51 protein-coding genes, 3 tRNA genes and 1 pseudogene (2 of these 55 running past the window's edge) are annotated in these 57,123 nt (G+C 63.2%); 26 read left to right on the forward strand and 29 right to left on the reverse strand.

Annotated features, from left to right (window positions below):
- Together waaA and waaC are read right to left on the reverse strand one after the other, a co-directional pair.
- On the reverse strand, positions 1-664 hold the 5' portion of the coding sequence (waaA, locus tag O9X62_RS04280; RefSeq protein WP_269531526.1) for a lipid IV(A) 3-deoxy-D-manno-octulosonic acid transferase. 590 nt of this gene lie to the left of the window's left edge; only the first 664 of its 1,254 coding nucleotides appear in the window; it begins with the start codon at positions 662-664; its stop codon lies beyond the left edge, outside the window.
- A 7-nt stretch (positions 665-671) separates the two neighbouring features.
- Positions 672-1,634: a lipopolysaccharide heptosyltransferase I gene (gene waaC / locus O9X62_RS04285; protein WP_269531527.1), complete on the reverse strand. Its 963-nt coding sequence runs from the start codon at positions 1,632-1,634 to the stop codon at positions 672-674.
- Between the two features lie 56 nt (positions 1,635-1,690).
- Between waaC and O9X62_RS04290 the strand changes: the two genes are divergently transcribed.
- Entirely contained in the window at positions 1,691-2,449 is a 759-nt protein-coding gene (locus tag O9X62_RS04290; protein WP_269531528.1) for a glycosyltransferase family 2 protein, read from the forward strand.
- A 56-nt stretch (positions 2,450-2,505) separates the two neighbouring features.
- Here the strand turns inward: O9X62_RS04290 and O9X62_RS04295 are convergent.
- Positions 2,506-2,581: transfer RNA gene (locus tag O9X62_RS04295), tRNA-Lys, on the reverse strand.
- Between the two features lie 24 nt (positions 2,582-2,605).
- A tRNA-Lys gene (locus O9X62_RS04300) sits at positions 2,606-2,681 on the reverse strand.
- 119 nt (positions 2,682-2,800) lie between these two features.
- On the opposite strand from O9X62_RS04300, the gene gloA reads away from it, so the two are divergent.
- On the forward strand, positions 2,801-3,193 hold the full coding sequence (gene gloA, locus O9X62_RS04305) for a lactoylglutathione lyase (protein WP_269531529.1): 393 nt from the start codon (positions 2,801-2,803) through the stop codon (positions 3,191-3,193).
- Between the two features lie 47 nt (positions 3,194-3,240).
- On the opposite strand, the gene O9X62_RS04310 is transcribed toward gloA, so the two are convergent.
- Positions 3,241-3,900, reverse strand: coding sequence for a thiol:disulfide interchange protein DsbA/DsbL (locus O9X62_RS04310; RefSeq protein WP_269531530.1), 660 nt, complete (start codon positions 3,898-3,900; stop codon positions 3,241-3,243).
- Between the two features lie 59 nt (positions 3,901-3,959).
- A complete protein-coding gene (locus O9X62_RS04315; RefSeq protein WP_269531531.1) occupies positions 3,960-4,583 on the reverse strand; it encodes an SPOR domain-containing protein in 624 nt (207 codons plus the stop codon).
- 384 nt (positions 4,584-4,967) lie between these two features.
- Here O9X62_RS04315 and argH point away from each other — a divergent pair, with 384 nt between their 5' ends.
- The 4 genes from argH (at position 4,968) to O9X62_RS16025 (ending at position 9,755) form a co-directional block, all read left to right on the forward strand.
- Entirely contained in the window at positions 4,968-6,359 is a 1,392-nt protein-coding gene (gene argH, locus O9X62_RS04320; RefSeq protein WP_269531532.1) for an argininosuccinate lyase, read from the forward strand.
- A gap of 72 nt (positions 6,360-6,431) precedes the next feature.
- Positions 6,432-7,433 (forward strand): porphobilinogen synthase, encoded by a 1,002-nt coding sequence (gene hemB, locus O9X62_RS04325; protein WP_269531533.1) that lies wholly within the window; start codon positions 6,432-6,434, stop codon positions 7,431-7,433.
- Between the two features lie 82 nt (positions 7,434-7,515).
- Positions 7,516-9,432, forward strand: coding sequence for a diguanylate cyclase (locus tag O9X62_RS04330; RefSeq protein WP_269531534.1), 1,917 nt, complete (start codon positions 7,516-7,518; stop codon positions 9,430-9,432).
- A 50-nt stretch (positions 9,433-9,482) separates the two neighbouring features.
- Complete coding sequence (locus tag O9X62_RS16025) at positions 9,483-9,755, forward strand: YkgJ family cysteine cluster protein (RefSeq protein WP_269531535.1); 273 nt, start codon at positions 9,483-9,485, stop codon at positions 9,753-9,755.
- On the opposite strand, the gene O9X62_RS04340 is transcribed toward O9X62_RS16025, so the two are convergent.
- The gene (locus O9X62_RS04340; protein WP_269531536.1) at positions 9,748-10,959 is read right to left on the reverse strand and encodes an HD-GYP domain-containing protein; all 1,212 of its coding nucleotides are present in this window, start codon (positions 10,957-10,959) and stop codon (positions 9,748-9,750) included. The genes O9X62_RS16025 and O9X62_RS04340 overlap by 8 nt on opposite strands.
- A gap of 172 nt (positions 10,960-11,131) precedes the next feature.
- On the opposite strand from O9X62_RS04340, the gene O9X62_RS04345 reads away from it, so the two are divergent.
- The 3 genes from O9X62_RS04345 (at position 11,132) to O9X62_RS04355 (ending at position 13,211) form a co-directional block, all read left to right on the forward strand.
- A complete protein-coding gene (locus O9X62_RS04345; protein WP_269531537.1) occupies positions 11,132-11,956 on the forward strand; it encodes an undecaprenyl-diphosphate phosphatase in 825 nt (274 codons plus the stop codon).
- Positions 11,957-12,030: 74 nt separating this feature from the next.
- Positions 12,031-12,106 (forward strand) — tRNA-Met (locus O9X62_RS04350).
- 199 nt (positions 12,107-12,305) lie between these two features.
- Positions 12,306-13,211: an alpha/beta hydrolase gene (locus tag O9X62_RS04355; RefSeq protein ID WP_269531538.1), complete on the forward strand. Its 906-nt coding sequence runs from the start codon at positions 12,306-12,308 to the stop codon at positions 13,209-13,211.
- Here O9X62_RS04355 and selD read toward each other — a convergent pair.
- Positions 13,204-14,241 (reverse strand): selenide, water dikinase SelD, encoded by a 1,038-nt coding sequence (selD, locus tag O9X62_RS04360; protein ID WP_269531539.1) that lies wholly within the window; start codon positions 14,239-14,241, stop codon positions 13,204-13,206. The genes O9X62_RS04355 and selD overlap by 8 nt on opposite strands.
- 11 nt (positions 14,242-14,252) lie before the next feature.
- Between selD and mnmH the strand changes: the two genes are divergently transcribed.
- From mnmH to parE, 3 genes are all read left to right on the forward strand, one after another.
- The gene (gene mnmH, locus O9X62_RS04365; RefSeq protein WP_269531540.1) at positions 14,253-15,302 is read left to right on the forward strand and encodes a tRNA 2-selenouridine(34) synthase MnmH; all 1,050 of its coding nucleotides are present in this window, start codon (positions 14,253-14,255) and stop codon (positions 15,300-15,302) included.
- 61 nt (positions 15,303-15,363) lie between these two features.
- Positions 15,364-16,023: a hypothetical protein gene (locus tag O9X62_RS04370; protein ID WP_269531541.1), complete on the forward strand. Its 660-nt coding sequence runs from the start codon at positions 15,364-15,366 to the stop codon at positions 16,021-16,023.
- Positions 16,024-16,121: 98 nt separating this feature from the next.
- On the forward strand, positions 16,122-18,092 hold the full coding sequence (gene parE, locus O9X62_RS04375) for a DNA topoisomerase IV subunit B (RefSeq protein WP_269531542.1): 1,971 nt from the start codon (positions 16,122-16,124) through the stop codon (positions 18,090-18,092).
- Here the strand turns inward: parE and O9X62_RS04380 are convergent.
- The 7 genes from O9X62_RS04380 to gshA form a co-directional block, all read right to left on the reverse strand.
- Positions 18,089-18,286: an oxidoreductase-like domain-containing protein gene (locus O9X62_RS04380; protein WP_269531543.1), complete on the reverse strand. Its 198-nt coding sequence runs from the start codon at positions 18,284-18,286 to the stop codon at positions 18,089-18,091. The genes parE and O9X62_RS04380 overlap by 4 nt on opposite strands.
- A complete protein-coding gene (ptsP, locus tag O9X62_RS04385; RefSeq protein ID WP_269531544.1) occupies positions 18,283-20,016 on the reverse strand; it encodes a phosphoenolpyruvate--protein phosphotransferase in 1,734 nt (577 codons plus the stop codon). The genes O9X62_RS04380 and ptsP overlap by 4 nt, the downstream gene beginning before the upstream one ends.
- Before the next feature lie 10 nt (positions 20,017-20,026).
- Complete coding sequence (locus O9X62_RS04390; protein WP_269531545.1) at positions 20,027-20,296, reverse strand: HPr family phosphocarrier protein; 270 nt, start codon at positions 20,294-20,296, stop codon at positions 20,027-20,029.
- Between the two features lie 3 nt (positions 20,297-20,299).
- Positions 20,300-20,713: a PTS sugar transporter subunit IIA gene (locus O9X62_RS04395; RefSeq protein WP_269531546.1), complete on the reverse strand. Its 414-nt coding sequence runs from the start codon at positions 20,711-20,713 to the stop codon at positions 20,300-20,302.
- 38 nt (positions 20,714-20,751) lie between these two features.
- Complete coding sequence (gshB, locus tag O9X62_RS04400; RefSeq protein WP_269531547.1) at positions 20,752-21,699, reverse strand: glutathione synthase; 948 nt, start codon at positions 21,697-21,699, stop codon at positions 20,752-20,754.
- Positions 21,700-21,764: 65 nt separating this feature from the next.
- Positions 21,765-22,589: an HDOD domain-containing protein gene (locus O9X62_RS04405; protein ID WP_269531548.1), complete on the reverse strand. Its 825-nt coding sequence runs from the start codon at positions 22,587-22,589 to the stop codon at positions 21,765-21,767.
- 151 nt (positions 22,590-22,740) lie between these two features.
- A complete protein-coding gene (gene gshA, locus O9X62_RS04410) occupies positions 22,741-24,042 on the reverse strand; it encodes a glutamate--cysteine ligase (RefSeq protein ID WP_269531549.1) in 1,302 nt (433 codons plus the stop codon).
- A 222-nt stretch (positions 24,043-24,264) separates the two neighbouring features.
- Between gshA and mgtE the strand changes: the two genes are divergently transcribed.
- From mgtE to grxD, 7 genes and pseudogenes are all read left to right on the forward strand, one after another.
- The gene (mgtE, locus tag O9X62_RS04415; RefSeq protein WP_269531550.1) at positions 24,265-25,713 is read left to right on the forward strand and encodes a magnesium transporter; all 1,449 of its coding nucleotides are present in this window, start codon (positions 24,265-24,267) and stop codon (positions 25,711-25,713) included.
- 88 nt (positions 25,714-25,801) lie between these two features.
- Positions 25,802-26,593, forward strand: a complete 792-nt coding sequence (locus O9X62_RS04420) for an EAL domain-containing protein (protein WP_269531551.1) — start codon at positions 25,802-25,804, stop codon at positions 26,591-26,593.
- Positions 26,590-27,414, forward strand: a complete 825-nt coding sequence (gene prmC / locus O9X62_RS04425; RefSeq protein WP_269531552.1) for a peptide chain release factor N(5)-glutamine methyltransferase — start codon at positions 26,590-26,592, stop codon at positions 27,412-27,414. Before O9X62_RS04420 ends, prmC begins: the two co-directional genes overlap by 4 nt.
- Positions 27,415-27,473: 59 nt before the next feature.
- A complete protein-coding gene (locus tag O9X62_RS04430; RefSeq protein WP_269531553.1) occupies positions 27,474-28,766 on the forward strand; it encodes an MFS transporter in 1,293 nt (430 codons plus the stop codon).
- Positions 28,767-28,842: 76 nt separating this feature from the next.
- The gene (locus O9X62_RS04435) at positions 28,843-30,264 is read left to right on the forward strand and encodes a DNA-3-methyladenine glycosylase 2 family protein (protein ID WP_269531554.1); all 1,422 of its coding nucleotides are present in this window, start codon (positions 28,843-28,845) and stop codon (positions 30,262-30,264) included.
- 203 nt (positions 30,265-30,467) lie between these two features.
- Positions 30,468-30,764: pseudogene (locus O9X62_RS15995) on the forward strand (methylated-DNA--[protein]-cysteine S-methyltransferase); the annotation flags it as partial.
- Positions 30,765-31,156: 392 nt separating this feature from the next.
- Positions 31,157-31,474, forward strand: coding sequence for a Grx4 family monothiol glutaredoxin (grxD, locus tag O9X62_RS04445; protein WP_269531556.1), 318 nt, complete (start codon positions 31,157-31,159; stop codon positions 31,472-31,474).
- Positions 31,475-31,539: 65 nt separating this feature from the next.
- Here the strand turns inward: grxD and O9X62_RS04450 are convergent, their stop codons facing one another.
- Genes O9X62_RS04450 through O9X62_RS04460 form a run of 3 tightly spaced genes read right to left on the reverse strand, consistent with a single transcriptional unit; the run spans position 31,540 to position 34,306 of the window.
- Positions 31,540-32,274: a LytTR family DNA-binding domain-containing protein gene (locus O9X62_RS04450; RefSeq protein WP_269531557.1), complete on the reverse strand. Its 735-nt coding sequence runs from the start codon at positions 32,272-32,274 to the stop codon at positions 31,540-31,542.
- A gap of 11 nt (positions 32,275-32,285) precedes the next feature.
- Positions 32,286-33,719: a sensor histidine kinase gene (locus O9X62_RS04455; protein ID WP_269531558.1), complete on the reverse strand. Its 1,434-nt coding sequence runs from the start codon at positions 33,717-33,719 to the stop codon at positions 32,286-32,288.
- Positions 33,716-34,306 carry a hypothetical protein gene (locus O9X62_RS04460; RefSeq protein ID WP_269531559.1) on the reverse strand — a complete coding sequence of 197 codons (591 nt, stop codon included), beginning with the start codon at positions 34,304-34,306 and terminating at the stop codon, positions 33,716-33,718. Before O9X62_RS04460 ends, O9X62_RS04455 begins: the two co-directional genes overlap by 4 nt.
- A 167-nt stretch (positions 34,307-34,473) precedes the next feature.
- On the opposite strand from O9X62_RS04460, the gene O9X62_RS04465 reads away from it, so the two are divergent.
- The 4 genes from O9X62_RS04465 (at position 34,474) to O9X62_RS04480 (ending at position 38,820) form a co-directional block, all read left to right on the forward strand.
- Entirely contained in the window at positions 34,474-35,097 is a 624-nt protein-coding gene (locus O9X62_RS04465) for a LysE family translocator (protein ID WP_269531560.1), read from the forward strand.
- Entirely contained in the window at positions 35,094-35,867 is a 774-nt protein-coding gene (locus O9X62_RS04470; RefSeq protein ID WP_269531561.1) for a class I SAM-dependent methyltransferase, read from the forward strand. The genes O9X62_RS04465 and O9X62_RS04470 overlap by 4 nt, the downstream gene beginning before the upstream one ends.
- Positions 35,868-36,073: 206 nt before the next feature.
- Positions 36,074-37,105, forward strand: a complete 1,032-nt coding sequence (locus tag O9X62_RS04475) for a Glu/Leu/Phe/Val dehydrogenase dimerization domain-containing protein (protein WP_269531562.1) — start codon at positions 36,074-36,076, stop codon at positions 37,103-37,105.
- A 128-nt stretch (positions 37,106-37,233) separates the two neighbouring features.
- Positions 37,234-38,820, forward strand: coding sequence for a diguanylate cyclase (locus O9X62_RS04480; RefSeq protein WP_269531563.1), 1,587 nt, complete (start codon positions 37,234-37,236; stop codon positions 38,818-38,820).
- Here the strand turns inward: O9X62_RS04480 and O9X62_RS04485 are convergent.
- The 8 genes from O9X62_RS04485 to O9X62_RS04520 all read right to left on the reverse strand — a co-directional run bounded on the left by O9X62_RS04485 (position 38,817) and on the right by O9X62_RS04520 (position 49,429).
- Positions 38,817-39,287, reverse strand: a complete 471-nt coding sequence (locus O9X62_RS04485; RefSeq protein WP_269531564.1) for a tol-pal system YbgF family protein — start codon at positions 39,285-39,287, stop codon at positions 38,817-38,819. The two genes, O9X62_RS04480 and O9X62_RS04485, sit on opposite strands and share 4 nt — an antisense overlap.
- Positions 39,288-39,389: 102 nt before the next feature.
- Entirely contained in the window at positions 39,390-40,706 is a 1,317-nt protein-coding gene (locus tag O9X62_RS04490) for an alkaline phosphatase (RefSeq protein ID WP_269531565.1), read from the reverse strand.
- 146 nt (positions 40,707-40,852) lie between these two features.
- Entirely contained in the window at positions 40,853-43,720 is a 2,868-nt protein-coding gene (gene gcvP / locus O9X62_RS04495) for an aminomethyl-transferring glycine dehydrogenase (RefSeq protein ID WP_269531566.1), read from the reverse strand.
- 261 nt (positions 43,721-43,981) lie between these two features.
- Entirely contained in the window at positions 43,982-44,371 is a 390-nt protein-coding gene (gcvH, locus tag O9X62_RS04500; RefSeq protein ID WP_269531567.1) for a glycine cleavage system protein GcvH, read from the reverse strand.
- 145 nt (positions 44,372-44,516) lie between these two features.
- A complete protein-coding gene (gene gcvT, locus O9X62_RS04505; protein WP_269531568.1) occupies positions 44,517-45,614 on the reverse strand; it encodes a glycine cleavage system aminomethyltransferase GcvT in 1,098 nt (365 codons plus the stop codon).
- Between the two features lie 113 nt (positions 45,615-45,727).
- Positions 45,728-46,282, reverse strand: a complete 555-nt coding sequence (locus O9X62_RS04510; protein ID WP_269531569.1) for a hypothetical protein — start codon at positions 46,280-46,282, stop codon at positions 45,728-45,730.
- Between the two features lie 9 nt (positions 46,283-46,291).
- A complete protein-coding gene (locus tag O9X62_RS04515; RefSeq protein WP_269531570.1) occupies positions 46,292-48,271 on the reverse strand; it encodes a ribonuclease catalytic domain-containing protein in 1,980 nt (659 codons plus the stop codon).
- 81 nt (positions 48,272-48,352) lie between these two features.
- Positions 48,353-49,429 carry an alkane 1-monooxygenase gene (locus tag O9X62_RS04520; RefSeq protein ID WP_269531571.1) on the reverse strand — a complete coding sequence of 359 codons (1,077 nt, stop codon included), beginning with the start codon at positions 49,427-49,429 and terminating at the stop codon, positions 48,353-48,355.
- A gap of 182 nt (positions 49,430-49,611) precedes the next feature.
- Here O9X62_RS04520 and O9X62_RS04525 point away from each other — a divergent pair, with 182 nt between their 5' ends.
- The 3 genes from O9X62_RS04525 to O9X62_RS04535 all read left to right on the forward strand — a co-directional run bounded on the left by O9X62_RS04525 (position 49,612) and on the right by O9X62_RS04535 (position 54,413).
- Positions 49,612-51,783, forward strand: coding sequence for a UvrD-helicase domain-containing protein (locus O9X62_RS04525; protein ID WP_269531572.1), 2,172 nt, complete (start codon positions 49,612-49,614; stop codon positions 51,781-51,783).
- 90 nt (positions 51,784-51,873) lie between these two features.
- Positions 51,874-53,598: a tetratricopeptide repeat-containing response regulator gene (locus O9X62_RS04530; protein WP_269531573.1), complete on the forward strand. Its 1,725-nt coding sequence runs from the start codon at positions 51,874-51,876 to the stop codon at positions 53,596-53,598.
- Positions 53,599-53,630: 32 nt separating this feature from the next.
- Entirely contained in the window at positions 53,631-54,413 is a 783-nt protein-coding gene (locus O9X62_RS04535; RefSeq protein WP_269531574.1) for an ABC transporter substrate-binding protein, read from the forward strand.
- 15 nt (positions 54,414-54,428) lie between these two features.
- Here the strand turns inward: O9X62_RS04535 and rng are convergent, their stop codons facing one another.
- From rng to lptE, 3 genes are all read right to left on the reverse strand, one after another.
- The gene (rng, locus tag O9X62_RS04540; RefSeq protein ID WP_269531575.1) at positions 54,429-55,886 is read right to left on the reverse strand and encodes a ribonuclease G; all 1,458 of its coding nucleotides are present in this window, start codon (positions 55,884-55,886) and stop codon (positions 54,429-54,431) included.
- Between the two features lie 70 nt (positions 55,887-55,956).
- Positions 55,957-56,967 carry a DNA polymerase III subunit delta gene (gene holA / locus O9X62_RS04545; protein WP_269531576.1) on the reverse strand — a complete coding sequence of 337 codons (1,011 nt, stop codon included), beginning with the start codon at positions 56,965-56,967 and terminating at the stop codon, positions 55,957-55,959.
- Positions 56,967-57,123, reverse strand: partial view of an LPS assembly lipoprotein LptE gene (gene lptE, locus O9X62_RS04550; RefSeq protein ID WP_269531577.1) — the 3' end only. 353 nt of this gene lie beyond the right edge of the window; the window shows 157 of its 510 coding nt (coding positions 354-510); the start codon falls outside the window, past its right edge; its stop codon occupies positions 56,967-56,969. Before lptE ends, holA begins: the two co-directional genes overlap by 1 nt.

Consider the following 57,123-nt stretch of genomic DNA (forward strand, 5'->3'; position numbering starts at 1 on the left):
GGCGGCCTCGGGCCTGCATGGCGGCATCGACTTCAAAATCAAACTTGATGTTGCCGGCAACCAGCGGCGAAGGCGCGCCCAGTTCATGCAGACGATCAGCATCGGCCTGCGCTTGCGCCGCCACACCGCTCAACGTACGCAATGCCGGCGCAAGCAGGCCGCGTACTCGCCGATAGCCCTGCCAGGATCGCGCCGACAGACGCGCGTTGACGAGATAGACCGGCACGCCTTGCGCGCTGGCCTCCAGCAGGAGGGTGGGCCACAGCTCCATTTCCAGCAGCACACCGAAGGCCGGACGATAGTGGCGCAGGAAGCGCCTTACGGCGCCGGGCAGGTCGTAGGGGAGATACGCCAGCAGCACCTCATCACCCAGCAGGGTGCGAGCGGTATCCCGGCCTGTGGGCGTCATCTGCGTGAGCAGGATGCGATGCCCCGGATGGCGCTGCTGCAGTGCGCGAATCAGTGGCAGGGCAGCACGCGTCTCGCCCACCGAGACGGCGTGCAGCCAGATCAACGGGGCACCTTGGTGCGGCGGGTAAATACCCAGACGCTCCGTCCAGTGGCGCCGATAGGCGGGCTGCTGGCGGCCTCGCCGCCAAAGGTAGACAAACGCCAAGGGCAAAGCCAGCCACCAGGCCAATCGGTACAGCAGACGCCAGAGCATGGCCATATCAGCCTTTGGCCGCCAAAGCCGCCTCAACAACTGCGCGTACGACCTCGAAAGAAGGTGGCTGCTGTACGCCCCCCAGGCTTTGCGAAAAGGTTCGCGCACGGGCACCGGCATGATGCGGATCGGAGTCCACAAAAATCCCTACGGTGGGGGTATCCACAGCTGCGGCCAAGTGCATCAGGCCGGTATCTACGCCGATGGCAGCGCGCGCATCGGCCAAGAGACGTGCCGCATCCACCAAGGAAAAGCGCGGCGCCACGATGCTGCCCGGCAAAGTCATGGCAATTCGCTCGGCGCGCTGGCGCTCAGCCTCACTGCCCCATGGAAACACCGGTTGCAAGCCCTGCGCCAACAGCCACTGGCCCAACGCAATCCAGTTGGGCTCCGCCCACAGCTTGGCGTCACGTGCGGTTGCTGTCAGGCAGACCACATAGGCGCCATGAGGTTGCCAGTCGAGGCGGCCGGGTAAGGGCTGAATGCCGTAGTCGAGCCCGCCCTCGGGCGCGTAACCCATCACACTGCCAGTGAGCTGGCGATTGCGTTCGATCACATGCACGGGCGGAATATCGAAGCGCCGGTCGTAGAACAGGGTGGCAAGCGGATCGCGTGCTGTCTTGCGGCTATAGCCGGCCAGTGCCGCGCCACTGAGTTTGCCGACCACGGCACTCTTGATCAGCCCCTGGCTATCAATCGCCACCTCGTAGCGCGCCGCCTGCAGGGCTTGCCGGAATGCCGACATCTCCGCACGCACAGCCGGCGCCCAAGGGCGTTTGCGCCAGCGGCGCAAAGCAATCGGCACCACCTTGGTGACACCGGGATGCAGACGGGCAAGACCAACGAATGCCTCCTCCACAACCCAATGCACATCGGCATCCGGGTAATGCGCCCGCAAATCGGTGACGGCAGGAAAGTTGTGGATGATGTCGCCCATCGACGACATGCGGATCAGGAGTATGCGAGGCATGGCTCGATTATAAGGCAGGGCGCAAGTACCGCCGCAGCTAGTCTAGAATCGCTGCCATGCAGCCACTCAGTCTTGTTCTCATCACCCATAATGCCGCCAGTCAGTTGCCCGCGTGCCTGACTTCCGCGCGCGACCTGGCCAACGATATCGTAGTTGTCGATTCGGGCAGCAACGATGAGACGGTCACCATCGCCCAAGCAGCGGGTGCACGTGTCACGCATCAACCCTTTCTGGGGTTCGGGCCGCAAAAGCGGCTCGCGGTCAGTCTGGCGCAGCACGACTGGGTACTCTGCCTCGACGCCGACGAGCGCCTCACGCCCGAGCTGGTCGCCAGCATTCGTCACACCCTGCAGAACCCGACCTACAGCGCCTACCGGTTTGCCCGACGCAACCGGTTTTTTGGCCGCTATCTCGCCCACGGGGAAGCCTACCCGGACTGGAACCTGCGCTTGTTTGACCGCCGTCAGGCGAACTGGAGCGAGGACGCCGTACACGAAAAAGTCGTCGCCCAGGGCGATGTCGGCACCGTAAACGGCGACCTGCTTCACGACTCGGCAGAAGACCTAGCCACCTATCTCGCCAAACAGAACCGCTATACCGACACCCAGGCCGACATGCTGTTTGCCGCCGGCAAGCGCGCCAGCATCGGCAAGCTGATCGGCTCACCACTGGCACGCTTCATCCGGTATTACATCGTTCGCCGCGGCTTCATGGATGGCAGCGCCGGCTTTGCGCACATCGCCATAGGCAGCTTCTTTGCCTTCGTGAAATACGCCAAGCTGATGGAGCGCTGGCGGCAAGCCGGGCGGCGCTGAAGCCATGACAGCACCAATGCAAAAAGCCCGGCATCAAGCCGGGCTTTTCTTTGTTCTGGTGGGGCGTCACAGATTCGAACTGTGGACCTACGGATTAAGAGTCCGCTGCTCTACCAACTGAGCTAACGCCCCGATATTCCTTATCGGAAGGTTCCCTGGTGGGTCGTGCGGGACTCGAACCTGCGACCAACGGATTAAAAGTCCGCTGCTCTACCAACTGAGCTAACGACCCTAGGGAGCCGCGCATTATAGCGTCGTTCTCTACGGTGTCAATGCCCCGAGCCCGCCAAGGCACATTTGGCTGCGCGCGTTAAACTAAGCGCAGTGAATGTCCCCTACCGGAGTACCAAGATGCGCATTTTGCACACGATGTTGCGAGTCGGCAACCTGGAGCAGTCAATTTCCTTCTACACCGAGGTGCTCGGCATGCAGCTGCTGCGCCGCTCGGACTATCCCGAAGGTCGCTTCACGCTGGCCTTTGTAGGGTTTCAGCCCGAGTCTGAGGGCGCCGTGATTGAACTGACGCACAACTGGGATACCGAGCGCTACGAACTGGGCGGTGGCTATGGCCATATCGCCATTGAGGTCGATGATGCCTACGCTGCCTGTGATGCAGTCCGCGCCCGTGGTGGCAAGGTTACGCGCGAGGCCGGGCCCATGAAGCACGGCACCACGGTGATTGCTTTCGTGGAAGACCCGGACGGTTACAAGATCGAGTTCATCCAGAAAAAGACGGTTGCTTGAGAAAAAAAGCGCCCCGTTGGGCGCTTTTTTCATGCGGTCTTCTGCGGTCATTTACTTTTTTTGGCGGGCTTTAATGTGGCGCGTTCTTTGGCCACCAGCTCGTTGACGACAACGAACAGCTTGTCTTCATTGCCAGTCTTGGTAACAGAGGTTTTGTACTTGCCGTTGACAATGAAGGTGGGCACGCCATCGACACGGTGATCCAGCGTCAGCTGGCGAGCCCGGGCCAGACCGGCCTGCGCACCGAACGAGCGATAGGCGTTCTCGAACTGTTCTCGCGGGATACCCTGTGCAGCCACCCACTCGAACAGTTTCACTTCGTCACGCAGCTCGATGCGGTCGCGCTGGATGGCATCGAAAGCGGCCGGCGTCAGCGCATTGAGTTTGCCCAGCATTTTCAGCGTGGCGAACAGACGGACATGGCCTTCCATATCACTGCGGCCGTTCCAGAGTACGTGCTCACGGCGGAATACCACATCCTTGCCCAGGGTTTTTTCCCAGGCTTGCACCTTGGGCTCCAGGTGATAGCAGTGAGGGCAGCCAAACCAGAAAAACTCGATGACCTCGATCTTGCCAGGCGCCTCGGTAGCTTGCGCCGCGGGCAGGTACTCAAAGTCAACGCCCGCTCTGGGTTCGGCTTGGCTGTTGAGGGCCAGCAATGCCAGGCCGGCGGCGAGCAGGCGGGCAAGCGTACGGGTAATGGCCATGTGGTTCTCCTGATCCTATTGGGTTAACTGGATTGGGGGCGGGCGTGCAATCGCGCAGGTCATTGTTTGATCAGCGCCGACTCCATCCCGTTGAGCTTGAGCTGGGTACGCAGGCGCTCAATATCGGCAGCGCTGGCCAGCGGGCCGATGCGCACACGGTGCAATACGCCTTTTTCGCCCACTTCGCTGGTCTGGATGCTGGCTTCCATGCCCATCAAGGCGAGCTTGGCCTTGAGGTTGTCGGCATCGGTTTCGTTCTGGAAGGCGCCCACTTGCAGGTAGCTTCCCTTGGCGGGCTCCACCGTGGCGGGCGGCACAGCATCGGCGGGTTTGGCCTTGGCCGGCGATTTCGGTTCCCCGCCCGGTTCGGGCAGCATGGTATAGAAGTCGAAACGCTTGGGTTCTTGCGCTGCGGTAGCGGGTGCTGTCGGCTTGGCCGCCCCGCCCGGCGTCAGGATTTCAGGTGGCGCATCAGGTCGGGCAGTGCTTGGCTGTGCCGGCGCAGCCCCTCCGGCCTTGCTGGCGAAGGGGTTGGGAATCCGGTTGATATACAACGCTGCCGCAACGGCAATGGCAATACCCAGACACAGACCGATAAACAGCCCGGTCAGCACCGATCCGCCGCTACCTCCCTTACCCCCCGAGGTAGAGCGTTTGCTGCCCTGCTTATAATCCTTGCTCATGATGCTCCCGAATCAGCGGCGCCGTACGCACCACGCGTGACGGCGCATTATAGCGATCCGGACTGAATCGTCGCTGACTAAGCGCTTGGTACTCGTGCCTAAGGTTGATGCCGCACGAAGGCTTGCCGTGGCCGTGCTCAGGCAAGCCAGGTGCCGTACCGACGGGAGACACGCGCTCACCGTACACGCCGGTCGGGACTGGAACCCCGGCACCTGCAGCATAAGTGGCTCACAACAGCAGGGGTCTGCAACTCGATCGACACAGGATGACGGCGATACCGCTGACCGGAACGTGACGCGCGAATATCCATGGATTAGGGGCGCCAAGGCAGTGAGCATGGGTATAATTCCCGTTCTATTCTGTCTTTTCGTGGAAACGCGTTCATGCAAGACGCATCGCCCAAGGCCTGGTCGGGCCGTTTTTCCGAGCCCGTGGCTGATCTGGTCAAGCGCTACACCGCTTCGGTGTTCTTCGACAAGCGCCTCGCCGAATTCGACATTCAGGGCTCGCTGGCCCATGCGCAGATGCTCAACAAGGTCGGCGTACTCAGCACCGACGACCTGAACGCGATCACGGGCGGGATGACCACCATCCTTACCGCCATCCGCGAAGGCCGCTTCGAGTGGTTGCTCGATCTCGAAGACGTGCACATGAACATCGAAAAGCGCCTGACCGACCTGATCGGCGATGCCGGCAAGCGTCTGCATACGGGGCGTTCGCGCAACGATCAGGTCGCCACCGATATCCGCCTATGGCTGCGCCACGAGATCGACGGCCTCTTGCTGCTGGTACAGGACCTGCAGGGCGCCCTGCTGGATCTGGCCGAAAGCAATGCCGAAACCGTGATGCCGGGCTTTACCCATATGCAGGTAGCCCAGCCGATCACCTTTGGCCACCATCTGCTGGCCTATGTGGAAATGCTGGCGCGCGATGCCGAACGCCTACGTGACGTGCGCCGTCGCGTCAACCGCTTGCCGCTGGGCTCGGCCGCGCTAGCCGGCACCAGCTACCCGATCGACCGTGAATTCGTAGCCCGCCAGCTGGGCTTTGACGAGGTTTGCTACAACTCGCTCGACGCCGTGAGCGATCGCGATTTCGCGATTGAATTCACCGCTGCCGCCGCGCTGATAATGACGCATATGTCGCGCCTCTCCGAAGAGCTGATCATCTGGATGACGCCGCGCTTCGGCTTCATCGACATGGCCGATCGCTACTGCACCGGCTCCAGCATCATGCCGCAGAAGAAAAACCCCGATGTGCCCGAGCTGGTGCGCGGCAAGACCGGCCGCGTCAACGGCCACCTGATGGCCTTGCTGACCCTGATGAAAGGCCAGCCACTGGCCTACAACAAGGACAACCAGGAAGACAAGGAACCGCTGTTCGACACGGTAGATACGCTGACCGCCACCTTGCGCATCGTCGCCGACATGATGCGCGGTGTGGTCGTGAAGCCCGAAGCCATGCGCCGTGCCGTGAAGCAGGGTTACGCCACCGCCACCGATCTGGCCGACTACCTGGTCAAGAAGGGCCTGGCCTTCCGTGATGCACATGAAGCCGTGGCCCAGGCTGTACGCTACGCTGGCGAGCAGAAGAAGGATCTGGCCGAACTGAGTCTGGTCGAGCTGGGCACTTTCTCGCCGTTGATCGGTCAGGATGTCTTCGCCGTGCTCACGCCCGAAGGCTCGCTCGCCAGCCGCGACCATATCGGCGGCACGGCACCCAATCAGGTACGCGCCGCGATTGCCCGCGCCCGTGCGCGTATCGCTGAAGCGTAAGCACCCAGAACCTCACACCGTTATTCGCGCCGGCCCACGCCGGCGCGTTCATTTCCAGCCCAGAGGATTGCCATGCACAGCAACCGCGCCTTCCCCGCCTACCGCCCGCGCCGCATGCGCCGCGATGAATTCAGCCGCCGCCTGATGCGCGAAAACGTGCTCACGGCCGATGACCTGATCTGGCCGGTGTTTGTGCTCGAAGGCGCAGGCCAGCGCGAGGAAGCCATTGCCTCCATGCCCGGCGTCAGCCGCGTGAGCTTGGAGACCCTGCTGCCACGCGCCGAAGAGGCGCTTGAACAGGGCATTCCGGCGCTGGCCCTGTTCCCGGTGATTACCGGCAACAAGACCGCCACGGGCGAAGCCGCCTACGACCCCGAAGGCCTGGTCCCTACCGTGGTGCGTGCACTCAAGTCACGCTTCCCTGAGCTGGGCATCATCACCGATGTCGCGCTGGACCCGTACACCAGCCATGGCCAGGATGGCCTCATCGATGCCAGCGGCTATGTGCTCAATGACGAAACCGTGGCTGTGCTGCAAAAGCAGGCACGCTGCCATGCCGAGGCCGGCGCTGACATCGTCGCCCCCAGTGACATGATGGATGGCCGCATCGGCGCCATCCGCACGGCACTGGATGCGGGCGGTCACATCCACACGCGCATCATGTCCTACGCCGCCAAGTACGCCTCCAGCTACTACGGCCCGTTCCGCGATGCGGTAGGTTCGGCCGGCAATCTGGGCAAGAGCAACAAGTACAACTACCAGATGGATCCGGCCAACAGCGACGAAGCGCTGCATGAGGTAGCGCTGGATCTGGCCGAAGGCGCCGATATGGTGATGGTGAAGCCGGGCCTGCCGTATCTGGATATCGTGCGCCGCGTGAAAGATGAGTTCCGCGCACCGACCTACGTGTATCAGGTGTCTGGCGAGTACGCGATGATCAAGGCTGCTGCCCAGAACGGCTGGCTCGATGAGCGCGCCGTGGCGCTTGAAGCCCTGCTGGCCATGAAGCGCGCCGGAGCCGACGGGGTACTGACCTACTTCGCCCCGCAGGCTGCGCGCTGGCTTAAAGGCTAGTTCCCGCTTGCGCGGGTTTCGCTGGCGCGCGGGGTGCCTATACTGCAACCGTCCCTGACCACGCTCGTGGTACGTCATCGCCATGCCGACTGCTGCACGCACTGTGACGCTCGCTGACGCGCCTGCTTTTTTGCGGGCGCGGGGTAGGCTGCTGGGCTGGATTGCGGTGGTGGCGCTGCTGGTGGCGAGTCTTTTTGGCTGGGAGCTGCGCCAGTCGTTTCGCGATGCACGTCTGGACTCGCAGCGCGATGCCAAGAATCTCGCCCTGTTGCTCAAGGAGCAGCTCGAAGGCGCGTTTCGCGAAACGGATCTGGTGCTCCGCGATCTTGCAGGCCGGGTAAGCCCGGCGCAACTCTCCCAGCTGGACTCCCTGCTCCCCGCACAGCGCAGTTCTCTTTTCAATCTCTTCGACGGCAAGCGTGCCACCTTGCCGCAAGCCGAGATGGTGGGCTTGGTATCCAGCGATGGCCTGTGGGCCATGGCGGATGGCAAACGTACGCTGGCAGACCCGATCCTGCGCGATCTTTTTGCCCAGCTCAGTGACAACCCCGGTCAGGAAATGGTGCTCTCACGGCCCGTTCGTCTGCGCGGCAACAATGAGCTCGGTTTCGTGATGGCCCGCCGGATAGCCTCAGACAACGGCAAGCTGGCCGGGCTGGTTTACGCGCTGGTCAGACTGGAGTACTACAGCCAGCTGGCACGCCGCCTGGATGCGGCGGAGAACAGCACATTCAACCTGATCGATAACGATATCGTGCTGGTGGCGCGCTATCCGGAACAGCCGGCCCGGATCGGACTGACGCTGCCACTGGCCGACCGGATCAGCGAATGGGTCAACGGTCGTTCCAGTGGCTACACCGTGTTCACCTCACCTACCGACGGGTTATTGCGGGGTTATCATTTTGAGCGGCTGGAGGGCTTTCCCTTCATCCTGCTGATCGGCCTGCCCGATCAGAACTACTTTGGCGACTGGTGGCGCAAGGCATCTGCCTATCTGGCCGCATTTGTCATGTTGATCTTGTTTGCCGTGGCGATGGCCTGGCGAGGCTGGCGGGAAAACCAGCTGACCCTGGCCGTGGAGCTGGGCGCAGCCCGGCTGCAGGAACAGGATGCGCACATCCTGCGCGCGCTGGATGCCATGTCTCGCCCGATTCTGCTGGTACGTGCCGACAGCGACATGATCCTCGCTGCCAATCATGCCGCTGGCGAGCTGGTCGGCAAGCCGGCCGCCGCGCTCGTCGGCCAGCCCCTGCCTTCGCTCTATGTTCGGCCGGAGCATCACGACAAGATCGTGGAGCAACTGGTCGAGCGACAGGCGGTGACTGACTACGAACTCAAGTTCCGGGCGGCCAACGGGGAGCCTCTCTGGGTCGGGCTGTCGGGCTCCGTCATCCAGTATCAGAACGGGCGGGCCTATTTCCTCAGCCTCATGGATATCAGCGAGCGCAAGGCCGCGCATGAAACGCTGTGGCGAAAAGCCACCATCGACCCCTTAACCGGCGTCGCCAACCGGGGCTACTTTCTGGAACGTGCGGAGCAGGAATGGCACAGGGCGCGCCGCTACGGCCACAAGCTGGGCATGCTGATGCTCGATATTGACTACTTCAAGCAGGTCAACGACACCTATGGCCATGATGTAGGCGACCAGGTGCTCCAGGGCTTCGTCTCGGTGGTCAAACGCAAGCTGCGCGACAGTGACCTGTTCGGCCGCCTCGGCGGTGAGGAGTTCGGCATCGTACTGATGGAGTACGATCGCAGCACCCTGACGGCAACCGCAGAACGCCTTCGTGCCGCCTTGGCCGAGCAGCCGCTGGTGCTCGCCGATGGGCAGATTCTGAACATCACGGTCAGCATAGGCTGCACGCTGGCCAGCAGCCACGACCTCCCGCTGGCAGTGCTGATGAAACAGGCGGATCAGGCGCTTTATGCTGCCAAGCATGGTGGCCGCAATAGTGTGATCTACTACGATCCGGCCAGCCCGGCCTTTCAGGCCGGCTGATGCCGCAACCGCTTGCTTGCCACCCCTGACTTCGCGAACCGACTGCCGTTATGGATTGCCGCCCCGGCTGCGCTGCCTGTTGCATCGCCCCCTCAATTTCCAGCCCCATACCGGGTATGCCTGACGGTAAACCCGCAGGGGTCCCCTGCGTACAACTCGATGCCCAGCTAGGCTGCAAACTGTTCGGACAAGCCGACCGTCCCGCCGTTTGCCTGAGCCTGATGCCACACCCGGAAATGTGCGGCCAGCATCGGGACGACGCGCTTCACTACCTAACCTGGCTGGAACGGGAAACCGGCAGCGGACGCCCCACGCTTACATGAAGCGCTGTACGTCGATCTTCCATTTGGTCGGGCTCTCGTGGCTGATGATCTTGTCGCTACCGGTCTTGCCGGTGGGGTTGGCCAGATCGATCTCGCTCGGTGGCAGATAACCCTTCTTGGTGTCGAACACGACTTTGACCTTGGGCTGCAGCAGGCTTTCCTCATTGTGCTCGACCACGATCCCGAGCCGGCCGCTTTCCAGCAGCACCAGCGTACCCACCGGGTAGATACCCACGCAGCGCATGAAGGCCTTCACCAAAGTGGGGTCGAAATGGTGCTTGCTCCACTCGAATATCTTGCGCAGCGCATCGGTGGGGGGCATGCCCTTGTGGTAACAACGATCGGCAGTGATCGCGTCATACACGTCCACAATCGCCGCCATTTTCGATAGCGTGCTGATGCCTTCCCCGGCGAGTTTTTCGGGATAACCGGAGCCATCCACGCGTTCATGGTGATGCAGGGTGATGTCCAGCGGTATGGGGCCGATACCCGGTGTCTTGAGAAGAATCTCGTAGCCGTCGCGCGGGTGCTTGCGGATGATCTCGAACTCCTCATCCGTGAGCCGGCCGGGCTTGTTGAGGATTTCATCGGGCACCAGCGCCTTGCCGGTATCGTGCAGCAGACCACCCAGTCCCGCCTGCCGAGTGGTTTCGGCATCCAGCCCCACCGAGCGGCAGAACGCCACCATGAAGGTACACACACTGACCGAGTGGAGAAAGGTGTACTCATCCTTGTTCTTGATGTGCATCAGCCCGATCAGCGCACCCGAGTTCCGCAGGATAGATTCGGTAATGCCCGCTACCACAGGCTCCACCGCCTCCATGTTCACCGCATTGCCCAGACGCACATCCGCCATCACATTGCGTACCAGATTGGCCGCTTGATTCTTGATGGCCTTGGCCCGGCCCATTTCCTCGGCCGTGGAAATCTTGATCTTCAGTGCCGGCTCGCTCTCCGCAATGGCGATCATCTCGGCCTGCAGGTCTTTCTGCACCTCGGCCTTGGTAGGAGCATCCGGCACGTCCAGCCCGCGCTCGGTATCGATATACACGTTGTGTATACCGCACTTGAGGATGGTGTCGATCTCCTGATCGGATTTGACCGGAAACGCCGAACGCATGAACGGATGCTGCGACCAGTCCGCATTCAGGTCATGGATATACATGCCTACGCGGAGTTCGGATGAGGGTATGTACTTGATCATCTGTCGTTGCCCCAAAAGCCGGTCTGCGCCGAGCTAGTCTCTTGTGTTCAGTCTAGTTCACGACCAGACCGACGCCGACGATCCAGTCTATATATTCTTGTCCCGCAGGCCACTACGCACCTGTCTGTTCACCCGCTTTATACTGCACGCCTTTCTCTGGCCTGGCTTGAAGATGGATTACCTGTTGCTGTTCAAGGCGCTGATCATGGGCGCAGTCGAGGGCGTGACCGAGTTCCTGCCCATCTCCAGTACCGGACACCTGATCCTGACAGGCCATCTGCTGGACTTCCTCGACAAGGAAAAGCGCGGGGTTTTTGAAATCTTCATTCAGCTGGGCGCGATTCTCGCGATTGCCTGGGAGTATCGGGCGCGGCTGATTCACGCCGTGGCCCACGCACGCGAGCCGGGGCCGGGTCGGCAGTTGCTCATCAATCTCGCCGTGGCGGCCATTCCGGCGCTGGCCGCCGGCAAACTGTTCGGCGAGCAGATCAAAGCCGTGCTCTTCAATCCGGTAGCGGTAGCCATCAGCTTCATTGTCGGTGGCATCATCATCCTGTGGGCCGAGAAGCGTACGCACACCGTTACCTTGGCGCAGCTTGACGATATGCGCCTGAGAGACGCCATCAAGGTCGGCCTCGCGCAGTGCCTCGCCCTGATCCCCGGCACATCGCGTTCCGGCGCCACCATCATCGGCGGGCTGCTATTCGGTCTGTCGCGGCGCGCCGCGACCGAGTTCTCGTTCCTGCTCGGCATTCCCATCTTGGGCACCGCCTCGCTGTATAGCCTGATCAAGCATCGCGATCTGCTCAACAGCAGCGATATCCCTGTGTTTGCCATGGGATTTGTCGCCAGCTTCATCTTTGCGCTCATCGCCGTGCGTGCACTCCTGCGCTTTGTGGCCAGCCACAGCTTTGTGGCCTTTGCCTGGTATCGCATTGGCTTCGGTGCCCTGGTGTTGCTGACCGCCTACACCGGCTGGGTAAACTGGTCCGCCTGAACCCAGCTTGGGCCACAAATCGCAGCAAAGACTTGACGCATCGCAACAAGCTCGCCATAATCCGGCCTCTCTGTCGCGGGATGGAGCAGTTGGCAGCTCGTCGGGCTCATAACCCGAAGGTCACAGGTTCGAGTCCTGTTCCCGCAACCAAGAACATCAAGGCCTCAGGCGCGCAAGCACCTGGGGCCTTTTCGTTTTGGGGCTTGCCGGAGGCAGACACCCGCCTAAGCGCGGTGTAACCGACGCGCTTTGACAATCTCGGCTGCTGGCGCTTAGATATTCGCCGGGTCACCTCGATGTGGCCCGGTGTCCATCATCACCACAATACGCCAGAGACGGAGTGACCCCGATGAAACCCTTTGCCTTGATGGCCGCAGCCTTGGCTGCGCTATGCCTGCAGGCTGCCGACCTGCCCAAGGTCAGCATCGGTCGCGTGGAGCGGCTCGCTGATTTTCCATCACGCCACGTAGACCCGCGCCATGTCGATGTGTGGCTCCCGGATGGCTACAGCCCCGACAAGCGCTATCGCGTGCTCTATATGCACGACGGGCAGATGCTGTTCGATGCCGACAGCACCTGGAACAAGCAGGAGTGGGGCGTGGATGAAGTCGCCGGCGCCTTGCTGCGCGAAGGGCGATTGCATGACCTGATCGTGGTGGGTATCTGGAACAATGGCCCGCTTCGCCACAGCGAGTACTTCCCGGAAAAGACCCTGGCCACGGTGCCAGCACCGCTGCGCCAGACCCTGATCGATCAGGCACTGGGCGGCAAACCGCGGTCCGATGCCTATCTGCGTTTCCTCGTCGAGGAACTCAAGCCGGTCATTGACCGCAAGTACGCGACCCGGCCCGAGCGGGATGCCACGTACATCATGGGTTCCAGCATGGGCGGCATCATTTCGCTTTACGCCATCAGCGAGTACCCGGCGGTATTCGGGGCGGCGGCATGCCTGTCCACGCACTGGATCGGCACCCGTTCAGCCAATGCCAGCCTGCCGCTCGCGGTCTTCAATTATCTGGCCCAAAACCTGCCGGACCCCAAGACACACCGCTTGTATCTTGACCGCGGCAATCAGGGACTGGACGCGCTCTACGGCCCGGCGCAAACATTTGCCGACGAGCTGATCCGCGAGCGCGGCTACACCGAGGCCAACTGGCAGACTCGGGTGTTTGCCGAAGCCGACCACACCGAGCGGGACTGGCGCGCCAGGCTGGCGATTCCGCTGACCTTCCTGGCCGGCAAGCCCACTAACTGACCACAACGCGTGCTGGGCCTTCATCCAGGCGGCCCAGCTCGGCAGCGTGGGCAAATCCTGCTTCACGAAATGCCGCCAGCACCGTCGGCACGGCTGCCGCGTTACAACTGACCAGCAATCCGCCCGAGGTCTGCGCATCGGCCAGCAGGCTTTGCTGCCAGGTGGCGATCTGCGATCCGAAGTCGATATCGGTACCAAAGCTGGCCAGATTGCGTTCGATGGCGCCCGGGCCGATGCCTTGGCGAGCGAAGGCCACCGCCGCATCCAGCAGCGGGACACTGGCCATGTCGAGGTGGGCGCTCAAGCCGCTGCCCCGGCACATTTCCAGCAAATGGCCCAGCAAGCCAAAGCCGGTGACATCGGTCATGGCATGCACCCCGGGAAGTTGCGCAAGGGTGCTGCCCACGGCATTGAGCTGCGTGGTAGTGGCCAGCAGCGCCGAATAGCCGGCCTCATCCAGCAGTCCCTTCTTCATGGCTGTACCCAGGACACCCACGCCCAGCGGCTTGCCCAGCACCAGATAGTCACCCGCCCGTGCATCACAATTGCGTTTGAGATGGGCTGGATTCACCAAACCCACGACCGCCAGGCCATAGATCGGCTCAGGTGCGTCGATGGAGTGCCCACCCGCAATGGGGAAACCCGCCGCCTGCGCCACGGCTGCACCGCCAGCCAGAATCCGCTGGATAACCTCGATGGGTAGCTGGTTCACGGGCATGCCCACAATCGCCAGTGCCATCAATGGCGTGCCGCCCATGGCATAGATGTCGGACACCGCATTCGTGGCGGCAATGCGGCCAAAGTCGAACGGATCGTCGACGATGGGCATGAAGAAGTCGGTGGTGGCCACCACGGCCTGCTCGGCGTTGATCTGGTAAACCGCCGCATCGTCAGCCGTCTCGGTGCCGACCAGCAGCTGCGGGAATGCCTGTGCCGCGGGCAACTGTGCCAGCATTTCGGCCAGCACGGCCGGTGCAATTTTGCAGCCGCATCCGCCACCGTGGGACAATTGGGTCAGTCGAACCGACATGGGACTACCTCTTGAAAGACCAGCTTGCGACGCTAGCAGAGCGCACCCGCTTTGACGAGATCATCGACGTGCGCACGCCGGCCGAGTTCGCCGACGATCATATTCCCGGTGCCCTCAATGCCCCGGTGCTCAGCAATGAGGAACGCGTCGTCGTCGGCACGCTGTACAAGCAGGACCCGTTTGCCGCCACACGCATGGGCGCCGCCATGGTCGCGCGTAATCTGGCGCAGCATCTCGATAACCTGTTTGCCGACCGGCCGCCGCAGTGGCGCCCGCTGATCTACTGCTGGCGCGGCGGCAAACGCTCTGGCGCGATGACCGCGTGGATGAACCTGATCGGCTGGCGCGCGCGGCAACTGGAGGGCGGCTACAAGGCCTATCGCCAATGGGTGCTGGATGCTCTGCTCACCGAACCTGCACGGCACCAGTGGGTGGTGCTCAGCGGTCTCACCGGCACAGGCAAGACCCGTTTGCTGCAGGCGCTGGCGGAGCAGGGCGCCCAAGTGCTCGATCTCGAAGCACTGGCCTGTCATCGGGGCTCGCTGCTCGGAGCATGGCCGACGCAGGCGCAGCCGGGGCAGAAACGCTTTGACAGCCTGCTGGTGGGCCAACTGACGACGCTGGATCCTGGCCGCCCCGTCTTTGTGGAAGCCGAGAGCAAGCGTGTCGGCCAGGTTCACCTGCCGAAAACGCTGATGACGGCCATGCAGCAGGGCCGCCTGATCGAGATCACCGCCAGCCAGCCGGCCCGGCTGGCTTATCTGTGCCAGGAATATGCTCACTGGTTCGATGAACCTGCGCTATTCAAGCAGCAGCTGGCCCGGCTTACCGAACTGCAGGGCAAGGACACTATCCATCGCTGGCAACAGCTGGTGGATGCGCGCGCCATCGACGAACTCTTTGCCGAGCTGCTTCAGTTGCACTACGACCCCGCCTACCGGCGCAGCAACCCCACGCGCCACCGCCAGGCCGAACACCGGCTGGAGATTGATCCCGGTCACGCCCTTGATGATGCAGCACGGTCGCTGCTGAACACGCTGGGCGAGGCGCCAAGCCATTAGTGCGCGCCGGCAATGCTGGTGTATCGTGGACCATCAACACCACAAAAAATCAGGAGGCATCATGCGTACCCCCCTTATTCTCGCCACGCTTGTCGCAGCGGCCACCGTACAGGCCGCCGACACCCCGGCGCCGGCCAGCCCGCCGCCGCAATGGCAACATGCCATTCCGGTCAGCGTCATCGTGGGTGCCGATGTGGCCAGCGGTCTCAATGCACAAGCCTTTCCCGACAGCCTGCTGCTGGAGGTCAAGCAGCTGGGCAAGCTGCGGCCGGCGGTAACCGGCGCCGCCCAATGCGTCGTGGATGCCGAGGCCTGGGCCTCGCTGGCTTCGGAGCGGATCTCGGTCAAACCACGCCGCGTCCGCTGCTTTGACAGCAATGGTCAGGAACTGGCCAGTCGCGCCGTGGCTGGCTACGCCGTCGATAGCGATGCCCGCACCGGTGTGCGTGGCAAGCTCATCTGGAGCGCCACCGCCAAGGAACTGTTGTTGCTGGGTGTCGGCGCGCAAGCCAAGCAGAACTTTCTGGTCCGCACCTTCAAGTCGGCACTGGGCCGGGCCTCGATGGGGCTGACGGACAATCTGGCCGACGATATGGGCGAGAAGAAGCTCAATGTCAGCGGCGACGCCGTGCGCGAAGTACGCAATATCGAAACCCTGCTGCCCGCCATCCAGATCGAAGCCGGGCAGGAGTTCAATCTGATATTGCACAGCAGCAACTAGCCCGTGCCCCACAACGCCGCCGTGCTTGCCCGCCGCAGTGTCGGCCCCTAGACTCGCGGCCCATCCGCCCCACTTACTGCAGCAGAAGGACTTTTCCCATGGCCGCGCCCCAGTATGACGAATCCTCGGTCAAGGTGCTCAAAGGGCTCGAACCGGTCAAGCACCGGCCGGGCATGTACACCCGCACGGAAAATCCGCTGCATATCGTGCAGGAAGTGATCGATAACGCCGCTGACGAGGCGCTGGCCAACTACGCCAGCAATATCGATGTGGTGATGTATCAGGATGGCTCGATCAGTGTCAGCGACAACGGCCGGGGCATTCCAGTGGGCATCCATCCCGAGATGGGCGTACCCACGGTAGAAGTCGTGTTCACCCAGCTGCATGCGGGCGGCAAGTTCAACAAAAAGGATGGTGGCGCCTACAGCTTTTCGGGCGGTCTGCACGGCGTGGGCGTCAGCGTCACCAATGCGCTGTCCACGCGGCTGGAAGTTCGCGTCAAGCGCGATGGTTTCGAGCACGCGCTGGCTTTTGGCGACGGCTTCGTGATCGAGCCCCTGGTGCAGATCGGTACTGTAGGCAAAAAGAACACCGGCACTACCGTGCGCTGCTGGCCCGATCCCAAGTATTTTGATTCGCCAACCTTCCCGCTGGGTGAACTCACCCACATCCTGCGCTCCAAGGCCGTGTTGCTACCCGGCGTCACCGTGACCCTCACGATCGAGCGCAAGGATGGCAGCCAGGACACGCAAACCTGGCACTACCCCGATGGTCTGGCGGGCTATCTCAACGAGCAGCTTGCCGATCAGGATCTGCTGGTACCGCTGTTCCGTGGCGAGCGTTACCTCACCGAGGCCAGCGAAAACTACTCGGCGGGCGAGGGGGCGGCCTGGGTCATCACCTGGTCTGAAGAAGGCAGCATTGCCCGCGAGAGCTATGTGAACCTGATTCCCACACCCTCGGGTGGCACCCACGAAACCGGCCTGCGCGACGGCGTGTTCAATGCCGTGAAGAACTTCATCGATCACCACAACCTGCTGCCCAAGGGGGTAAAGCTGCTGCCCGAGGATTTGTTCGCGCGCGCCAGCTTCGTGCTCTCCGCCAAGGTGCTGGACCCGCAGTTCCAGGGCCAGACCAAGGAGCGACTATCGAGCCGCGACGCGCTGCGCCTTGTCTCCAACCAGGTGCGCGACCCCTTCGAGCTTTGGCTCAACGAGCACCTGGATTACGGCAAGAAGCTGGCCGAGCTGGCGATCCGCCAAGCCCAGAGCCGCATGAAGGCGGCCAAGACCGTGATCAAGAAGCGCAGCAGCGGCGTGGCCGTGCTGCCCGGCAAGCTGACCGACTGCACCAGCGATGATGTCGCCCGCCGCGAGCTGTTCCTGGTTGAGGGTGACTCGGCTGGCGGCAGCGCCAAGCAAGGGCGCGACAAGGATTTCCAGGCCATCCTGCCGCTGCGCGGCAAGGTGCTCAACAGCTGGGAAGTGGATCAGGGCGAGCTGTTCGGCAATAACGAAATCCACGATATTGCCGTCGCCATCGGCGTGGATCCGCACACCATCGACAAACCTGCCGACCTCAGCGGCCTGCGCTACGGCAAGCTGCTGATCATGTCCGATGCCGATGTGGACGGCTCGCACATCCAGGTGCTGCTGCTGACGCTGTTCTGCCGCCACTTCCCGCTGCTGGTGAAGAACGGCCACATCCATATCGCCCAGCCACCGCTGTACCGCATCGACGTGCCCGGCAGCGGCAAGAACAAACCGCCGCGCAAGTTCTATGCACTCGACGACGGCGAACAGGAAGCCATCCTCGACAAGCTGCGACTGGAGAAGGTGCGTGAAGGCAGCTGGAGCATCAGCCGCTTCAAGGGTCTGGGCGAAATGAACGCCGAACAGTTGTTCGAGACGACCATGAACCCCGATACCCGCCGCACCCTGCAGGTCGATTTCGATGCGATTGAAGACGACACCCGCCGCATCATGACCATGCTGATGGGCAAGGGCGAGGCCAGCTCAAGGCGTGCCTGGCTCGAAGAAAACGGCAATCTCGCCGAGGGCGATATCTAACGGCCGGGCGATGCCGGCACGCTGACCGGTGGCGAGGCTGGCCCGTAAGCCGCCTCCCAGGCCGCCAGCGCCTTGCGGTACTCCGCCAGGTCCTCGTCATACATATCCCAGACGCAGGGGACACAGCCACTCTTGCAGCACAGGTTATCGTCCGGCGGGATAGGCCGCTGGGGCGGTGCGGGTACATCTGTCATACGGCGGCCTCGTCCAGCAGTTCGCGCACCTCGTCCGAATCGGCAGCCGCCTCGATACGCGTACAGAGTTTATCGAGCAGGCGCAGATCGCTTTGCAGGATGATGCGCTTGACGTTCAGCAACTGGGCCGGGTGCATGGAGAAGCGCCGCAAACCCAGCGCCAGCAAGAGGCGTGTCAAGCGTGCATCGCCGGCCATTTCGCCACACACCGATACCGGTACGCCGGCATGGTTGGCCGTGCGGATCACATGGCCGATCAGATGCAGCACGGCCGGGTGGAAGGGATCGTAGAGGTGGCTGACGCTATCGTCGCCGCGGTCCACGGCCAGCGTGTACTGGATCAGGTCGTTGGTGCCGATCGAGATGAAATCGAGCTTCTTGATCAGATGCCCCACCGTGAGCGCGGCGCCGGGCACTTCGATCATGCCGCCCACTTCCACATCGGCCGCAAAGGGCAGGCCATCATCGCGCAGGCTTTCCTTGGCCTGTTCCACATGGAACAAGACCTGGTTCACCTCGGCCAGATTCGCCAGCATGGGCACCAGCAAACGCAGCTTGCCATGCAGGCCGGCGCGCAGCAGAGCGCGTAGCTGGGTGCGGAAGATATGCGGCTCGGCCAGACACAGGCGCACGCCCGTCAAACCCAGTGCAGGGTTAGGTGCGGCAGTGACGTCTTCCTCGGCCCATTTGGGCATCTTGTCGCGGCCCAGGTCCACGGTGCGGATAGTAACGGGCTGGTCCTTCATGCCTTGCAGCACCGCGGTGTAGGCCGCGCACTGCTCATCCTCGCTGGGCAGGTCGTCGCGGCCCAGAAACAGGAACTCGGAGCGATACAGACCCACACCTGCCGCGCCATTACCCAGGGCATGGCTGACATCGTCCGGGCTCTCGATATTGGCGTGCAACTCGATGGCCGTACCATCCAGGGTGATGGCGGCGGTCTTCTTGATGCTCTGCAGCTTCTTGCGTTCAGCAGCGAGGCCCTGCTTGCGCTTGCGGTACTCAACCAGAATGGTTTCGCTGGGCTCGATGATGACCACGCCCGCCGTACCATCCACAATCAGCCATTCATCCTCGCGGATCAGCTGGCGGGCATTGTGCAGCGCCAGCACCGAGGGGATATCCAGACTGCGCGCCAGAATCGCCGTATGCGAAGTCGGCCCGCCCACATCGGTCAGGAAGGCCGCAAAGTCCGCGCTCTTGAACAGGGCCATATCGGCCGGGCTCAGATCATGCGCAATCAGGATGCGCTCGCGGCTGTCCTCCGGGGCCACATACTGCGTGCCACCCTTGCCGGCCAAGGCCTTGAAGAGGCGCTCGACCACCTGGATCACATCGTTGCGACGCTCGCGCAGGTATTCCTCTTCGATCACATCGAACTGTTCGAGCAGGCGATCCTGCTGCAGCTTGAGCGCCCATTCGGCGTTGCACAGCTGCTCGCTGATGATGTCACGCGGCTCACGGCTGATGGTGTGGTCGTTGAGCAGCATCACGTGCAGGCTCAAAAAGGCGCCCAGCTCGGTCGGTGCGTTCTCGGGGATGCTGCCCCACAGCTGTTCCAGCTCTTTGCGCGTGGTTTTGACCGCGGCATCAAAACGAGCGAGTTCTGCCGCGACCTCGGCGGGTTCGATCTCGTAGTGCGCGACTTCGAGATCGGTATGGCTGACCAGGTGGGCGCGGCCGATGGCGATGCCGCCACCGATGCCGATCCCGTGCAGGGCAATGGTCATGCGGCCGGCCTCATTCGGATTCGTCGAAACGGTTGGCGATCAGCGCGGTGATTTCCTGCATCGCGGTTTCTTCATCGGCACCGGTGATCTCGATCTGCACGCGGCTGCCTTTGGCTGCGGCCAGCATCATCACGCCCATGATGCTCTTGGCGTTGACGCGCTTGCCGTTGCGCGTTAGCCAGACCTCAGACTGGAAGCGGCTGGCCAGCTGGGTGAGCTTGCTCGATGCACGGGCATGCAGGCCCAGCTTGTTGATGATCTCGACTTCCTGCTGAACCATGACTCAACCCTCGTGATTGGATTCGCGGCTGGGCGGCAGCATGTACATCACGCCCTCCAAGCCGCCAGTAACGGCCTTGCCGACGACCACGTCGAGCGCCTGTTCGCTGTAATTGAGTGTACGCACCAGCATGGGCAGATTGACGCCAGCGACGGCCTCGACCTTGCCTGCATGCACCAGGCGGTAAGCCACATTCGATGGGGTGCCGCCGTAAATATCGGACAGCACCAGCACGCCGGCCCCGGTATCGAGTTCATTAACCAGTGCCTGCGCGCGGCCCAGCACCACATCGGGATCATCCGAGCGATAGACGGGCAGATAGCGCAGCTGCGGCAAGGGGCGGCCCAGCACATGCGCAGCGCACTCGGCGAGACTTTCGCCGAGGCCGTAGTGCGTGACCAACAGAATTCCTACCATGGCAAAACCAGACGATGTATGCGTAGTGGTCGATTCTATCAGCGCTGCCCGACCGCTTGCTCAAGCGCATCAACAAACAGCCCTGCCACATTGATGCCCGACTGCGCGGTGATTTCCTGAAAACAGGTCGGGCTCGTCACATTGACCTCGGTCAGGTTCTCGCCAATCACGTCCAGACCCACCAACAGCAAACCATCGGCGACCAGTTGCGGCCCCAGCGTCTCGGCAATCTCGCGGTCACGCGCACTTAATGGCCTTGCCACACCTGTACCGCCCGCGGCCAGATTACCGCGCGTTTCGCCCTGCTTGGGGATGCGCGCCAGACACCAGTCCACCGGTTTACCGGCAATCACCAGCACGCGCTTGTCACCGTCCACAATCGCCGGCAGATAGCGCTGCACCATCACGGTGACCGCACCGTTGAGCGTCTGGGTTTCGAGGATGGCGCCGATGTTGGGGTCGTCTTCACGCAGGCGGAAAATGCCCGCGCCACCCATGCCATCAAGCGGCTTGAGGATCACATCGTGGTGTTCGGCCAGAAAGGTACGGATCGCGTCGGACTGGCTCGTCACCAGCGTCGGCGTGGTGAACTGGGCAAAGCGCAGGATGGCCAGCTTTTCGTTGTAGTCGCGCAGGGCGCGCGGCTTGTTGAATACACGAGCACCGTTGCGTTCGGCGTGTTCGAGCAGATGGGTCGCGTACAGGTATTCGCTGTCGAACGGTGGGTCCTTGCGCATGATTACCGCATCGAAACTCGCCAGATCACGCGTTTCGGTGGCGCTGATCCGATACCAGTCGTCGGCATCGCCGGTCAGGGTGATCGTCTGCACATCGGCCAGCACCCTGCCGGCGACCACGCGCATATCGCGCTGCTCGAAGGCATAGAGCACGTGGCCGCGGCTGGCGGCCTCGCGCATCATCGCAAAAGTGGAATCTTTGTAGGTCTTGAAGCTGGAGAGCGGGTCGGCAAGAAAAGCGATATGCATGGGTATACAGACAATCAGGGCGGGCTCGCAGGCCCGCCCGGGTTAGGGAAATCGGCCAAGGCCGGTCAGATCAAGTCGTCCAGCCCTTCGCACGATGCCCGTGCATGGTCGAGATCGGCCACGAACTTGGCGGGATCGAGGCCCAGCTTGTCGAGTAGCTTGGCGGGCAAGAGTTCGGCGATTTCGGCATTGCTGAGCCCCACATCGAACTGTGCGGCAATCAGGTTGGCCAGCGCCACGAGGCCTGCATAGGGTTCGAACGGCTCGTGGGCCGCAGGGTTCTGGTGTTGGGTGATGGCACGTGAAATCTCGGTGGGGAATTGCCAGCGACGCGCCAGCTCACCGCCTACGGTCGCCAAGTCCACACCCAGCACCATGTTCTCGACCTGCACGCGATCGGTGCCGGCTACGACCATCTTGTCGATCTTGCTCATTTCGCCGGGGGCGGCGATATGGATCAGCAACTCACCGATATTGTGGAGCAAGCCGCAGGTGTAGGCGGTATTGCCATCAAAGCCGCCGAGCTTGGCCGCCCAGCGGGCCAGATTGCCAGTCTTGAAGCTCTTGAGCCAGAACACCTTGCGATCAAAGCCGGGGCTGTCCACGCTCATGCCCGACATGCCCGAGGACACCACCAGCAAACGCAGGTTATCGAAGCCCATGCGGACCACGGCGTCATCAATGCTCTTTACGGCTTTGCCGCCGCTCATCTTCGCGCTATTGGCCAGCCGCAGCACCTTGGCGGACAGCACTTGATCGTGCGACACCTGTTCGACAACCTGGTCGACATTGGTGTCCGATCGCTCGAAGCTCGCCAGCAGCTCCTGCACTACCTTGGGCACCATGGGCATGCGGCCCGATGCTTTGTCGAAGATTTCTTCCAGGGTCATGGCCTAGCTCCTCTTGTCGGTATGGGGAAACCGGTACGGCGCGTCCGCACGGGGACGGGAGACCTGCTGATGCCGCACCTGGATTCAGCATAGACGGGCTGGCAACTTCGGCCAGTGGATTCCCGTCGCAGCAAACACCAGACAAACGGGTTCAGACAGCCAGACTCAGCTCCGCATGCGCCGATTCGGTCGTCTCCAGCTCACGCGAGGCCGCCAGCAGCGCCAGACGCGCGACCACACCATAGGCGTAGAAACGGTTCGGGGCGCAATCGGGGCTACCGTCGCAATCGGGGGTGGTCAGCGGGGTATCAAAGGCCAGCGGCTGAAAGAACGCACCGGGGGCGTTGAGGTTTTCGTCGGCGCCGCGTTCGGTGTGCACGCGGTAGAAACCACCGACGACAAAGCGGTCGATCATGTACACCACCGGTTCGGCCACGGAGTCTTCAATCGTTTCAAAGGTCGGCACGCCTTCCTGCACGATCACGTCGCTGACTTCGAGGCCTTCCTTGACCACGGCCATCTTGTTGCGCTGCTTGCGGTTAAGGCCGATCACTTCCTCGGCCGATTTCACGCTCATCACACCCATGCCGTAGGTACCGGCATCGGCTTTCACAATCGCATACGGTTCGGCATCGATACCCAGATCGCGGTACTTGGCGGCTGTCAGGCCCAGGATGCGCTCGACCTCCGCAGCGAGCCGCTCTTCGCCTTCGCGGGTCTGGAAATCCAGACCGCTGACCTGGCCGAAGTAGGGGTTGATGTACCACGGGTCGATACCCAGCAAATCGGCAAACTCGGCGGCCACACCGTCGTACTCGCGGAAATGGTGAGTCTTGCGGCGCACGCACCAGCCCGCGTGCAGCGGCGGCAGCAAGGCCTGGTCGATACCGCGCAAAATCGCGGGAATGCCGGCCGAGAGATCGTTGTTGAGGAGCACCACGCAAGGATCGAACCCCGCCACGCCCACACGGCGACCGTTGCGCACAATGGGTTCAAGCGTGAGCTGCGCACCATTGGGCAGAGCAAAGCTGGTCGGCTCGGTGATCTCGGGGTTCAGCGAACCCAGGCGCACGTTCAGACCGGCCAGTTTGAGGATGCGCGCCAGTGCGGCGACGTTCTGCAGGTAGTACTGATTGCGCGTGTGGTTCTCGGGAATCAGCAGCAACTTGCGTGCATCGGGACAGATCTTCTCCAGCGCGCTCTGCACGGCCTGAACGCACAGCGGGGTGAAATCGGGGTTCAGATTATTGAAGCCACCGGGGAACAGATTCATGTCCACCGGCGCGAGCTTGTAGCCCGAGTTGCGCAAATCCACCGAGCCATATACGGGCGGCGCGTGTTCGAGCCACTGGCTGCGGAACCAGGCTTCGATTTCACATTGCGACTGGAGCATCTTGCGCTCCAGATCGAGCAGCGGGCCGGTCAGGGCAGTGGCAAGGCGGGGAACATGCATGGCGGAACCTGTCTGGTAGGTGGGTGGAGCGCCCGGATTGCAGGATAGTCGATTCTCCCCGGCATTCCTGACAGGCCGATGGCAGGGTAGGCCTCGGCCACATGCCGCTGGGCGGCATCTGGCTTAGATAGGGCTTTCGCGGCCGGTTTCAAGTCTCGCCCGTGCTACACTCGCGCGGCCCCGCTGGGGCACCGCTTTCCATTCTTCCACCCGAGTGCCGCCATGACCGCTCCCGCCCCCAAGCCCAAGGAGAGCCCGCAGGAAACCCTGCAGCAGGTTTTGCGCATCCTCCAGCGTCACAAGCTGGTGGAAAACCTCGTGCACAAGCAGGATATGCCCAGGCAGGCACTGGTGGAAACGCTGGTCCACAAGCAGAACCTGGCCGAGCTCGAAAGCCGGCTCGATCAGCTGCACTCGGCCGATATCGCCTTCATCCTGGAAAGCCTGCCGCTCGACGAACGTCTGATGGTGTGGGGGCTGGTCAAGCCCGAAGTCGAAGGCGATGTGCTGCTCGAAGTCTCGGACTCGGTGCGGGAAACCCTGCTGGCGGACATGGACCGCGAGGAAATCCTCGCCGCCGCCGAGCACCTCGATACCGACGAGCTCGCCGACCTCGCGCCTGACCTCTCACCCGATGTGATGAGCGAGCTGATGGGCTCGCTCGAAGAGGAGGAGCGTGCCGAGCTGCAATCGGCGCTGTCGTATGCCGATGATCAGGTCGGCTCGATGATGGACTTCGACATGGTCACCATCCGCGACGATGTGACGCTCGAAGTCGTGCTGCGCTACCTGCGCCGCTTTGATGAATTGCCGCACCACACCGACAAGCTGTTCGTCGTCGATAACGACCAGCGCATCAAAGGTGTGCTCTCGGTCAAGAAGCTGCTGGTCACCGACCCCGAAGCCCAGGTTGCCGACGTGATGGCGCGGGACGTGGTGATCTTCCGTCCCGATGAAGACGTGGGCGACGCCGCCCAGGCGTTCGAACGTTACGACCTGGTATCCGCCCCGGTGGTGGACAGCACCCACAAGGTCATCGGCCGCCTGACGGTGGACATGATGGTGGACGTGATCCGGGAGGAATCCGAAGCCGAGGTGCTGAGCCTCTCGGGCCTGAAGGAAGACGAAGACCTGTTCAGCTCGGTATGGAGTTCGGCCAAGAACCGCTGGCCCTGGCTGGCACTCAATATCGTCACCGGCATCATCGTCTCGCGCGTGATTGGCGCCTTCGAGCACACCACCGCGCAGATCGTGGCCCTGGCCGCGCTCGCCCCCATCATCTCCGGCATTGGCGGTAACTCGGGCTCGCAGACCGCCACCATCATCATCCGCGCCATGGCGCTGGGTCAGGTCAATGCCGCCAACACGCGCCGGCTGGTGCTCAAGGAGCTGGGTATCGCAATGTGCAACGGCCTGCTCTGGGGCAGTGTGCTCGGCATCGTGGCCTGGCTGATCTACAGCAGCCCCGGTCTGGGGCTGGTGATGGGCGGCGCCATGCTGCTGAACTTCCAGGTCGCAGCCATCGTCGGCCTGTTCGTGCCCATCCTGATGGACCGCTTCGGGCGCGACCCGGCTTACGGTTCCAGCGTGTTCCTGACCTTCATGACCGACGGCATGGGCAACCTGATCTTCTACGGACTGGCCACACTGTTCCTGCTGCGCGTGCTGTGATTCATCTGTTTGTTACATTGGGCTTGTAAGGCCTTACACAAAGGGTTATACGTGGCGTTGTACTGGTATCTAACTCGCAGGGGGCACCATGTTTTCCCCAATGCCTGAGCGCATTCTGCATGCCCCCGTATCTCGGCTCCCGGCCAGTCTGCTGCTTGATCTGCTGCGCCACCGCCGCTATGGCGTGGAATACCAGCCCATCGTGCACTTGCAGACCAATGAGACCATCGGCTACGAGGCCCTGGCCCGTTTCTATGCCGCGGATGGCCAATCGCTGGCACCCAAGACCGTCTTCGACGCGCTCCACCACAGCCCGCTGAGCCTGTATCAGGTCGAGTACGACATGAAACAGCTGCAGCTCGACTTTGCCCCGCTTGATGCCGACCTGCTGTTCGTCAATCTCGATCCCGATACCTATGGTGTCACCGCCAACGAGGCCGAAGACCCGCTGCTGAATCTGCTCTCTGCCCGCCGCGGCAAGCTGGTGGTCGAGATCATCGAAAACTCGGATGTCTCGGACGCCTACCTCTCGCAGCAGCTCGCCGCCGCGTTCTCGCGCCATGGCATCCGGCTGGCGCTCGATGATATCGGCGCACCCAATTCGATGATCTCCATCGATGTGATGATGGAAGTGGACTGGTTCAAGTTCGACCGCTCCTGGTTGGCGCGCGCCCGCGACAGCAAGGGCCGCGCCGTGCTCAATCACCTGATCGCCTTTGCCCACGAGTGCAACTGCAAGGTCATCCTCGAAGGCATCGAACGCCCCGAAGACCTCGCACTGGCCCATGCGCTAGGCGTGGATTGCGTGCAGGGCTTTGTGTACCGCAACCAGTTCAGCACGATCTCCATGGCCACCCGCAGCATGCGCTTCACGGTATGAACACGGTCGCCGCCCTGCTGGCGCAAGCACGCCAGCTCGGGCTCGCCAGTGTGGATGCGCGCCTTTTGCTCAGCCACGTGAGCGGCCTGAATCACGCCCACCAGGCCGGCAGACCGGAAACCGAACTGGATGACGCCCAAGCCGCGCAATACCGCGAGTTGCTGGCACGCCGCTCGGCCGGCGAACCCATTGCCTACCTGATCGGCGAGCGCGAATTCTTCAGCCTGCGTTTTGAAGTCGGGCCCGGCGTGCTGATCCCCCGGCCCGATACCGAGTTGCTGGTCGAACTGGCGCTCGAACGTCTCCCGCTTGATACCCCGTTGCGCGTGCTCGACCTCGGCACCGGCTCGGGCATCCTGCCTGTTTGCCTCGCCAAGCACCGGCCCGCCATTGCGATGAGTGCGGTCGATGTCTCGCCCGCTGCGCTCGCGATTGCCGCGCGCAATGTGCTGCAACACGGCGTAACAGTGCGCTTGCTGCAAAGCGACTGGTACACCGCGCTGGGTGATGAAACCTTCGATCTGATCGTCTCCAATCCGCCCTATATCGCCAACGGCGATCACCATCTGGATGAGGGCGACCTGCGTTTCGAACCGCGCAGCGCGCTCACCGATGAAGCCGACGGGCTGGCCCATATACGGCAGATCATCAACGGTGCCACCACACGGCTGCACCCCGGTGGCTGGCTGCTGTTCGAACACGGTTATGACCAGGCTGCGGCCAGCCGAGCCCTGCTCGTGGCTGCCGGCTTTGCCCAAGTGCAGAGCTGGGGTGATCTCGGCGGCAATGATCGCGTCAGCGGCGGTATCTGGCGCGCTTGAGCGCCTTGCATTCAGCCCCATCCGCGCCATCATGAGCGCATTCCACCGGAGTTCAGCGCATGCCCCTGTTCGACCGTCAGGCCCTGCTCGATGATGTGCCCCGCCGTGAAGTGCTGGCCTGGGCCTCGTATGACTTTGCCAACTCCGGCTACACCACCGTGGTGCTCACGGCGGTGTTCAATGCCTACTTCGTGGGTGTGATTGCCGCCCATCTGGCTTACCCCACCCTGGCCTGGACGCTGGCGCTGGCTGCCTCCAGTGCGCTGGCCTTTTTTCTGTTGCCGGCCATCGGCGTGTATGCCGACCTCTACGCGCGCAAGAAGCAGGCGCTGGCCGTCGTCACCGTCGGCTGCGTGGCGGGTACGGCCGCGCTGGCGCTGACCGACAAGGGCGACATGGCGCTGGCCGTGGGGGCCATCATCGTGTCGAACTTCTGTTTCCAGGCCGGCATTGCGCTCAACAGCGCCTTCCTGCCGGAACTGGCCAAACCCGAAACGCTGGGCAAGGTATCGGGCTGGGGCTGGAGCTTTGGCTATCTGGGCGGCCTGTTTTCGCTGGCCCTGTGCCTGGGCTATGTGCTCTCTGCCCAGGCAGCCGGTGCCAGCGCGCCGCAATATGTGCCCATCACCATGCTGATCGTCGCGGCGGTGTACGCCATCAGCGCCATCCCCATGTTCGTGTGGTTGCGCGAACGCGCCCAGCCGCAAACCCATGCCGACCTGGGCACGGCGCTGAGCGCGTCGTTCCGCGGCATGAGCCGTACGCTCAAGCAATTGGGTCAGTTCCGCGATTTTGGCTGGCTGCTGCTGTGCGGGCTGCTGTATCAGGCCGGCATTGCCGTGGTGATCGCGCTGGCCGCCATCTATGCGCAGGAAGTCATGCACTTCACGATGGCGCAGACCATGATGCTGATCCTGCTGGTCAATATCACTGCTTCCATCGGCGCCTTCGTGTTCGGCTATGTGCAGGATCGCCTCGGCCACCGCCCCACGCTGGCGATCACCCTGATCGGCTGGATAGGCATGGTGCTGATTGCAGCCACCACCAGCTCGGTTGCCGCCTTCTGGCTTGCCGCCAATCTGGCCGGCCTGTGCATGGGCGCCAGCCAATCGGCCGGCCGCGCGCTGGTGGGCTATTTTGCGCCAGCCGATCGCCGTGCCGAGTTTTACGGCCTGTGGAATGCGGCCATGGGCCTCGCCGCCATCATCGGCCCGCCTACCTACGGGCTGGTTACCTGGATCACCCATAACGATCACCGGCTCGCCATCCTGATTTCCGGCCTGTATTTCGTGCTGGGTCTGCTGGTGCTGGCCAAGGTCAACGTTGCACGCGGCCGGGCGGCTGTGGCCTGACCGGCTAAGGGGCAGCTTAAAAATACGCCGGCCGATTCGACAGTCGTGCCCGGCGTCGCTGTCTTACACTGCGGCCATGGATGACGCCCGCCGCTACCAGCTGATACTCGACCGCGATGCCCGCTACGATGGCCGCTTCATTACCGGGGTGCTCACGACCGGCATCTACTGCCTGCCCTCGTGCACCGCGCGCAAACCCAAGCGCGAGAACGTGCGCTTCTTTGAGACCGAAACCGAGGCCCTGGCCGCCGGCCTGCGCGCCTGCAAACGCTGCCGGCCCGATCTGCATTACCGCGGCGTGGATATCGATGCCGCCTGCTTTGAAAGCTTGCAACAGCGCATCCACGCCGAGCCCGCCGCCTTCCGCAGCCTGGCCGATCTGGCCCGCGAGGCCGGGGTAGCGCGCAGCAAACTGGTCGCCCTGTGCCGCGAGCACGGCCACTGCACGCCGGCCGAACTGCTGCGCCGCGCCCAGCTGAGGCAGGCCGCACACGCCTTGCAGGCCCGCCACGATGCGGTGGCCGATATCGGCTACGCCGCCGGCTTTGCCAGCGAGGCCGTGTTCCACCGCCAGTTCCTCGCCCATTACGCGATGACCCCGGCTGCCTATCGCTCACTCGGCCACAGCACCTCGTTCACGCTGCGCCTGCCAGACGGTTACGAGCCCGGGATCACGCTCGCCTACCTGGGCCGTGATGCCGACGGCCCGGCCGAACGCCGCGATGGCGCACGCGTAACCAAGGCGCTGCTGCTCAAGGGCCAGCCCGTGCGCCTGCAGTTCGATCTGCAGCCCGATGCCGCGCAAATCACCGTGCTGGATCTGCCCCGGCCCGATGCTGCCAGCCTGCGCCAGGCCCAGCACATCGCCCTGCGCTGCCTCGGGCTGACACAGCCTATGCCAACCTTGCGCGGTGCCTGGGCCACACTGGCCGCCGCTCGCCCCGGCCTGCGTCTGCCGCTAAGCGCCACGGTATGGGAAGCCTTGCTGTGGGCCATTGTCGGCCAGCAGGTGAATTTGAGCTTTGCCGCCACGCTGCGCCGCCGCGTGATCGAGCTGGCTGGCCAGCCCGCCGGCGATGGCATGATCGCCCACCCAGATATCGCGGCGGTTGCGGCGCTTGATCCGGCCGAACTGTGCGCACGCCAGTTTTCGCGCAGCAAAGCAGCGTACTTGATCGGCACGGCGCAATATCTGCGCGACGCCGACTGGGATATCGAAACACTGGAGCACGGCTCGGCCCCGCAAGCCTTGCAGCGCCTGCAAGCCTTGCACGGCATCGGCCCGTGGACGGCGCAGTACACGCTATTGCGCGGCGTCGGCTTTGCCGATTGCGTGCCAGTCGGCGACGCCGGCCTCACGGCCGCCCTGCAACGCCAGCACCAGCTGCCCGAACGCCCCGATGCCAAGCAGACACAGGCCCTGATGGCCCGCTACGCGCCCTACCGCAGTCTGGCCACCGCGCATTTGTGGGCGGGATTGAAAGATGCTCAGCCATGAGCCCGGCCTGGGACATCATCGACACCCGCTTCGGCCTGATGCTGGCCGTCGTCGATAGCAACAATGCGCTGGTTTCGCTGCATATCGGCGCCGACAGCCCGCAGCGCATTCCCGCACAGGCGGTGCACGCACCCGCACGGCTGGCACGGGTACGCGAACAGCTCGCTGAATACGCCAGCGGCAGCCGCCGCGACTTCGATCTGCCCCTGGCCCCGCAAGGCACGCCGTTCCAGCAAACCGCCTGGCAAGCGCTGCTGCGCATCCCTTATGGCGAAACCCGCAGCTATCTCGAACAAGCCCGGCTACTGGGCAACCCCGCCGCCGTACGCGCCGTGGGCCGGGCCAATGGCGCCAACCCGATTGCGCTGATCGTGCCCTGTCACCGCGTGATCGGCAGCGACGGCAGCCTGACCGGCTACGCGGGCGGCCTGCCGCTCAAGCAGCAGCTGTTGCAGTTCGAGCGCGAACATGCTGGCTACGCCAGCCTGCCGCTGTTCTGAACCGCGCCAGCCAAAGCGTAGGGTGCAATAAGGCAAAGCCGCATTTCTCCAACACCCTGCCCAACGCTGCCAAGGTGCAATGCGCTGCGCTTATTGCACCCGGGGTTTCACTTTTGGGACTAGGGTTTGGAACCCTCTCCTACCGGGAGAGGGCAGGGTGAGGGAGCGGCGGTTGATCAGTCGCTATCGCAATGATTAGACGACGCCCCCTCACCCCAACCCCTCCAAGCCCGTGCAACTTGGACTCCGTCTCCCGAGAGGAGAGGGGCTAAACCGTGCTCGGTCCGGCTTGCTGTTATCCACAGCTTGCCCGGCCCGGCCCGCACCGCGTAAAATTCCCGACTGAATTGATCGACTATTTGTCCGCGCCGCGCGGCAGCAAGGAATACGCCATGGATACCCAGGAAAAAATCCGCCAGCTCGTCACCGAGAACCCCGTCGTGCTGTTCATGAAGGGCACGCCGACCTTCCCGCAATGCGGCTTCTCGGCCAAAGCTGCCAGCATTCTCAAGGCCTGCGGCGTGGCCCAGTACGCCAGCGTGAACGTGCTGATGGACGACGAGATCCGCCAGGGCATCAAGGAATTCGCCAACTGGCCGACGATTCCACAGCTCTACATCAAGGGTGAATTCGTCGGCGGTTCGGACATCATGAGCGAGCTGTACCAGAACGGTGAACTGCAAACCATGCTGGACGGGCTGACCAGCTAAGGTGCGTTCAACCCCCCAAGAAAACGCCGGTTATGCCGGCGTTTTTCTTTTCCTGCGTGTCTGCGCTACATCTGCCGGAACTGCGCCTGATAGGGCTGGCTCACCGTCAGCGTCGCGCCGCCCACCACCACGCTCATGCCGCCGCTACCATCACGGTGCACGCGCTCTATCCTGCCCAGATGAATCACCGCACTGCGGCTGATCTGGCGGAAACAGGCCGGGTCCAGCTCGGCCGCCAGCTCCTTGATGGTCTTGCGGATATGCGCGTCGAAGTCCACGCCCAGCACGCGCGTGTACTTGGCTTCGGCCACAAAGCCGGCCACTTCCTCCACCGCCACGATGCGCGTGGTCGCACCGCTGGCCGCGTGTATCCAGCGCAGCCAGGCGGGCTCGGCGGAACCCAGCTTGGCCAGCAGGCGCGAGAGGTCCGCCGGCGGCGTGGCCAAGCGCGCCTTGAGCCGGTCCACTGCCAGCGCCAGCCGGGCCAGATCAAGCGGCTTGAGCAGATAATCGACCGCGCCGGCATCAAACGCCGCAATCGCGTGCTCGTCGTAGGCCGTCAGGAACACCACATGGCAGCGCCCGGCCGCCGCACGGGCTACATCCAGCCCGCTCAGACCCGGCATGCGGATATCCAGAAATGCAATCTCAGGTCGTTGAGCAGCAATCGCGCGCAAGGCGGTCGTGCCATCTGCGGCTTCGGCCACCAGTTGCAGCTCGGGCCACAGCAAGGCCAGCGCCTCGCCTAGCTGGGCGCGCAACAGCGGTTCGTCTTCGGCAATCAGAGCGGTGGGTGACATGGGCAGCCAGATTAGCTGGCTTGGGGTTGCCAGGGCAAACAGAGCCGCGCACGCACACCACCGCCTTCACGCGCCTCCAGCACCAGGCTGGCTTGTTCGCCAAACTGCAAGGTCAAGCGCTCACGCAGGTTGCGCAGGCCTACGCCGCCAGCCCCGGTTTCGCTGAAACCCACGCCGTCGTCGCAGACTTCAATCTGTAAGAAACCGGCATCGCGGCTCACGACAATGTCGATCCGCCCACCACCGGGCTTGGGTTCCAAACCGTGCTGGAGAGCGTTTTCGACCAGCGTCGCCAAAGCCAGCGGGGGCAAAGGCTGCTCGCTGAGCTCGGGCGGGCACTCAATCCGGTAATGCAGCCGCTCGCCCATGCGGATGGCCATGATGTCGAGATAGGCGCGCACACGCTCCAGTTCCTGCCCCAGCGTAGTCTGCTGCTGGCGCAGCTCGGGCAGGGCGGCACGCAGATAGGCAATCAGCCGCTCCAGCATTTGGTCCGCACGCTCACCATCACGGCGCAGCAGGTACTGCACATTGGCCAGCGTGTTGTAGAGAAAGTGCGGTTCGATCTGGCCTTGCAGGGCGGCGAGGCGGGCTTCTAGCAGGGTACGCTCGGCTGCGTGGCGCGCGGCCTGTGCAGCCAGCACTCGCGCTTCACGCCAGGCAAGCCAGCGGCGGATCAGGCCAGGCCCGATCAGCAGCAGGAGTACCCCGCCCAGCACATGAGGATGTCTACCCAGCCCGCTGGCCAGCAAGGTATCAGCGTGAGTGACGCTCGGCTTGTGCACGATCACTTGGGTCAGCATGCCTGACAGCAGACTGGCCGCCATAGCGAGCACCAACATGACCGCGACGCGCCAGCTGTTCCAAGGCACCCGTGGCGGTGCAACCGGCACCATCAGAAAGGTGACATAGGCCACCCACAATGTCGCCAGATCAACCGCAAAGCCATGTGGCCATAGCTTGGTCAGCAGGATGATCGGCGGGATCAGCCAGAGAGCCAGAACCAGTGACCACTCGGGATCATGATCGACCGTGAACCAAGGCTTGACCTGCGCGCTGAACACCCGAGAAGCCGCCCAACCATACAAAAGCAGTTGCACGAGCACGCCGATATCAGACGTGGACCAGGGCTTTTTGCCCACCAGATAAAAGTAAGCCTGTGCGCTGAAGCACGTCAGCACTATAACCAGCAGTATATGGCGCGCAACATTGCTGCCCCGGGCCATGCGGTAAAGCAAGCCGGCCAGCATGCTCATGACTAGCGTCATGACGACCAGGCCGGCCAGCAACTTCTGCTGGCCGACCACGTGGATACCTAGCTGCACGGCCAGCACCAGCACACCCAAGCCGGCTGCCAGCAGTGCCTGTGTTACCCGGGCTGGCCGGGTGGCTGGCACAGATGCCGGTGGCGTGTCTAAGGCAGCCACGGCCTCGAGGTGGCTCATGGACGCAATTCCAGATTCTCTGGCTGCGCCTTGCTCACAAGCACCGGCAGGCTGCTCAGATTGGGCATGCGCCTCGAAGGATGGTCGGGCTTGGGCGTCGTGACCGAGAAGCGCATATTGCGCACCCAAGCCTCACCATTGCCCAGCATCGCCAAGCCGAAGTCGCAGTTCTCGATACGGTTCTGCTCATCCGAGATCATTGAAGCTTTCACCGTTTCCCATTTGCCGCTCGGTTTCACGCTGCTGAACGACCTGGGTTGAGCCTTATCGGTGCGGCAACGGAAAAACAGCATCGCTGTCGTGGCATCTTTCTCAACCAGCACCTCGGCTTCCACCGTCAACAATTTGCCCGCACTGTTCCCCGGCGCTTCGATGGCTTGATACAAGGCACCAAGCGCTTTATCCGGCGCACTCTGGGCGCGCAGATAGCTGGCCTCTCTGGCCGGGCTGTAGCCCACTTGATAATGTGCCAGGCCGTCGGGCGACAGCGTCCAGCCCTTGGGCACCCCCGGTTGTTCAGCCGCGGATAGATTCACATTCAGCGCGGCCGCCACGGCCACACACAACAACAGGGCTTTGACTTGCATGATCCATGCTCCATCGGTCTGGTTGTACACGGCATGCAGTCTGGAACGGGCGTAAGCAAACATGGAGGGGGCAGGCGATGGCGAGCCGCAAGTGTACGATCAATCCGCCCATTTGCCGGATGGGCGCCGCGCGTTAGCATGGTGGGCCATCCGCTCCGGAGCCCACCATGTCGCTCGAAATCTGGCTCGCCTATATCGCCGCTGTTGTCGTCATCTCCGGCACACCCGGCCCCAATATGCTGCTGAGCATGACGCACGGCATCCACCACGGCCTGGGTGCGACGGTGCGCAGCACCATGCCGGGCCTCCTGTTCGGGCTGGCGATCATTCTCGGTATCTCGCTGGGCGGGCTGGGTGCGCTGCTGCTCGCGTCCACGCTGGCGTTCGAGATCATCAAGTATGTGGGGGCGGCCTATCTGATCTGGCTGGGTATCAAGACCTGGCGCAGCGCCGGCGGGAGCCTGAGCACCGAAGGCCGGCCCGATGCCGAGCACGCCTGGGCGCGCTTCCGTATCGGCGTGCTGGTGTCGCTGTCCAACCCCAAGGCCATCCTGTTCGGCGTGGCCTTCTTTCCGCAGTTCATCGATCACACCCAACCCATGGCACCGCAGGCAGCGATTCTGTGGCTCAGTTTCATCGCCATCGAGACCGGTTGCATGTGCATCTATGCCGGTGGCGGCGCACGGCTGGCCGACTGGCTGCGACAGGGTAGCCGCATGCGCTGGTTCGATCGCACGGCGGGTGCCGCATTTGTGGGTGCCGGTGTGCTGCTGGGGGCATTTCGCCGGTGAGTGTATCGGTCCACCACGCTGCCGCCATCGGCTTTGCCCAAAGCGCCGGGCGCTACGCGAGCGGCCGGCCGGATTACCCCACGGCGCTCGATGGCTGGCTACGCGACACGCTGGGTGTACGCCCAGATACCCGCGTGCTTGATCTGGGTGCGGGTACTGGCAAGTTCACGCGCTCGCTGGCGGCAACCGGCGCCACGGTGATGGCGGTAGAGCCCGTTGAAGCAATGCGCGCACAGATGCAGGCCGGCTTGCCTGATGTACGTATCTACGCCGGTACGGCGGATGCGATCCCCCTGGCCGATGCCAGCTTGGACGTAGTCGTTTGCGCGCAGGCGTTTCACTGGTTTGCCACGCCGGCAGCACTGGATGAAATCCACCGCGTGCTGCGGCCCGGTGGCCGGCTGGGGCTGGTGTGGAATGTGCGCGAAGACAGCCTGGACTGGGTGGCCGAAATCTCCCGCCTGATCAACCCGCTAGAGGGCGATACACCGCGCTATCGCAGCGGTGCCTGGCGCACGGTGTTTCCACATCCCGGCTTTGGGCCGCTGGATTTACACACGCTGGCGCATTGCCATCACGGGCCGGCCGAGCAGGTCATTATCGACCGCTTTCTGTCGGTGAGTTTCATCGCCGCCCTGCCGGATGCGCAGCGCGAAGCCGTCAGCGAGGCACTGCGCAGGCTGATTGCCACGCACCCCGATCTGCGCGAGCGCGAGACCATCGATTTTCCCTATCGCACCGAAGCCTGGCATTGCGTGCGCACTGACTAACACCTCCATCAGGCGCGCGCCGGGTATTCCCGCACTTGGCCTGCGCGCCCACTCGGCTTAGCATCGCGCCTGCCCGCGACACAATCGCGTGCAAGGTGGCAGTGCCGACTACCGTTTGCGCTGCCGTGATTCAGTGATTTGCGTACCGGCAAGCAGCAGGGCACCTCGCGGCCCGCCGCCGACTGCGCCTGCGGAGAGCCACAAGCATGACCGCCTTTGTCTTTGATTCCCCCGATTTCGACGCGCACGAGCAAGTCGTGTTCGTGTCCGAACCCAAGGCCGGCCTCAAGGCCATCATCGCCGTCCACAGCACCACACTGGGCCCTGCCATGGGCGGCTGCCGTATGTGGCCTTATGCCAGCGAGCAGGAAGCCGCAACCGATGTGCTGCGCCTCTCACGCGGCATGAGCTACAAGAATGCCGTGGCCGGCCTGCCGATTGGCGGCGGCAAGAGCGTGATCATCGGCAATCCCAAAACCGACAAGACGCCCGCTCTGTTCGAGGCACTGGGCGAGGCGCTGGAGCGCCTGCACGGTCGTTACGTCACGGCCGAGGACGTGGGCACCAGCCCAGCCGATATGGCCCATGTGGCCACGCGCACCCGCCATGTGGCCGGCCTGGGTGATAGCGGCGATCCGTCGCCCTACACCGCGCTGGGCTGCTTTGTCGGCGCACAGGCTGCCGTCAAACACGCGCTCGGCCGCGATTCGCTGGAAGGCCTGGTCGTGGCCTTGCAGGGTCTGGGTCATGTGGGTTTTGATTACGCACGCCGCCTGCATGAGGCCGGTGCCAAGCTGGTCGTGGCCGATATCGATGCCGGCCGGCTGGAACAGGCGCGCACGCAATTTGGTGCCGAAGTGGTGCCAGTGGATTCGATCTACGACGTAGCCGCCGATATCTACGCGCCCTGCGCACTCGGTGCCACGCTGAACCCGGCCACGCTGGCGCGGCTCAAGGTCAAGATCGTGGCCGGCGCGGCCAATAACCAGCTGGCCACGGCCGATATCGGCGAAGCACTGCGCGCACGCGGGGTGCTGTATTCGCCCGACTTCGTGATCAACGCGGGCGGCATCATCAAGGTCTGCTACGAGCATCTGGGCCAGCCCGAAGCCGAGGTGGAGGGCCATGTGCGTGAGATTGGCGACACACTGCGCGAAGTGTTCGAGCGTGCACAGCGTGAGCAATTGCCGACCAGCGTGGTGGCTGATCGCATCGCCGAGGCCCGGTTCGGCCGCTGATCCCGGCGTCTGCCGTGGGCGGGCGCTTACGCCGGCCCACGGTCTTGTCAAGTGCCTGTTCATGCACCTGAGCAGGAATGCCGAGCCCGATCTAGACTGAAATCACTGTTCACCTCCTGGTGCCCGTGATGGGGTTGCGCGCCAAGCTCTTGCTGCTGTTTTTCACCTGCTTTGGCTTGATGGCCTTTGCAGCCATCACCCTGTTGTTCCGCAGCCTGCACGGCAGCTTTGCCGACATCGAACGCAACAACGCGCTGGAGCAGATGAACCAGTTGGTTCGCAATGTCGAGTCCGAGCTGGAACATCTGAACCAGATCACCGTGGACTGGGCGAACTGGGACACCATGTACGAGTTCGCCCGCACGGGTGATCTGGCCGGGGCCGAAAGCGACCTGGGCCATGGCGCCATCAATAGCGCCGCACTGAGCATGATGACCGTGTTTGACCGTGGCGGACGTCAGCTGGTGGTGGTGGCCGTGGATGGCAATGGTCAGCCCGCCGCGGATTTTCGCGCTTACGCCCCGCTGTTCACGACCCTGCCCAGACAATTCGCCCGCCGCGGTACGCCCCATGGTTGCGGGCTCACGCGGGCGGCGCAACAGATACTGATGGTGTGCTGGCAACCCATCCACCGCGCGGATCGCGGCGGTGAATCCAGCGGTGTCGTCGTGCTCAGCCGCACCTTGGACGCCACGATTCTTGGTCGTATCCGTCAGCAAAGCGACCTTTCCTTCACCGTCTCCACCCTGCCGCCGGGGCTCTCGCTGGCGGGCAGCGGCACCACGGCCAGTAGCCGCATCGGGCCGCGCAATGTCCGTTTCCTCAACGAACCGGCCGGGGTGATCGAGGCCTTGCTGCTGGATCTGGATGCCTCCCCGGTTGCGCAGGTGCAGTTACAGTTCCCGCGCGAGGTGACGCGGCAAGGCGAGGAAGTTACCTGGCAGGTCATCCGTACCCTGCTGATGGTTGCCCTGCTCAATGGCGTGGCCTTGCTCGTAGGGGTGCACGTGCTGATGGTCCGGCGGCTGCGCAAGCTGGGACAGGGCCTGCAGGCCATCGGGGCATCGCACCAGTGGTCAGACAGGCTGGCGTTGCCTCGTGGGCAGGATGAGCTGGCCGCGCTGGGGCGCGATATCAACGTCTTGCTGGGCGTGATCGAGGAACAGGTGAGCGAGCTGGAGGTGCTGTCGATGACCGACCCGCTGACCCAACTGGCGAACCGTCGTGCTTTCGATAGCCGGGTGAATCTGGAGCTGCGCCGCCACGCACGGCTCGGTACGCCACTATGCCTGCTGTCACTGGATGTGGACTTCTTCAAGCAGTACAACGACCACTACGGCCACCCTGCTGGCGACCTGGTCCTGCAGTCTCTGGCGCGCACCCTGCGCTCGGCTGTGCATCGCCCTGCTGATCTGGTGATACGCATGGGTGGGGAAGAGTTTGCCCTGCTCCTTCCCGATACCGATACCGAAGGCGCTTGCCGGATTGCGGAGCAGATTCACCGCCAGTTGCGGATCGAAAGCCTACCCCATGCTTACTCGGCAGCAGCCAGCCATGTCACGGTGAGCATCGGCATTGCCGCGGCCCGCCGTGACACGATTGCCAGCCTGACCCAGCGTGCGGATGAGGCGGTATACACCGCCAAGCGCAACGGGCGTAACCAGACTTGCGTGGCCCCCTTGCCGGAACCGGCCAGCGAGACAGCGCCGGATTAATGCACCAGCAAGGCTCGGTACTTGGGATCTTCGTCTTCAAAGACGTCATCCCCACCACTTAGATGTGCACGTTGCAGGCAATCGCGCGCGCTATCGGTCTGGCCCAGTTCCAGCTCGCATTGCCCCAGACGCAGCAGGATGAAGGGATTGTCCTCCCCCTCAGGGCAACTGCGCGCCAAGGCCAGTGCCTCCCGGGCGCGGCCAAAATGGGCCAGCTGGAAACAGGCGTCCCCCACCGCAGCCAGCACCCAGGTACTCGCCTCCCAGCGCTCGGGATCGCTGGGCAGGAGCGCGCGGGCTTCCTCGTATTTCGCCAGGGCAGCATCAAAGTGTCCTTTGTCGAACAGCTTGTCGCCTTCATCAAGAAGGGCCTGGATGGGTTCGTGGAGGATGGCGGGCAGGGCAGTCATGGCAGTCTCGGCGGCAGACCAGCCGCAGGGCCGGTCGGGGTCGGGGTGGCGGGTCATGGACGATTCACGTGAATCAGCCCGTAGCCTGGCTAGCAGCTTAGTCCAGATGGCGCCAAGGCAACACAGAATCCGACAACCTGTGTGCCAGACCGGCAGGCATCAGTGCCGATCCAGATAGCGCAGTAGCCGGGCGGCAATCTCGGTGTTGTCCTGGAAGCCAGCAAAATCCCGTGACCAGCGGCCGTAGGCCAGCACCGGCACATCGGCAGCCGTGTGGCCACCGGTGGTCCAGCCCGTACTCGAATAGCGGTCTACCAATTGTTTGGCCAGCTTGGTCAGCGGCTTGATGCCGGCACTACGTGCAGCAGCCAGCTCGGCCTGCTCCGCGTCCTTGAGCACAATAGCCGTGCCATCGAGCCAACCCTGGTACAGCGCCTTGTCGTCTGCGAGTGGCAGCAGGCGCTGTGCCAGCACGTCGGCACTCTGGCGCACCCCGCGCACCACATCGCGCTTCCACTCGTAGCGGCCCTGCGCGCCCAGCGAGAGACCGCCGGTTTCGTGGTCGGCCGTGATCACCAGCTGGGTGTCGGGGTGGGCATCCACATAGGCGCGGGCCACTTTGATGGCCTCGCCAAAGTCGTGCATCTCGGCCATGGCGCAGGCAATGTCGTTGGCGTGGCCGCACCAGTCGATCTGGCTGCCTTCGATCATCATCACGAAGCCCTGCTTGCTGCCGCCCAACAAGGCCAGGGCCTTGCTGGTCATCTGCGTCAGCGGCAGTTTTTCGGGGTGATCGATGGTGGGCGGCAATCCGTACGGTGCCAGCAGCGCCAGTGCCGGTAACGCCGGCAGGGCTTTCATGGCAGCCCAGCTATCCGCGTAGTGGTAACCCGCGGCCTGAAATTCCTTCGCGATATTGCGGTCGGCACGGACAAAGGAATCGGTGCCGCCACCCAGCATCAGGTCCGCAACAAAATGGCCCGCCACCTTGCGATCCACATATGCATCCGCGATCGCATTCATGTTCTTGCGGTGCGGGTTGTGCGCTAGAAAACTCGCCGGTGTGGCGTGGTTGATCGGCGACGTCACCACCACACCGGTGCGCTTGCCGCGGCGCTTGGCTACCTCGAACAGCGTTTCCAGGGGCTGATGCTGTTTATCGACCGAGATCGCGCCGTTATAGGTCTTGTGCCGCGTGGCCAGCGCAGTGGCGCCAGCAGCGGAATCAGTGACCACCGTGTCGTCATCGGGATAGGTACTGGCATTGCCTACCCACAGCTCGTCGAACACCGTGCGCTCGACAGCCTTGGTCTCGAGCTTGTCCATGTAGTAGCGATACGCCGCCAGATAAGCCGGGCCCATGCCGTCGCCGATCATGTAGATGATGTTCTTGGGTACTTTGGCGGGCTTGGGTGCGGCGATGGCGTGGCTGGCAAACAGGGCCGCAGTCAGCAGGGCAAACGGGGCAAGGCGCATGGGCAGAGGAACCGGCTTGTTCAAATCAAGGTCGCCAGCATAGCGCCCTTGCGGCGCGCCACAAAGACAAAGGGCGCTCTTTGCGGGAGCGCCCTTCGTGGCGTAACAGTGCAGTGCGGCTGCGCCTTATTGCACCCTACGGTGGCTTAGCGGTATGCGTCGATGCTCGGGCACGAGCAAACCACATTGCGGTCGCCGTAGGCGTCGTCAATGCGGCCTACGCTGGGCCAGAACTTGTTGTCGCGTACCCAGTGCAAGGGGTAGGCGGCGGTTTCGCGACCGTATGGGCGCTCCCACTCACCGACAACGGCAAACTGCGTGTGCGGGGCGTTGCGCAGCGGGTTGTTATCCAACGGCCACTCGCCTTGCTGGACCATGTCGATTTCCATGCGGATGCTGATCATGGCTTCGATGAAGCGATCCAGCTCTTCCTTCGACTCCGACTCGGTCGGCTCGATCATGAAGGTGCCGGGCACAGGGAAGCTCATTGTCGGCGCGTGGAAGCCGTAGTCCATCAGGCGCTTGGCGCAATCGACTTCGGTCACGCCGCTGGCGGCCTTGAGCGGGCGCAGATCGACGATACATTCGTGCGCCACACGGCCATTCTGGCCCGTGTACAGGATCGGGTAGTGCTCGGCCAGCTTCTTGGCAATGTAGTTGGCGTTAAGCAGCGCCACTTGCGTGGCCTTGCGCAGACCCACGCCACCCATCATGCGGATGTACATCCACGAGATCGGCAGGATGCTGGCCGAACCGAACGGCGCAGCGCTCACGGCCGTCTGGCCGCGGTGCGGGCCGTCGATCGGCGACACAACGTGGTTGGCCATATACGGGGCCAGATGCGCCTTCAGACCGATCGGGCCCATGCCGGGGCCGCCGCCACCGTGCGGGATGCAGAAGGTCTTGTGCAGGTTCATGTGGCTGACGTCAGCGCCGATTTCGGCGGGCTTCACCAAACCCACCAGGGCGTTGAGGTTGGCGCCGTCCATATAGACCTGGCCGCCGTGGCTGTGGATCACGTCGCAGATTTCGCGGATCGCGGCTTCGAACACACCGTGCGTACTCGGGTAGGTGATCATCAGGCACGACAGGTTCTGGCTGTGCGCCGCGGCCTTTTCCTTGAGGTCGGCCACGTTCACGTTGCCGTTCTCGTCGCAGGCCACCACCACCACCTGCATCGACATCATCTGCGCGGTAGCCGGGTTGGTACCGTGGGCCGATTGCGGAATCAGGCAGATATTGCGATGCCCGTCACCGCGCGCCTCGTGATAGCGGCGGATGGCCAGCAGGCCGGCGTATTCGCCCTGCGCGCCCGAGTTGGGCTGCATGCAGATTTCATCAAAGCCGGTAATCGCCTTGAGCTGCTCGGCCAGGCTTTCGATCAGTTCGAGGTAGCCCTCGGTCTGGTTGGCCGGCGCAAACGGGTGGATATCGCCGAACTCGGGCCAGGTCACCGGGATCATCTCGGCAGTGGCGTTGAGCTTCATCGTGCACGAGCCCAGCGAGATCATCGCGTGATCAAGCGCCAGATCCTTGTTCTGCAGCTTCTTCATGAAGCGCAGCATTTCGGTTTCGGTGTGGTGGGCGTTGAAGACCGGGTGGGTCAGGATCGCGTCGGTACGCAGCACATCTGCCGGCAGGCGCGTCACGCGGTCCTGATCCAGCGTGTCCACATCGAGTGCCTTGGCGGCATCACCCAGCAGAGCGGTCCACAGCGCCTTCACATCATCGCGCGTGGCTTTTTCGCCAAAGCTGATGCCGAGCTGGCTGCTGCTGATATGGCGCAGGTTGTAGCCAGCGGCCTGTGCCGCGTTGAAAGCAGCGTGCGCCTTGGCACCGAGGTCCACGACCACGGTGTCGAAGAAGCGGCGCGTCTGCACATTCACACCCACGCGCTTGAGGCCTTCGGCGAAGATGGCGGTGAGGCGATGGATGCGCTCGGCAATGCGCTTGAGGCCGACCGGGCCGTGGTACACGGCGTACAGCGAGGCCATGTTCGCCAGCAGCACCTGCGAGGTACAGATATTCGAGTTGGCCTTTTCGCGACGGATATGTTGTTCGCGCGTTTGCAGGGCCATGCGCAGGGCCGGGTTACCGGCGCTGTCGACCGACACGCCGATGATGCGGCCAGGCACCGAGCGCTTGTATTCGTCGCGCGTGGCAAAGAAAGCCGCGTGCGGGCCGCCAAAGCCCATGGGCACGCCAAAGCGCTGCGCCGAACCCAGCGCCACATCGGCACCGAGCGAACCCGGCGACTTCAGCAGCACCAGTGCCATCGGGTCGGTAGCCAGTGCCACCATGCCACCCATGGCCTTGATGGCGGCAATCGCAGCTTCGAGTTCACCGATTTCGCCATTCACGTTCGGGTACTGGAACAGCGCGCCGAACACTTCGTGATCCTTGGCTTCAGCCGGCGAGCCGTAGATCAGCTCCCAGCCAAACGCCTTGGCGCGGGTCTTCATCACATCGATCGTTTGCGGCAGCGCATCGCGGTCCACAAAGAAGCGGTTCGAGGCCGCCTTGGAGACACGGCGGGCCATGGCCATGGCTTCGGCCGCGGCGGTGGCTTCGTCCAGCAAGGAAGCATTGGCAAGTTCCAGACCGGTCAGATCCAGCACCAGCTGCTGGAAGTTGAGCAGGCTTTGCAGGCGGCCCTGCGAAATCTCGGCCTGGTAAGGCGTGTAGGCCGTGTACCAGCCGGGGTTTTCCATCACGTTACGCAGGATCACCTTGGGGGTGATGGTCTCGTGGTAACCCATACCGATAAAGCTGCGCGCGATCACGTTCTTGCTTGCCATCGCCTTGATCTCGGCCAGCGCATCCGCCTCGGTCACCGCGCCGGGCAGGGCGACTGGTGTACCACCCAGAATCGCGGCGGGCAGGGTGTCCTTGACCAGTCCATCGAGCGAGTCCGAACCCACCGTCGCCAGCATGGCAGCGATTTCGGTTTCGTCGGGGCCGATATGGCGGTGAATGAATTCGTCGTGGTGTTCGAGAGCGGACAGCGGCGTCATGGTAAGACTTCCGTAGTGAAGCGCGGGCGGCGCGGTTTGATGCAATGGCAAACCGGCCGCTTGTGGCGACCGGTCATTGGGGGAGCAAAGTTGGCGTCGAGCAGAACCGCAACGAGCGTCAGCGAGGCTCCCTCGCGGCGGCGAGGGCGGGGGGAGTGGAATCCATCAGCGAAGCGCGTCGGACCCGCCACTGCCGCCCAGCACCCGGCTCTGCCGGGTGCCTGCACTGCGGATTGACTCACCCGCAATGCTTGATGCGGTTCACGCGCCGATTTCGGCGGTGTAGGCGGCAGCGTCCATCAGGCCGGCGTAATCAGCCGGGTTGGCGGGCTTGATCTTGAAGAACCAGCCGGCGCCGTAGGGATCGCTGTTCACGGTGTCGGGGGCATCGGCCAGCGACTCGTTGACGGCGACGATTTCGCCGGCAATCGGGGCGTACACGTCGGACGCGGACTTCACCGACTCGACCACGCCGGCGCTGGCGTCGGCGGCGAGCTTGGCGCCCACGGCCGGGACTTCAACGAACACCACATCGCCAAGCAGGCTCTGGGCGTGATCGGTAATGCCCACGGTGATGCTGCCGTCGGCCTCAAGGCGCAGCCACTCGTGGCTGGACACGTACTTCAGATCGCTGGGGATATTGGTGCTCATGCTGTTCTCGAATGTGTTGGCCCGATAGAGCCAAGTGGATCGGTGCGCTGGCCGGATAGGCCACGGCCGGCGCAGATTCTACCAAAACTGTAGGGGATTCCGCCGCTGTTACAAGCACTTGCCGCGGCGTACACCCCGGGTTTGCTTACTCGTACACCTTCTTGCCATGACGCACGAAGGGCATGCGCACCACGCGCGCCGGTTGCAGCGTGCCGCGCACATCGACCTGCACGCTGTCACCCACCTGCACGCTCAGCGGCACGCGGGCCATGGCAATCGATACCTGCAGGCTGGGCGAGAATGTACCCGAGGTGATCTCGCCCTCACCGCCAGCGGTGACCACCTTCATGTGCGAGCGCAGCACGCCCTTGCCTTCGAACACCAGACCCACCTGCTTGAGCAGCGGCCCCTTGGCGGCGCGCTCGGCCTTTTCGGCTTCGAGCGCGGCACGGCCGATGAAATCACGGCTGGCGGGCTCCCAGGCAATCGTCCAGCCCATACCAGCGGCCAGTGGGGAGACAGTTTCGTCCATCTCGTTGCCATACAGGTTCATGCCGGCCTCCAGGCGCAGCGTGTCGCGCGCGCCCAGACCGGCCGGGGCCACGCCCACTTCGACCAGCTTGTGCCAGAAGGCAATCGCCTCGCCAGCGGGCATGGAGATTTCGAGGCCGTCTTCGCCGGTATAACCGGTGCGTGCGAAGAACCACTCACCGTGCGGCAAACCCTGGAACACTTGCAGGCCGGCGATCAGCTCGGCGGCATCCGGCTTGGCGGCCTGCGCCTTGGCAATCGCTTGCGGGCCCTGCACGGCGATCATCGCCAGATCGCGGCGCGGCGTGAGGCTCACGTCGAAATCGGCGGCGACCTTGCCCATCCAGGCCAGGTCCTTGTCGGTGGTACCGGCGTTGACGACCACGCGGTAGCCCCAGCTGGTACGGTAGACGATCAGGTCGTCAATCACCTTGCCGGCCTCGTTGTACATGCCCGAGTACAGCGCCTTGCCCTCAAAACCGAGCTTGGCCACATCGTTGCCGATCAGCTTCTGGAAGAAAGCAGTCGCACCGGCGCCCTTCACGTCCACGGCGGTCATGTGCGAGACATCGAACATGCCGGCGTCGTTGCGCACGGCCTCGTGTTCCTTGATCTGGGAGCCGTAGTTGATCGGCATTTCCCAGCCGGCAAAGTCCACGATCTTGCCGTTGCAGGCGAGGTGAGCGTCGAAGAGGGGGGTGCGGTGCGCCATGTTGTCTTCCTTGTGAGAATCGGTTTTGGCAATCAGGGGATAGTCCGTCACCGTCCTCCGCCCGCCTTGATACTGTGCGGGCGCAGGCGGCATTCGAACCTGCCCGGCCTGGGTCAGGCTGGTTTATAGACCAGACAGCCATCGAGCAGGTACTCACCCTGCCCGACGCGGCCATCCGGTTCGATACGGTCAAACGGCACCTCGGTGCCCTCCACCACGATATAGGCGGGGATGGGCTTGTCCTGATAGCGTCCCAGCACCGCTTCCGCGCGCTCATAGTCAACGCTCGGTGCTGCCGGCGAGGCCTCCGGGTGGGCGGCGCGCTCGGCCGCGACCTCGGCGAGACCGGCTTCGTGGGCAGCCGCTTCAGCGGGATGCTGCGGCAAGATGCGCAGATAGAATTTGAAGAAGGCCACCGGCAGGGTCACACGGCGCACATGCTTCTGGTTATCGACCGCGCAGGCAATGCCGAACTGGTGATGGCAAACCGGGCAATGGGCGGTGGCCGCAATGCCCAGATGGTCGTCCAGCAGGCGCGCAATACCGTGCATATCCCGCGCATGCAGCACATGGCCACACTGCTCGCAGGGTTTGGAAAACTGGCGCACCAGCGTGCCATTGCGGTAACGGATAGGCAGGAAATGATCGAGTCTGTCGGTGGGTCGCATGATGATGACTCAAGCAGCGGGCATTACGCCGGCGGTGGCGTCGGCGGGTGCTGCTTCGGCTTCTTCGGGTAGTTCGGCGGCGTCGGCCACCTCCAGCAATTCCTCTTCCTCTTCGACCACGGCCGCCGGCTCGCCGGTTTCCAGCAGGCGGCATTCGAGATCCAGATCGAGGTAATCGGTACGGATGGTCTGTAGTTTGACCGGTGTGCCGCGCGCCAATTCCGGCAGACCCGCAATGCGCATGATCAGCGGCAGGCCTTCAAAGCGCACCAGGTTCTCTTTGATGACCGTGGCGCCAATCTCGCGCACACCTTCCTGCTCCAGCCAGCGCAGGCACCAGTAGCGTTCCATCTTGCTCTGGAAATCCGCGTAGGCGTTGTAGGTCTGGTCAAAGTCGCGCAGCGCGGCGAACAGCATCGGGTCGCGGGCGACATAGCGCGGTGCTTCGCCAGTCAGCATTGCCACCAGCTGCTGCTGGTTGATGAAGTCGGCGGCGCGGCGCAGCGGCGACGAAGCCCAGCTGTATTGCGCCACGCCCAGGCCCACGTGCGGCGAGGGCTGCGTGGTCATGCGCACGCGGCCCATGGCCTGGGCACGATAGATGGCGGGGATGCGCGCATCGGCCAGCTGTTTGCCCCAGGTGCTGTTGCACAGGATCATCAGCTCGGCGACCAGCTTGTCCATGGGGCTGCCGCGCTTGCGCGGGTAGATGCGCACGCGCTTGCTGCCATCGGCCTGGGCATCGATCGCAAAGCTGTAGTCGGGGCGCTCGACGCGGTTCGGGTCGTGCTTGCCGCGCGCCTTCTCCAGCGCAATCGCAAAGCGGTGCAGATACAGCAGCTCGGTCTTCCACGGGTAATCGGGGCCGCCATCGGGCAGATTGACCGTGTCTTCGTTGAATACCGGGTCGAGATCATGGTGGCGCAGGTTGGCGGCGATATGCACCACATCGAGCCGGCTTTCGCTGGTCACGATGTTGAAGTCCGCATCCACCGTCACATACAGGCTCACCGCCGGGCAGTCGCGGCCTTCGGCCAGGGTAAAGGCCTCGACCACTGCATCGGGCAGCATGGTGATTTTGTCGCCGGGGAAATAAACGGTGCTCAGGCGCGCCAGCACCACCTGCTCCATCACCGAGTCTTTTTCCACGCCCAGCGTGGGCGCGGCGATATGGATGCCGACGCGAGTCAGGCCGTCGGCCAGCGGGGTGACCGACAAGGCATCGTCGATTTCGGTTGTGGCAGCATCATCAATACTGAACGCGCGCACACCAGCAGCGGGCAAGTCGGCCGGCGCCGCAGGCAGGGCGATATCGGGAAAGCCCGTGCCCTTGGGAAAGTATTCACTCAGGAAACCATCGCGCAGCCAGGCTTCCAGATCGGGAATCGCGCCGCAGCTTTCCAGCAAACGCAGCGGCGATTTTTGCGCGGCGTCGGAGGCGGCGGCCAGCGCTTTCCATTCGATGGTGTTCTTGTCGGGCCGGTGCAGCAACGCCTTCACATGCGATTTAAGCGCTTCGGGCAGCTTGCCGGCCAGCAGCTCGGCCTGCCAGCCGGCCATCATCTCGGCTTCACGGGCTTTCTTTTCCTGCCCGGCCTTGGCGGCGCGCAGGTTGTCCTCAGGCGCGGCTTTGTAGCGGCCTTTGCCCTTGCGGTAAAAGTACATGGGGTTGCTGTGCAGGCGCAGCACCATGGCGGCCTGCTCCAGCGTGCTGGGGCTGGCGCTGAAGTATTCCTTGGCCAGATCGAGGAAACCGAACTCCTCGCCACCGGCCACTTCCCAGATCAAGTCCAGGTCGATGTCCTCGGCCAGCGCATTGGCTTGCGGCATGAAGTCGGCCAGCGCGATCTTGTCGAAGCGCACACGCACATCGTGGGCCTTGATCTTGCTGCGTTTGCCGCGCGCATCCTCGACCTGCAGGTTGGCGTCCGACTCGCTCATGATGGCGGCAACCTTGAAGTCGCCGCTTTCTTCGAAGAATACGTTCATGCCGGCACGCCGCAAGGGCGCGGGGAGATGGGGGAGGGCGCGGATTATACCCGAGCCGCCGGCCCCCCGCCTCCCCGCTAGTCATGCATTTTCAAGCACTTGCCGCCACCGCTCGGCGCGGGGATTCATCACCGCAAACCACAGCGGCGGAATCAGCGCCAAGGGGATCATCGCCGTATAGCCCGAAGGCAGTTGCGGCGCATCCGGGCAAGGCTGCAAAGCCTGATACGGCTGGGCAGGGCGGGTATGGTGATCGGAATGGCGCTGCAACTGGTACAGGAACAGGTTCGAAAACAGCCTATTGGAATTCCACGAATGCACCGGCCGCACCGGCTCATACCTGTCCGGCCCGGTCTCGCGGCGCTGCAAGCCGTAGTGCTCCAAGTAGTTGACCACCTCCAGCAGCGAAAACGCCATGACGGCTTGGCCCAGCCAGAACAACAGCGCCCAAGGGCCCAGCCACACAGTCACTGCCGCCGCGATCAGCACCGGGATACCTGTGTGTCGCCACATCGCATTGCGCCAGGACCAAGGCGATACCTGCAGGCGTTGCATGCGCTCGAACTCCAGCCGCCAGGCCGATAGCCAAGTGCCCCGCACACTGCGCCACCAGAAGCGGTAGTAACTCTCGCCCAGCCGCGCGCTGGCCGGGTCGCCCGGCGTGGCCACCCAAGCATGGTGGCCGCGATTGTGTTCGAGCGTGAAATGGCCGTAACACACCGGTTGCAGCAGCAGCTGCGCAAACAGGCGCTCGGTACGGGTCTTGCGGTGTCCCAGCTCGTGCGCCACCACAATGCCGATGCCGCCCACTACGCCCATCGACAGCGTGGCACCCACGCGGTCAGCCCAAGACCAATCGCCCTGCGCCGACTGGATCAGCCCCAGCACCAGCGCCGTCCAGTAAGCCAGCACATAGACCAGCAAGAGGCCGTCAAACCACAGGTGGCGACGCGCCAGGCCTTCCTGTCCCGGCGGAGTCGGGTCTTCGCCCAGCGCCACATCGATGAGCGGCGAAATCACAAAGGCCACCACCAGCAGATGCCAGGCGTGATAACCGCCCACAAAAAAGCCGCCCACCGCATGCAGCGGCCCTAGTAAGGCCAGCACAAAGCCGATGTGCTTGAGGATGCGCCAGTATATGGTTGGTGCATTGTGCATGCGTGCGCCCCCGCGATGATCCGGTAGAGCCTGCAATCTACGCCCTCACCGCCTGAGCAACAAGTCACTGAGCCGACAAGGATTTCGGTCTACGCCACGCATGCCGCACGCGGCGATGGAACGAAGCCTGTGCACTGCACGGCGGCTGTTAAAATGCCGCCACCCTGCATCTGGCGCCATTCATGTCTTCTTCCCTGCTCCAAGGTCTGAACCCCGAACAACTCGCCGCCGTGACGCTACCACCGGTTCCCGCGCTGATCCTGGCCGGCGCTGGCTCTGGCAAGACCCGCGTGCTGACCACGCGCATCGCCTGGCTGCTGAGCACCGGGCAGGTGGGCCAGCACGGTTTGCTGGCGGTGACCTTTACCAACAAGGCCGCCAAGGAAATGCTCACGCGCATTTCGGCACAGATGCCCATCAACACACGCAGCATCTGGATCGGCACCTTCCACGGCCTGTGCAACCGTTTCCTGCGCATGCACTGGCGCGAGGCCGGATTGCCGCAGGCGTTCCAGATTCTCGATGTGGCCGACCAGCTCGCCGCCATCAAGCGCATGCTGAAGGCGCTGAATGTGGACGACGAAAAGTACCCGCCGCGCGACCTGATGCACTTCATCAACGCCAACAAGGAAGAAGGCCGGCGCGCGCATGAGGTGGAAGCCTGGGACGACTACACGCGCCAGCTCAAGCAGCTCTACGAGGAATACGAGCGCCAGTGCCGGCGAGAAGGCGTGGTCGACTTTGCCGAGCTGCTGCTGCGCAGCTATGAGCTGCTGCGCGACAACGCCCCCCTGCGCGTGCATTACCAGCAGCGCTTCCGGCATATCCTCGTCGATGAGTTCCAGGATACGAACCGGCTGCAATACCGCTGGCTCAAGCTGCTGGCCGGCAAGGACGATTACACCGGCCTCTTGGGCCGCGTCGCCGGCGGCGATGCCCCCAGCGAAACCGCCGCCGTGTTTGCCGTGGGCGACGACGACCAGAGCATCTACGCCTTCCGTGGCGCCAATGTGGGCAACATGGCCGACTTCCAGCGCGACTTTGCGGTGGAAACGGTGATCCGCCTGGAGCAGAACTACCGCTCGCAAGGCAATATCCTCGACGCCGCGAATGCGCTGATCGCCCACAACCGCGGCCGCCTGGGCAAGAACCTGTGGACCGAAGCCGGCGCAGGCGACCCGATCCGCGTATTCGAAGCCGCGTCCGATTACGAAGAAGCGCAGTTCGTCGTCGATGAAGTGCGCCAGTCGCACCGTGATGGCCTGCCGCTGAGCGACATGGCCGTGCTGTATCGCTCCAACGCGCAATCGCGCGTGCTCGAACATGCACTGTTCCAGGCCGGCGTGTCCTATCGCGTTTACGGCGGGCTGCGCTTCTTCGAGCGGCAGGAAATCAAGCATGCGCTGGCGTACTTGCGCCTGATGGTGAACCCGGACGACGACAACGCGCTCTTGCGCGTGATCAACTTCCCCGCTCGCGGCATCGGTAACCGCACGCTGGAGATACTGGGCGAAACCGCACGCGGCACCGGCACCAGCATCTGGCAGGCCGCTTGTGGCGGGGGGGCGGGGCGCAGTGCCGCGGCCGTGGGCAAGTTTGTGGGCCTGATCGAAAACCTGCGCGCGCAGATGGAGGGCCTGAGCCTGCCCGAGCTGGTGCAACTGGCCATCGAGCAAAGCGGGCTGATCGAGTTCTACCGCAACGACAAGGAAGGCCAGGACCGGCTCGAAAACCTGGATCAGCTGGCCGCTGCCGCTGCGCGTTTCGTGCAGGAAAACGAAGACAGCGTGACCGACTTCCTGGCCCAGGCCAGCCTGGAGGCCGGCGAACACGAAGCCGCGCCGGGCCAGGACGCGCTGCAACTGATGAGCGTGCACGCCGCCAAGGGGCTGGAGTTCGACACCGTGTTCCTCACTGGCGTGGAAGAGGGCCTTTTCCCGCACGACAACAGCCTTAACGACCCCGAAGGGCTCGAAGAAGAGCGCCGGCTGGCTTATGTAGCGATCACGCGGGCACGCCGCCGCCTCTATATCAGCCTCGCGCAGAGCCGCATGCTGCACGGCCAGACGCGCTTTGCGATTGCCTCGCGCTTTCTGAGCGAAATCCCCGAAGACCTGCTCAAGTGGATCAACCGCGGCTATGCCCCGGCGGCCATGCCGGCGCGCAAGGCGGAATCATCGGCGCCCGAGCATGGCTTGCGCATGGGCGCGTCGGTCGAGCATCCCAAGTTCGGTCGCGGTGTAGTGATTGATTACGATGGCACTGGTCTCAACGCCAATGTGCAGGTGAACTTCGGTGCTGCCGGGGTGAAGTGGCTTGCGCTTGAGTACGCGCGGCTTACACTGGTTAACTGAGGCCACGTTGTTTCGGGGCGCCGGTGCGCGCCTCTCAAGCATCCCGTAGCGGAAGCAGGACACACGGCGAGTCGACGGAGGATGTAAGCAATGGCGGATCTAGCCGGCAATTCGGCCCTGTTTGCAGCGCGCACCGCGCGTGCCGTGGGCGACGATAGCCATGACGAGGTGTACCAGGCTGCGCGCAAGGGCCAGATCGAGATCGACTACGCTACCAAGCGTTTTCTGGTGATCGACGCCGTGCAGGAAATGCGCGCCGCCATGAACAACACGCTGTCTACCTTCGGCGTGACCAAGATCGAGTACGCCCACCGCGCCACTGAAGCCATCGGCATGATCAAGCGCGGCGACTTTGACGTGATCCTCTGCGATTACGACCTGGGCAACGGCTACGACGGCCTGCACCTGCTCGAAGAACTCAAACTGCGCAACCTGATCAAGCCCTCGGCAATCTTCATGGTGGTGACGGGCGAGCGCCGCGCGCGCATGGTGATCTCCGCCGCCGAACTGGCCCCCGACGATTACCTGCTCAAACCGTTTACCGGCGAGGAGCTCAAGCAGCGGCTCGACCGCATCTACAACAAGAAGGTCGAGTTCGAATCACTCGACGCGGCCATGCTCAATGATGACTACTTCAAGGCACTGGCCGAGTGCAATGAACGCATCGCCCGCAAGGACCCCTTCTTGCTCGACTTCCTCAAGATCAAGGGTCGCATCGCACTGAATATCGGCGACTACACCATGGCGCGCGCGACCTATGAAGCCGTGCTCGATGTGAAGGACATTCCCTGGGCGCGCATGGGGCTGGGCAAGGCGCTGTTCCATCTGAAGGACTACGCCACCTCACGCGAACTGTTCCAGACTATCCTCAAGGAAAACGACCGGGTGATGGAGGCCTACGACTGGCTGGCCAAGATCCATCAGGCCGAGCACGAACACGAGGAAGCCCAGCAACTGTTGCAGCAAGCAGTCGGGCTGTCGGCAGCCAATGTGTCGCGGCAGAAAAAGCTCGGCGAAGTCGCCATGCGCAATGGCGACTTCGATACCGCGGTCAAATCTTTCCAGCAGACGATCAATGTCGCCAAGTACTCGTTCTGGCGCGATGCCGGGGATTACTCGAGCCTGGCCAAGGCCCACCTGGGCACCGGCAACGTGATCGAAGCGTCCAAGGTCGCCGCCGATGTGCGCCGGGAATTCCGCTATGACCAGAAAGCCGAGCTACTTGCCACGGTGATGGAAGTGCAGGTCGCCATCAAGCAGGGCAGCGACAGCCGTGCCCAGCAGATCCTCAACAAGGCCAAGGAGCAGTTCAAGGCGGTGGGCAACGAGCTGCCCGATCATTTTGCGCTGGAAATGGCCGAAGCCTGTTACGCCTTGGGTGAGGATTCCATGGCCGGCGAGATCGTCCAGAAAATGGTGCGCAACCATCACGAGGACACGGCGCTACTGGAAAAGGTCTCCGCCATGTACGAGGCGGTAGGCCGGGCCGACTTGGGCCAGGCCATGATCGAGAACACCGCCAAGGCCATCGTCGCCATCAACAACGAGGCCGTGCGCATGGCGCAGGCCGGCGATCTGGAAGGCGCGGTGCAGAAGTTCAACCAGGCCGTCGAGGAGATGCCGGCCAATGTGCAGGTGATGCTCAACGCCGTGAACGCCATGCTGGCCTATGTGTCACGGCTGGGCTGGCATCAGGAATACATGGATCTGGCGCAGACCTATCTGGATCGGGTCAAGACGCTGGAGCCCGCGAGCATGAAGTACCTGAAACTCAAGGATGCCTACAACACGGCCCGGCGCCGGTTCCGGGTGTGATCCAGAAAGAAACCGACTCAAGGAGCGTCGCCATGCTGCGTCATGTTTTCGCCCTGTCCTGCCTGCTGGCCAGCCTGCTGCCGCAGGCGGCAGACAGCCGGGTAATCCGCATCGCCACCGGGGAGTTGCCGCCCTACGCGACCGAGAGCCGGCCAGACCAGGGCATTGCCCTGAGCATTGTGCGCCGTGCCTTCGAGCTGGGTGGTTACAAGGTCGAATACACCTTCCTGCCTTGGTCGCGCGCCTTGGCCGAAACCAAGTCCGGCCGCTGGGATGGCACCGCCTACTGGGGCCACAAGCCCGAACATGAACAAAGCTTCCTGCTCAGTGACAATGTACTGACCGAGCAGTGGGTGTTTGTGTATCGCAAGACCATTGATCTGGACTGGCGGACGCTGGCGGATCTACGTCCCTACCAGATCGCCATGATCAAGGATTACACCTACACCCCTGAAATCTGGGCCATGGCACAGTCAGGCGAACTGAAGACTGACAGCACGCCGGACGACCTGGCTGCCTTGCGCAAGCTGGTCAGCGGCCGTGTGGATATCTCGCCCATGGAACGCAATGTCGCCTGTGACCTGCTGGCACGCCACTTCAGCGAGGGTGAGGCCAACCGCCTGCGCGCCCACCCCAAGCTGATGACCGACAAGTTCACCACCCATCTGATGCTGCCGCGCAAACTCACAGAGAGTCGTGCCCGCTTGCAGGCTTTCAACGGTGGCCTCAAGAAACTCATTGCATCGGGCGAGCACGCCAAGCTGATGGGGCAGGTGCGCTGCCCGACCAGCTGGTCGAATCTGGTGACACGCTAGGCCTGACGGCGCGGCCTACACCAGGATCACGTCAAACTGTTCCTGGGTGTAGGCCGTTTCCACCTGCAGGGAAATCGGCTTGCCGATGAAGTCGGCCAGCATGGCCAGATTGGCGCTTTCTTCATCGAGGAACATGTCGATCACGGTCTGGCTGGCCAGAATCCGGTATTCCTTGGCATTGAACTGACGCGCCTCGCGCAGGATCTCGCGCAGCACTTCAAAGCACACGGTTTGCGCGGTCTTGATCTCGCCACGGCCCTCGCACACCGGACAGGGCTCGCACAGGATATGCGCCAGGCTTTCGCGCGTGCGCTTGCGGGTAATCTCGACCAGACCCAGGCTGGTGAAGCCCGAAACGGTGACCTTGGTGCGGTCCTTGGCCATGGCTTTTTGCAGCTCGGCCAGTACCTGTTCGCGGTGCTCGTGGTTATCCATGTCGATGAAATCGACAATGATGATCCCGCCCAGATTGCGCAGACGCAGCTGGCGCGCAATCACCTGGGTCGCTTCCAGATTGGTCTTGAAAATCGTGTCGTCGAACGAGCGCGTACCCACAAAGCCGCCCGTGTTCACATCGATCGTCGTCATCGCCTCGGTCTGGTCGATGATCAGGTAACCGCCGAACTTGAGGTTCACCCGCCGTGCCAGCGCCCGCTCGATCTCGGCCTCCACACCATGCAGCTCGAACAGCGGCCGCTCGCCCTGATAGTGCTCGACACGCGGCGCAACGTTGGTGACGAAGGCCTCGGCGAACTCGCTCATTTTCTGGAAGGTTTCACGGGAATCCACCACCACCTTCTGGGTTTCATCACGCACCACATCGCGCAAGACCCGCATCGGCAGGCTCAGGTCCTGGTACAGCAAGGACTCGGGCGGGAGGGTCTGGCCCTTGAGCTTGAGGTCAGCCCAGATACGGTTGAGATAATCGATATCCGCGCGCAACTCGCCCTCAGTAGCGTGCTCGGCCGAGGTACGGATGATGTAGCCACCATGGTTGTGATCCTTGGGCAGCATTTGCGCCAAACGCTCACGCAGGTGCTCGCGGCCTTCGCCATGCTCGATACGCTGGCTCACACCGATATGGTGCTCTTGCGGCAGCAGCACCAGAAAACGGCCGGCAATGCTGATCTGGGTAGAGAGCCTCGCGCCCTTGGTGCCGATCGGGTCCTTGATCACCTGCACCATCACGCTCTGGCCTTCAAACAGCAAACGCTCGATGCGCTGTGGTTCGTTGGGGTGCTGGCGCTGCTCGATCACATCGGCAATATGCAGGAACGCCGCACGCTCCAGACCGATCTCGATAAAGGCCGACTGCATGCCCGGCAATACGCGTTTGACCACGCCCAGATACACATTACCCACAATGCCGCGCTGCGCACTGCGCTCGATATGCAGCTCCTGGACCACGCCTTCTTCCGTCACCGCCACCCGTGTTTCCTGCGGCGTGACGTTGATCAGGATGTGTTCTTTCATGATGACTCTGCCAAAACCTTAAACCGCAGCGGGCCTGACCCGCTGGGGTTTGAGGTCTTGCCCGGCCGGTTCAACGCGGCGCCGGCATCAAGCGCAAACCCAGTTTGACCAGCTCTTCCCAAGCATCGCCCTCGCCCACGCCTTTCACAGTGCGATCGATCTGCGCGGCGTGGGTCAGCGCGGCCTTGAGCTGACTGGCCTTGAGCCGATCCAGCGCAGCCGGATAACGCTTCTGCTTGTCGCCCCAGACGCGGTTTTCGCGGTAGAGCTGCTGCAGATTGCCGCCTTGGGCACGGCCCAGCCCCACGCGCATCAGGGCGCGGATTTCGTCAGACAACGCCCACAGTACCAGATGGGGTGCTTCGCCCTCGCCCTTGAGTCCGTCGAGCATGCGGATATAGCGTGCGGCATCGCCCGCAACCAGTGCTTCGCCCAAGCCCCAGACATCGTAACGGGCCACGCTGGCGACGGCGTCGGTCACGGCCGTCAGATCCAGCTCACCGGGCGGATGCAAGAGCGCCAGCTTGTCGATTTCTTGCTTGGCCGCCAGCAGATTGCCCTCCACGCGCGCCACCAGCCAGGCCATTGCCTCGCTGCTGAGCCGCTGTTGCTGGCGTTGTAGGCGCTCGGCAATCCAGGCCGGCAGCTCGTTGCGGCCCACTGTCTGGCACTGCACGACTACGCCGGCCGACTCCAGCGCAGTAAACCATTTGCTGCTGAGCTGCGGCTTGTCCAGCTTGGGCAGCTGGATCAGCAGGATATTGTCGGGCGAGGGATTGGCCGCGTATTGCTGCAGTGCCTCGCCGCCCTCGGTGCCGGGTTTGCCATTGGGGATGCGCAGGTCAATCAGCTTGCGCTCGGCAAACAGGGAGATGGCCTGGCCCGCGGCCGCCAGTTCGTGCCATTTGAAGCCCGATTCGACCGTCAGGACTTCGCGTTCCAGAATGCCTGCGGCTCGCGCCGCATCGCGGACGGCCTGCGCTGCTTCCAGCACCAGCAGGGCCTCTTCGCCATGCACCACATAGAGGGGCGCCAGCGCACCCTTGAGCCTGGCCGGCAGGTCGGCGGGACGAATCTGCATCAGGCTGCCGGACGTGAAACGCCAGCAACCGGCTTGAGCGCAGCCAGACGGCGGATGATTTGCTGGGCGGCGTCCTGACGCATGTCGCGCACCAGCGCCTGCTCCTCGGCATCTTTGCCCAGCAGGTTGTTCTCGTCGAAGGAGTAATCACGGCGC

The sequence above is a fragment of the Chitinimonas sp. BJYL2 genome, from assembly GCF_027257935.1.
In the GTDB taxonomy this organism is placed as follows: Bacteria; Pseudomonadota; Gammaproteobacteria; order Burkholderiales; family Chitinimonadaceae; genus Chitinimonas.

Coding starts and splice junctions, on each gene's coding strand:
- waaC (WP_269531527.1), bottom strand. CDS start 1,634: ATGCCTCGCATACTCCTGATCCGCATGTCGTCGATGGGCGACATCATC.
- O9X62_RS04290 (WP_269531528.1), top strand. CDS start 1,691: ATGCAGCCACTCAGTCTTGTTCTCATCACCCATAATGCCGCCAGTCAG.
- gloA (WP_269531529.1), top strand. CDS start 2,801: ATGCGCATTTTGCACACGATGTTGCGAGTCGGCAACCTGGAGCAGTCA.
- O9X62_RS04310 (WP_269531530.1), bottom strand. CDS start 3,900: ATGGCCATTACCCGTACGCTTGCCCGCCTGCTCGCCGCCGGCCTGGCA.
- O9X62_RS04315 (WP_269531531.1), bottom strand. CDS start 4,583: ATGAGCAAGGATTATAAGCAGGGCAGCAAACGCTCTACCTCGGGGGGT.
- argH (WP_269531532.1), top strand. CDS start 4,968: ATGCAAGACGCATCGCCCAAGGCCTGGTCGGGCCGTTTTTCCGAGCCC.
- hemB (WP_269531533.1), top strand. CDS start 6,432: ATGCACAGCAACCGCGCCTTCCCCGCCTACCGCCCGCGCCGCATGCGC.
- O9X62_RS04330 (WP_269531534.1), top strand. CDS start 7,516: ATGCCGACTGCTGCACGCACTGTGACGCTCGCTGACGCGCCTGCTTTT.
- O9X62_RS16025 (WP_269531535.1), top strand. CDS start 9,483: ATGGATTGCCGCCCCGGCTGCGCTGCCTGTTGCATCGCCCCCTCAATT.
- O9X62_RS04340 (WP_269531536.1), bottom strand. CDS start 10,959: ATGATCAAGTACATACCCTCATCCGAACTCCGCGTAGGCATGTATATC.
- O9X62_RS04345 (WP_269531537.1), top strand. CDS start 11,132: ATGGATTACCTGTTGCTGTTCAAGGCGCTGATCATGGGCGCAGTCGAG.
- O9X62_RS04355 (WP_269531538.1), top strand. CDS start 12,306: ATGAAACCCTTTGCCTTGATGGCCGCAGCCTTGGCTGCGCTATGCCTG.
- selD (WP_269531539.1), bottom strand. CDS start 14,241: ATGTCGGTTCGACTGACCCAATTGTCCCACGGTGGCGGATGCGGCTGC.
- O9X62_RS04370 (WP_269531541.1), top strand. CDS start 15,364: ATGCGTACCCCCCTTATTCTCGCCACGCTTGTCGCAGCGGCCACCGTA.
- parE (WP_269531542.1), top strand. CDS start 16,122: ATGGCCGCGCCCCAGTATGACGAATCCTCGGTCAAGGTGCTCAAAGGG.
- O9X62_RS04380 (WP_269531543.1), bottom strand. CDS start 18,286: ATGACAGATGTACCCGCACCGCCCCAGCGGCCTATCCCGCCGGACGAT.
- ptsP (WP_269531544.1), bottom strand. CDS start 20,016: ATGACCATTGCCCTGCACGGGATCGGCATCGGTGGCGGCATCGCCATC.
- O9X62_RS04390 (WP_269531545.1), bottom strand. CDS start 20,296: ATGGTTCAGCAGGAAGTCGAGATCATCAACAAGCTGGGCCTGCATGCC.
- O9X62_RS04395 (WP_269531546.1), bottom strand. CDS start 20,713: ATGGTAGGAATTCTGTTGGTCACGCACTACGGCCTCGGCGAAAGTCTC.
- gshB (WP_269531547.1), bottom strand. CDS start 21,699: ATGCATATCGCTTTTCTTGCCGACCCGCTCTCCAGCTTCAAGACCTAC.
- O9X62_RS04405 (WP_269531548.1), bottom strand. CDS start 22,589: ATGACCCTGGAAGAAATCTTCGACAAAGCATCGGGCCGCATGCCCATG.
- gshA (WP_269531549.1), bottom strand. CDS start 24,042: ATGCATGTTCCCCGCCTTGCCACTGCCCTGACCGGCCCGCTGCTCGAT.
- mgtE (WP_269531550.1), top strand. CDS start 24,265: ATGACCGCTCCCGCCCCCAAGCCCAAGGAGAGCCCGCAGGAAACCCTG.
- O9X62_RS04420 (WP_269531551.1), top strand. CDS start 25,802: ATGTTTTCCCCAATGCCTGAGCGCATTCTGCATGCCCCCGTATCTCGG.
- prmC (WP_269531552.1), top strand. CDS start 26,590: ATGAACACGGTCGCCGCCCTGCTGGCGCAAGCACGCCAGCTCGGGCTC.
- O9X62_RS04430 (WP_269531553.1), top strand. CDS start 27,474: ATGCCCCTGTTCGACCGTCAGGCCCTGCTCGATGATGTGCCCCGCCGT.
- O9X62_RS04435 (WP_269531554.1), top strand. CDS start 28,843: ATGGATGACGCCCGCCGCTACCAGCTGATACTCGACCGCGATGCCCGC.
- grxD (WP_269531556.1), top strand. CDS start 31,157: ATGGATACCCAGGAAAAAATCCGCCAGCTCGTCACCGAGAACCCCGTC.
- O9X62_RS04450 (WP_269531557.1), bottom strand. CDS start 32,274: ATGTCACCCACCGCTCTGATTGCCGAAGACGAACCGCTGTTGCGCGCC.
- O9X62_RS04455 (WP_269531558.1), bottom strand. CDS start 33,719: ATGAGCCACCTCGAGGCCGTGGCTGCCTTAGACACGCCACCGGCATCT.
- O9X62_RS04460 (WP_269531559.1), bottom strand. CDS start 34,306: ATGCAAGTCAAAGCCCTGTTGTTGTGTGTGGCCGTGGCGGCCGCGCTG.
- O9X62_RS04465 (WP_269531560.1), top strand. CDS start 34,474: ATGTCGCTCGAAATCTGGCTCGCCTATATCGCCGCTGTTGTCGTCATC.
- O9X62_RS04475 (WP_269531562.1), top strand. CDS start 36,074: ATGACCGCCTTTGTCTTTGATTCCCCCGATTTCGACGCGCACGAGCAA.
- O9X62_RS04480 (WP_269531563.1), top strand. CDS start 37,234: ATGGGGTTGCGCGCCAAGCTCTTGCTGCTGTTTTTCACCTGCTTTGGC.
- O9X62_RS04485 (WP_269531564.1), bottom strand. CDS start 39,287: ATGACCCGCCACCCCGACCCCGACCGGCCCTGCGGCTGGTCTGCCGCC.
- O9X62_RS04490 (WP_269531565.1), bottom strand. CDS start 40,706: ATGCGCCTTGCCCCGTTTGCCCTGCTGACTGCGGCCCTGTTTGCCAGC.
- gcvP (WP_269531566.1), bottom strand. CDS start 43,720: ATGACGCCGCTGTCCGCTCTCGAACACCACGACGAATTCATTCACCGC.
- gcvH (WP_269531567.1), bottom strand. CDS start 44,371: ATGAGCACCAATATCCCCAGCGATCTGAAGTACGTGTCCAGCCACGAG.
- gcvT (WP_269531568.1), bottom strand. CDS start 45,614: ATGGCGCACCGCACCCCCCTCTTCGACGCTCACCTCGCCTGCAACGGC.
- O9X62_RS04510 (WP_269531569.1), bottom strand. CDS start 46,282: ATGCGACCCACCGACAGACTCGATCATTTCCTGCCTATCCGTTACCGC.
- O9X62_RS04515 (WP_269531570.1), bottom strand. CDS start 48,271: ATGAACGTATTCTTCGAAGAAAGCGGCGACTTCAAGGTTGCCGCCATC.
- O9X62_RS04520 (WP_269531571.1), bottom strand. CDS start 49,429: ATGCACAATGCACCAACCATATACTGGCGCATCCTCAAGCACATCGGC.
- O9X62_RS04525 (WP_269531572.1), top strand. CDS start 49,612: ATGTCTTCTTCCCTGCTCCAAGGTCTGAACCCCGAACAACTCGCCGCC.
- O9X62_RS04530 (WP_269531573.1), top strand. CDS start 51,874: ATGGCGGATCTAGCCGGCAATTCGGCCCTGTTTGCAGCGCGCACCGCG.
- O9X62_RS04535 (WP_269531574.1), top strand. CDS start 53,631: ATGCTGCGTCATGTTTTCGCCCTGTCCTGCCTGCTGGCCAGCCTGCTG.
- rng (WP_269531575.1), bottom strand. CDS start 55,886: ATGAAAGAACACATCCTGATCAACGTCACGCCGCAGGAAACACGGGTG.
- holA (WP_269531576.1), bottom strand. CDS start 56,967: ATGCAGATTCGTCCCGCCGACCTGCCGGCCAGGCTCAAGGGTGCGCTG.